The sequence below is a fragment of the Kribbella sp. NPDC004138 genome (genome assembly GCF_053603655.1).
Genome location: NZ_JBSGFZ010000023.1, coordinates 111,824 through 166,816, shown reverse-complemented (window position 1 = coordinate 166,816; position 54,993 = coordinate 111,824). Strand labels below are relative to the sequence as shown.

The 54,993-nt window shown below is 68.4% G+C and carries 56 protein-coding genes (2 of these 56 only partly in view); 28 read left to right on the top strand and 28 right to left on the bottom strand.

From position 1 onward, the window contains the following. Nucleotides 1–626 carry the 3' portion of a LysR family transcriptional regulator gene (locus tag ACWEOO_RS29985; RefSeq protein WP_452145886.1) on the top strand. 238 nt of this gene lie to the left of the window's left edge, so the window shows 626 of its 864 coding nt (coding positions 239–864); its start codon lies beyond the left edge, outside the window; the stop codon is at nt 624–626. A gap of 52 nt (nt 627–678) precedes the next feature. On the opposite strand, the gene ACWEOO_RS29980 is transcribed toward ACWEOO_RS29985, so the two are convergent. Together ACWEOO_RS29980 and ACWEOO_RS29975 are read right to left on the bottom strand one after the other, a co-directional pair. Beyond that, nucleotides 679–1,014, bottom strand: coding sequence for a hypothetical protein (locus ACWEOO_RS29980; RefSeq protein ID WP_452145885.1), 336 nt, complete (start codon nt 1,012–1,014; stop codon nt 679–681). A 286-nt stretch (nt 1,015–1,300) separates the two neighbouring features. Next, complete coding sequence (locus ACWEOO_RS29975) at nt 1,301–2,275, bottom strand: aldo/keto reductase (protein WP_452145884.1); 975 nt, start codon at nt 2,273–2,275, stop codon at nt 1,301–1,303. A 369-nt stretch (nt 2,276–2,644) separates the two neighbouring features. On the opposite strand from ACWEOO_RS29975, the gene ACWEOO_RS29970 reads away from it, so the two are divergent. Next, entirely contained in the window at nt 2,645–3,103 is a 459-nt protein-coding gene (locus ACWEOO_RS29970; RefSeq protein WP_452145883.1) for a very short patch repair endonuclease, read from the top strand. Here the strand turns inward: ACWEOO_RS29970 and ACWEOO_RS29965 are convergent. The 6 genes from ACWEOO_RS29965 to ACWEOO_RS29940 all read right to left on the bottom strand — a co-directional run bounded on the left by ACWEOO_RS29965 (nt 3,069) and on the right by ACWEOO_RS29940 (nt 11,394). After that, on the bottom strand, nt 3,069–3,674 hold the full coding sequence (locus tag ACWEOO_RS29965; protein ID WP_452145882.1) for a hypothetical protein: 606 nt from the start codon (nt 3,672–3,674) through the stop codon (nt 3,069–3,071). The two genes, ACWEOO_RS29970 and ACWEOO_RS29965, sit on opposite strands and share 35 nt — an antisense overlap. Then, on the bottom strand, nt 3,674–5,326 hold the full coding sequence (locus ACWEOO_RS29960) for a helicase-related protein (protein ID WP_452145881.1): 1,653 nt from the start codon (nt 5,324–5,326) through the stop codon (nt 3,674–3,676). Before ACWEOO_RS29960 ends, ACWEOO_RS29965 begins: the two co-directional genes overlap by 1 nt. Then, the gene (locus ACWEOO_RS29955; RefSeq protein WP_452145880.1) at nt 5,323–7,614 is read right to left on the bottom strand and encodes an ATP-binding protein; all 2,292 of its coding nucleotides are present in this window, start codon (nt 7,612–7,614) and stop codon (nt 5,323–5,325) included. Before ACWEOO_RS29955 ends, ACWEOO_RS29960 begins: the two co-directional genes overlap by 4 nt. Nucleotides 7,615–7,667: 53 nt before the next feature. Next, nucleotides 7,668–8,912, bottom strand: coding sequence for a DNA cytosine methyltransferase (locus ACWEOO_RS29950; RefSeq protein WP_452145879.1), 1,245 nt, complete (start codon nt 8,910–8,912; stop codon nt 7,668–7,670). Nucleotides 8,913–9,193: 281 nt separating this feature from the next. Beyond that, nucleotides 9,194–9,430 carry a hypothetical protein gene (locus ACWEOO_RS29945; protein WP_452145878.1) on the bottom strand — a complete coding sequence of 79 codons (237 nt, stop codon included), beginning with the start codon at nt 9,428–9,430 and terminating at the stop codon, nt 9,194–9,196. An 833-nt stretch (nt 9,431–10,263) separates the two neighbouring features. Continuing rightward, nucleotides 10,264–11,394 (bottom strand): epoxide hydrolase family protein, encoded by a 1,131-nt coding sequence (locus ACWEOO_RS29940; RefSeq protein WP_452145877.1) that lies wholly within the window; start codon nt 11,392–11,394, stop codon nt 10,264–10,266. A gap of 75 nt (nt 11,395–11,469) precedes the next feature. Between ACWEOO_RS29940 and ACWEOO_RS29935 the strand changes: the two genes are divergently transcribed. Then, complete coding sequence (locus ACWEOO_RS29935; RefSeq protein WP_452145876.1) at nt 11,470–12,462, top strand: helix-turn-helix transcriptional regulator; 993 nt, start codon at nt 11,470–11,472, stop codon at nt 12,460–12,462. A 203-nt stretch (nt 12,463–12,665) separates the two neighbouring features. On the opposite strand, the gene ACWEOO_RS29930 is transcribed toward ACWEOO_RS29935, so the two are convergent. After that, the gene (locus ACWEOO_RS29930) at nt 12,666–13,712 is read right to left on the bottom strand and encodes an alpha/beta hydrolase family protein (RefSeq protein WP_452145875.1); all 1,047 of its coding nucleotides are present in this window, start codon (nt 13,710–13,712) and stop codon (nt 12,666–12,668) included. After that, nucleotides 13,709–14,614 carry a DMT family transporter gene (locus ACWEOO_RS29925; RefSeq protein WP_452145874.1) on the bottom strand — a complete coding sequence of 302 codons (906 nt, stop codon included), beginning with the start codon at nt 14,612–14,614 and terminating at the stop codon, nt 13,709–13,711. The genes ACWEOO_RS29930 and ACWEOO_RS29925 overlap by 4 nt, the downstream gene beginning before the upstream one ends. 78 nt (nt 14,615–14,692) lie before the next feature. Between ACWEOO_RS29925 and ACWEOO_RS29920 the strand changes: the two genes are divergently transcribed. Further along, the gene (locus tag ACWEOO_RS29920) at nt 14,693–15,604 is read left to right on the top strand and encodes a LysR family transcriptional regulator (RefSeq protein WP_452145873.1); all 912 of its coding nucleotides are present in this window, start codon (nt 14,693–14,695) and stop codon (nt 15,602–15,604) included. Here ACWEOO_RS29920 and ACWEOO_RS29915 read toward each other — a convergent pair. Next, entirely contained in the window at nt 15,589–16,140 is a 552-nt protein-coding gene (locus ACWEOO_RS29915) for a dihydrofolate reductase family protein (RefSeq protein ID WP_452145872.1), read from the bottom strand. The genes ACWEOO_RS29920 and ACWEOO_RS29915 overlap by 16 nt on opposite strands. A gap of 270 nt (nt 16,141–16,410) precedes the next feature. Between ACWEOO_RS29915 and ACWEOO_RS29910 the strand changes: the two genes are divergently transcribed. After that, nucleotides 16,411–17,769: an FAD-binding oxidoreductase gene (locus ACWEOO_RS29910; protein ID WP_452145871.1), complete on the top strand. Its 1,359-nt coding sequence runs from the start codon at nt 16,411–16,413 to the stop codon at nt 17,767–17,769. A gap of 61 nt (nt 17,770–17,830) precedes the next feature. On the opposite strand, the gene ACWEOO_RS29905 is transcribed toward ACWEOO_RS29910, so the two are convergent. From ACWEOO_RS29905 to ACWEOO_RS29890, 4 genes are all read right to left on the bottom strand, one after another. Further along, nucleotides 17,831–18,484: a hypothetical protein gene (locus tag ACWEOO_RS29905; protein WP_452145870.1), complete on the bottom strand. Its 654-nt coding sequence runs from the start codon at nt 18,482–18,484 to the stop codon at nt 17,831–17,833. Continuing rightward, nucleotides 18,481–19,041, bottom strand: a complete 561-nt coding sequence (locus tag ACWEOO_RS29900; protein ID WP_452145869.1) for a hypothetical protein — start codon at nt 19,039–19,041, stop codon at nt 18,481–18,483. Before ACWEOO_RS29900 ends, ACWEOO_RS29905 begins: the two co-directional genes overlap by 4 nt. Nucleotides 19,042–19,227: 186 nt before the next feature. Next, nucleotides 19,228–19,767, bottom strand: coding sequence for a dihydrofolate reductase family protein (locus ACWEOO_RS29895; protein WP_452145868.1), 540 nt, complete (start codon nt 19,765–19,767; stop codon nt 19,228–19,230). Between the two features lie 12 nt (nt 19,768–19,779). Beyond that, a complete protein-coding gene (locus tag ACWEOO_RS29890; protein ID WP_452145867.1) occupies nt 19,780–20,343 on the bottom strand; it encodes an NADPH-dependent FMN reductase in 564 nt (187 codons plus the stop codon). A gap of 93 nt (nt 20,344–20,436) precedes the next feature. On the opposite strand from ACWEOO_RS29890, the gene ACWEOO_RS29885 reads away from it, so the two are divergent. Beyond that, complete coding sequence (locus tag ACWEOO_RS29885; RefSeq protein ID WP_452145866.1) at nt 20,437–23,463, top strand: BTAD domain-containing putative transcriptional regulator; 3,027 nt, start codon at nt 20,437–20,439, stop codon at nt 23,461–23,463. Nucleotides 23,464–23,534: 71 nt separating this feature from the next. Continuing rightward, on the top strand, nt 23,535–25,043 hold the full coding sequence (locus tag ACWEOO_RS29880; RefSeq protein ID WP_452145865.1) for an LLM class flavin-dependent oxidoreductase: 1,509 nt from the start codon (nt 23,535–23,537) through the stop codon (nt 25,041–25,043). A 1-nt stretch (nt 25,044) separates the two neighbouring features. Here the strand turns inward: ACWEOO_RS29880 and ACWEOO_RS29875 are convergent, their stop codons facing one another. Next, nucleotides 25,045–25,671 carry a DUF6308 family protein gene (locus ACWEOO_RS29875; protein ID WP_452145864.1) on the bottom strand — a complete coding sequence of 209 codons (627 nt, stop codon included), beginning with the start codon at nt 25,669–25,671 and terminating at the stop codon, nt 25,045–25,047. 410 nt (nt 25,672–26,081) lie between these two features. Here ACWEOO_RS29875 and ACWEOO_RS29870 point away from each other — a divergent pair, with 410 nt between their 5' ends. Continuing rightward, a complete protein-coding gene (locus ACWEOO_RS29870; RefSeq protein ID WP_452145863.1) occupies nt 26,082–26,303 on the top strand; it encodes a DUF6531 domain-containing protein in 222 nt (73 codons plus the stop codon). Nucleotides 26,304–26,684: 381 nt separating this feature from the next. After that, nucleotides 26,685–27,254: a LysE family transporter gene (locus ACWEOO_RS29865; RefSeq protein ID WP_452145862.1), complete on the top strand. Its 570-nt coding sequence runs from the start codon at nt 26,685–26,687 to the stop codon at nt 27,252–27,254. A 207-nt stretch (nt 27,255–27,461) separates the two neighbouring features. Here ACWEOO_RS29865 and ACWEOO_RS29860 read toward each other — a convergent pair whose 3' ends face one another. From ACWEOO_RS29860 to ACWEOO_RS29840, 5 genes are all read right to left on the bottom strand, one after another. Then, nucleotides 27,462–28,070: a dihydrofolate reductase family protein gene (locus tag ACWEOO_RS29860; RefSeq protein WP_452145861.1), complete on the bottom strand. Its 609-nt coding sequence runs from the start codon at nt 28,068–28,070 to the stop codon at nt 27,462–27,464. An 11-nt stretch (nt 28,071–28,081) separates the two neighbouring features. Next, nucleotides 28,082–28,828, bottom strand: coding sequence for an SRPBCC domain-containing protein (locus ACWEOO_RS29855; protein ID WP_452145860.1), 747 nt, complete (start codon nt 28,826–28,828; stop codon nt 28,082–28,084). After that, the gene (locus tag ACWEOO_RS29850; RefSeq protein WP_359922414.1) at nt 28,825–29,172 is read right to left on the bottom strand and encodes an ArsR/SmtB family transcription factor; all 348 of its coding nucleotides are present in this window, start codon (nt 29,170–29,172) and stop codon (nt 28,825–28,827) included. Before ACWEOO_RS29850 ends, ACWEOO_RS29855 begins: the two co-directional genes overlap by 4 nt. A 1,025-nt stretch (nt 29,173–30,197) precedes the next feature. Next, entirely contained in the window at nt 30,198–33,740 is a 3,543-nt protein-coding gene (locus ACWEOO_RS29845; protein WP_452145859.1) for a UvrD-helicase domain-containing protein, read from the bottom strand. A 33-nt stretch (nt 33,741–33,773) separates the two neighbouring features. Continuing rightward, the gene (locus ACWEOO_RS29840; protein WP_452145858.1) at nt 33,774–36,848 is read right to left on the bottom strand and encodes a PD-(D/E)XK nuclease family protein; all 3,075 of its coding nucleotides are present in this window, start codon (nt 36,846–36,848) and stop codon (nt 33,774–33,776) included. A gap of 132 nt (nt 36,849–36,980) precedes the next feature. Here ACWEOO_RS29840 and ACWEOO_RS29835 point away from each other — a divergent pair, with 132 nt between their 5' ends. From ACWEOO_RS29835 to ACWEOO_RS29790, 10 genes are all read left to right on the top strand, one after another. Next, a complete protein-coding gene (locus ACWEOO_RS29835; RefSeq protein ID WP_452145857.1) occupies nt 36,981–37,178 on the top strand; it encodes a hypothetical protein in 198 nt (65 codons plus the stop codon). A 7-nt stretch (nt 37,179–37,185) separates the two neighbouring features. After that, nucleotides 37,186–37,581, top strand: coding sequence for a VOC family protein (locus ACWEOO_RS29830; protein ID WP_452145856.1), 396 nt, complete (start codon nt 37,186–37,188; stop codon nt 37,579–37,581). Nucleotides 37,582–37,699: 118 nt separating this feature from the next. Continuing rightward, on the top strand, nt 37,700–40,444 hold the full coding sequence (locus ACWEOO_RS29825; protein ID WP_452145855.1) for an FtsK/SpoIIIE domain-containing protein: 2,745 nt from the start codon (nt 37,700–37,702) through the stop codon (nt 40,442–40,444). Then, on the top strand, nt 40,441–41,118 hold the full coding sequence (locus tag ACWEOO_RS29820) for a hypothetical protein (protein ID WP_452145854.1): 678 nt from the start codon (nt 40,441–40,443) through the stop codon (nt 41,116–41,118). The genes ACWEOO_RS29825 and ACWEOO_RS29820 overlap by 4 nt, the downstream gene beginning before the upstream one ends. A 17-nt stretch (nt 41,119–41,135) precedes the next feature. Then, the gene (locus ACWEOO_RS29815) at nt 41,136–41,396 is read left to right on the top strand and encodes a hypothetical protein (RefSeq protein ID WP_130388988.1); all 261 of its coding nucleotides are present in this window, start codon (nt 41,136–41,138) and stop codon (nt 41,394–41,396) included. A 16-nt stretch (nt 41,397–41,412) separates the two neighbouring features. Continuing rightward, the gene (locus ACWEOO_RS29810) at nt 41,413–42,750 is read left to right on the top strand and encodes a hypothetical protein (RefSeq protein ID WP_452145853.1); all 1,338 of its coding nucleotides are present in this window, start codon (nt 41,413–41,415) and stop codon (nt 42,748–42,750) included. Beyond that, the gene (locus ACWEOO_RS29805; protein WP_452145852.1) at nt 42,750–43,223 is read left to right on the top strand and encodes a hypothetical protein; all 474 of its coding nucleotides are present in this window, start codon (nt 42,750–42,752) and stop codon (nt 43,221–43,223) included. Before ACWEOO_RS29810 ends, ACWEOO_RS29805 begins: the two co-directional genes overlap by 1 nt. Then, a complete protein-coding gene (locus tag ACWEOO_RS29800; protein WP_452145851.1) occupies nt 43,210–43,686 on the top strand; it encodes a hypothetical protein in 477 nt (158 codons plus the stop codon). The genes ACWEOO_RS29805 and ACWEOO_RS29800 overlap by 14 nt, the downstream gene beginning before the upstream one ends. 168 nt (nt 43,687–43,854) lie before the next feature. Further along, nucleotides 43,855–44,082 carry a hypothetical protein gene (locus ACWEOO_RS29795; RefSeq protein ID WP_355698335.1) on the top strand — a complete coding sequence of 76 codons (228 nt, stop codon included), beginning with the start codon at nt 43,855–43,857 and terminating at the stop codon, nt 44,080–44,082. After that, nucleotides 44,079–44,474: a hypothetical protein gene (locus tag ACWEOO_RS29790; RefSeq protein WP_363709708.1), complete on the top strand. Its 396-nt coding sequence runs from the start codon at nt 44,079–44,081 to the stop codon at nt 44,472–44,474. Before ACWEOO_RS29795 ends, ACWEOO_RS29790 begins: the two co-directional genes overlap by 4 nt. Before the next feature lie 95 nt (nt 44,475–44,569). Here ACWEOO_RS29790 and ACWEOO_RS29785 read toward each other — a convergent pair whose 3' ends face one another. Then, nucleotides 44,570–44,881, bottom strand: a complete 312-nt coding sequence (locus ACWEOO_RS29785) for a hypothetical protein (RefSeq protein WP_359922446.1) — start codon at nt 44,879–44,881, stop codon at nt 44,570–44,572. Nucleotides 44,882–45,070: 189 nt separating this feature from the next. Here ACWEOO_RS29785 and ACWEOO_RS29780 point away from each other — a divergent pair, with 189 nt between their 5' ends. After that, entirely contained in the window at nt 45,071–46,060 is a 990-nt protein-coding gene (locus tag ACWEOO_RS29780) for an NAD-dependent epimerase/dehydratase family protein (RefSeq protein WP_452145850.1), read from the top strand. A gap of 11 nt (nt 46,061–46,071) precedes the next feature. After that, entirely contained in the window at nt 46,072–46,563 is a 492-nt protein-coding gene (locus ACWEOO_RS29775) for a metallophosphoesterase family protein (protein ID WP_452145849.1), read from the top strand. Between the two features lie 100 nt (nt 46,564–46,663). On the opposite strand, the gene ACWEOO_RS29770 is transcribed toward ACWEOO_RS29775, so the two are convergent. Then, nucleotides 46,664–46,819 carry a hypothetical protein gene (locus tag ACWEOO_RS29770; RefSeq protein ID WP_355485930.1) on the bottom strand — a complete coding sequence of 52 codons (156 nt, stop codon included), beginning with the start codon at nt 46,817–46,819 and terminating at the stop codon, nt 46,664–46,666. A 150-nt stretch (nt 46,820–46,969) separates the two neighbouring features. On the opposite strand from ACWEOO_RS29770, the gene ACWEOO_RS29765 reads away from it, so the two are divergent. After that, on the top strand, nt 46,970–47,470 hold the full coding sequence (locus ACWEOO_RS29765; RefSeq protein ID WP_355698324.1) for a hypothetical protein: 501 nt from the start codon (nt 46,970–46,972) through the stop codon (nt 47,468–47,470). A 70-nt stretch (nt 47,471–47,540) separates the two neighbouring features. Continuing rightward, a complete protein-coding gene (locus ACWEOO_RS29760) occupies nt 47,541–48,770 on the top strand; it encodes an exonuclease domain-containing protein (protein WP_452145848.1) in 1,230 nt (409 codons plus the stop codon). A gap of 1 nt (nt 48,771) precedes the next feature. On the opposite strand, the gene ACWEOO_RS29755 is transcribed toward ACWEOO_RS29760, so the two are convergent. The 3 genes from ACWEOO_RS29755 to ACWEOO_RS29745 form a co-directional block, all read right to left on the bottom strand. Further along, nucleotides 48,772–49,290, bottom strand: coding sequence for an orotate phosphoribosyltransferase (locus tag ACWEOO_RS29755; protein WP_452145847.1), 519 nt, complete (start codon nt 49,288–49,290; stop codon nt 48,772–48,774). A gap of 94 nt (nt 49,291–49,384) precedes the next feature. Continuing rightward, a complete protein-coding gene (locus tag ACWEOO_RS29750) occupies nt 49,385–49,639 on the bottom strand; it encodes a hypothetical protein (RefSeq protein ID WP_452145846.1) in 255 nt (84 codons plus the stop codon). A gap of 49 nt (nt 49,640–49,688) precedes the next feature. Further along, on the bottom strand, nt 49,689–50,177 hold the full coding sequence (locus tag ACWEOO_RS29745) for an FBP domain-containing protein (protein ID WP_452145845.1): 489 nt from the start codon (nt 50,175–50,177) through the stop codon (nt 49,689–49,691). Between the two features lie 224 nt (nt 50,178–50,401). Between ACWEOO_RS29745 and ACWEOO_RS29740 the strand changes: the two genes are divergently transcribed. After that, a complete protein-coding gene (locus tag ACWEOO_RS29740; protein ID WP_355485921.1) occupies nt 50,402–50,953 on the top strand; it encodes a YceI family protein in 552 nt (183 codons plus the stop codon). A gap of 68 nt (nt 50,954–51,021) precedes the next feature. Here ACWEOO_RS29740 and ACWEOO_RS29735 read toward each other — a convergent pair whose 3' ends face one another. Together ACWEOO_RS29735 and ACWEOO_RS29730 are read right to left on the bottom strand one after the other, a co-directional pair. Continuing rightward, the gene (locus tag ACWEOO_RS29735) at nt 51,022–51,510 is read right to left on the bottom strand and encodes a hypothetical protein (protein ID WP_452145844.1); all 489 of its coding nucleotides are present in this window, start codon (nt 51,508–51,510) and stop codon (nt 51,022–51,024) included. A 109-nt stretch (nt 51,511–51,619) separates the two neighbouring features. Next, nucleotides 51,620–52,153 (bottom strand): hypothetical protein, encoded by a 534-nt coding sequence (locus tag ACWEOO_RS29730; RefSeq protein ID WP_452145843.1) that lies wholly within the window; start codon nt 52,151–52,153, stop codon nt 51,620–51,622. Between the two features lie 225 nt (nt 52,154–52,378). On the opposite strand from ACWEOO_RS29730, the gene ACWEOO_RS29725 reads away from it, so the two are divergent. The 4 genes in view from ACWEOO_RS29725 to ACWEOO_RS29710 are tightly spaced (at most 13 nt apart) and all read left to right on the top strand, a layout consistent with a single transcriptional unit that may run on beyond the window. Next, a complete protein-coding gene (locus tag ACWEOO_RS29725) occupies nt 52,379–52,900 on the top strand; it encodes a hypothetical protein (protein WP_452145842.1) in 522 nt (173 codons plus the stop codon). Between the two features lie 13 nt (nt 52,901–52,913). Next, on the top strand, nt 52,914–54,113 hold the full coding sequence (locus ACWEOO_RS29720; protein WP_452145841.1) for a sensor histidine kinase: 1,200 nt from the start codon (nt 52,914–52,916) through the stop codon (nt 54,111–54,113). Next, entirely contained in the window at nt 54,088–54,753 is a 666-nt protein-coding gene (locus ACWEOO_RS29715) for a response regulator transcription factor (RefSeq protein WP_355698301.1), read from the top strand. Before ACWEOO_RS29720 ends, ACWEOO_RS29715 begins: the two co-directional genes overlap by 26 nt. Before the next feature lie 4 nt (nt 54,754–54,757). Further along, nucleotides 54,758–54,993, top strand: partial view of an MmcQ/YjbR family DNA-binding protein gene (locus tag ACWEOO_RS29710; RefSeq protein WP_359922478.1) — the 5' portion only. 121 nt of this gene lie beyond the right edge of the window; only the first 236 of its 357 coding nucleotides appear in the window; it begins with the start codon at nt 54,758–54,760; its stop codon lies beyond the right edge, outside the window.

Genomic DNA, 54,993 nt, shown 5'->3' with positions numbered 1-54,993 from the left:
GGTACGCCGACGCACGCGCCGCTGCTCACCCGCAGCAGCTCGTCGTCGGCATGCAGACTGCTGTCGGGCGGGACCTGCAACGCCCGGCCGTCGCACGCTTCCGCTCCATGCTTCCGGGGTGGACGGTTTCGCTCCGCCTGGTCGGCTGGGACGACCCGACCGCCGGGCTCGGCGACGGCACCAGCGATGTGGCGTTCGTCTGGCTCCCGGTCGCCGGCGATTTCGCGACCCGCGTCCTGATCACCGAGCCTCGCTGGGTCGCTCTGCCCGATCAGCACCCGCTGGCCGACCGCGACGAGATCCCCTTCGCGATGCTCCTCGACGAGCCGTTCGTCGCCCTGCCCGCAGCCGCCGGCCCGCTCCGCGACTTCTGGCTCGCCGTCGACGAGCGCCCCCGCCCACCGGTGGTAGCGGCCGAGGCCACGGCCGCCGACGAGGTCCTCGAACTCGTCACCGCCGGCGTCGGCGTAGCCCTCCTCGCCGTCGGCAACGCCAGCCTGTACCAACGCCCCGGCCTGACCTGCCGCCCCGTCCCCGACCTCCCACCCGCCCAACTAGCCGTCGCCTGGCGCTCCGACGACACCCGCATGCCAGTCCAACACTTCATCGATTGCGTCCAGTTCTGACGTTCGCTAGGCCGGCAGCCGACAGCAGGTAACGCGCGGGCCCCGAGCGCGATTAAGCCTGCAGCAGCTGTTGGTTGGGGGATGAATGAACGATGTTGTCAATGGCGGTCCAGCGGAGCCAGGTCCCGAGCGGCGGGCGCGGGCCCGTGCCCGGTCTCGCCGCACCGCTGCCCGCGAGGCGCAACTGAAGGCACTCGCTCGTGCCCTCCTCCGCCAGGCGCAGATCGCTGCGGGGCAGGGCGACACTCGCTTCGTGGCACAACGGCTCACAGACCTCGAGCGCGTGATCGCGCGCCTCGGTCCGGATGGCGGCCAGGCTCAGCTCCGAGCGCATATGAACCGCCTGCGGGGTCGAAAGCAACAGCGGCCCGCTCCAGAAGTTCGCCATACGGCGAAGCTCTGCATCGACTGCGCCGCGCAGTACGTCAACCGAGCCAAGAGGTACTGCGACGACTGCGCGACTCGCCGGGGATTCCTGGTTTGCCGTGGCTGCGGTCGGATGTTCCATCCGACGAGTCGCTCAGTCGTCCAGTTCGCTCTCTGCCAGAAGTGCTCGAACAAGCATGCTGACCAGCGCAGGAGTAGTTCGGTCCGCACAGTGTCCGGCGGGCTGCCGACACTCGGCAAGCGCCGATAGCGGCCGCACCTCGAACGGTGCGGCCGCCTATCAGGTATTACCAGGCGTAGTCCTCCGGGGCGGTCTTGTAGCCCGGGAAGATCTCGTCGAGGCGGGTGAGGGTCTTCTCGTCGAGCTTGATGTCGACCGCGCGTACCGCGGACTCCAGCTGCTCCATCGTCCGCGGCCCCACGATCGGCCCCGTCACGCCCGGCTGGTGCAGCAGCCACGCGAGCCCAAGGTCACCCGGCTCGTGTCCGAGCTCGTCCGCGAGTGCCTCGTACTGCTCGATCTGCGGCCGGAGCTTCTCGAGCGTCTCCTTGGCGCGCCCTTCGAGGCGCCGTACGCCCTCGTTCTCCTTCCGGATCACACCACCCAGCAGCCCACCGTGCAGCGGCGACCACGGGATCACACCCAGCCCATACGCCTGCGCCGCCGGCAACACCTCTCGCTCGATGTCGCGCTGCGCCAGGTTGTATAGCGACTGCTCACTGACCAGCCCGACATAGTTCCGCCGCTTGGCAGCCTCCTGGGCCTGCGCGATGTGCCACCCCGCGAAGTTGCTCGACCCGGCGTACAGGATCTTGCCCTGCTGCACGGCGACCTCCATCGCCTGCCAGATCTCCTCCCACGGCGTGTTCCGGTCGATGTGGTGGAACTGGTACAGATCGATGTAGTCCGTCTGCAACCGCTTCAGACTCGCGTCCAGCGCCCGCCGAATATTGAGCGCCGACAACCGCCCTTCGTTCGGCCACCCATCACCCATGTCCCCGTACACCTTGGTGGCCAGCACCGTCTTGTCCCGGTTCTTGGCATCCTTGGCGAACCACTCCCCGATGATCTCCTCGGTCCGCCCCGGGTAGATCGCCCGCCCGTACCCATTGGCCGTATCGAAGAAGTTGATCCCCTTGTCATGCGCCGCATCCATGATCGCGTGCGCATCCCCCACCTCGGTCAGAGGCCCAAAGTTCATCGTCCCCAACACGATCCGACTAACCGACAGACCTGTCCGTCCAAGCTGAGTGAAGTCCATGGCTTCCACCCTCCCTCCGCCCCGCCCAGACTTCCAACAGAAGAATCTGCACAGTCCGATCACCCCACGTTCTGAGTCGGCTCTGGATCGACCCACCCGGTGCTCCGCGCGGCACCTGCGTCGGCGTGCTTCGCGCCGCCACACCCACCCCCGGGCTTGCGCCGGAGTGGCCGGCTGCCGCCGGCGTTAGCGGCTGCCGCCGCAGCGACCGCCGCGCGCGGCATCTTCGCCACCGCTGCGCAGTCGAAGGGCGGGAGACGGTCAGAGGAGATGTACGTAGTGCAGGCTTGGGCTGCGTGTACTGACGAGTCACGGAGAAGAGGTTCCACTACTGTGGTCAGGTGTATCGGCGAACAGATGGCTTGACGAATGGAATCTTCAAGGGGCGTCGACCCGGCTGTCAGCGCACGGATGTCGCGTACGCGAGGACGCGACACAGCTGCAGAGATGGCGGTTCGTCGTGAGCTCCACCAAAAGGGCTTGCGATATCGAGTGAACTATCGGCCTGTCTCTGCCCTCAGGCGGACTGCTGACGTCGTGTTCACTAGACAACGGATCGCGATCATGATCGATGGCTGCTTCTGGCACGGCTGCCCAGATCACTACCGTCCTGCTACAGGAAGCCGCAGTCAGTTCTGGGAGAACAAGATCGCCGAGAATCAGCGGCGGGATCGCGAATCGACGAGCGCGTTTGTCGCAGCTGGATGGCAGGTCCTTCGGTTTTGGGAGCACGAAGATCCGGCCAGCGTTGCCAACCAGATATTGGCTGCGGTTCGTGGCCGCACCATTCCGTCTAGGCTTCCCGCTTCCGGCCCACGGCGTACGTAACCTGCTTGCAGTCCGCTTTGACGACGTTGCTGAGCGCTTCCACGAGATTCCAGTCGTCTGCTGGAAGCGGCGCGTTGTTTGGCTTCGTCACGACTACAGTTATCGGCTCCGATGCGTCATTCGCCCGGATCAAGCAGGAGTTCCAGATCAACCCCTGAACGGCGCTCAATGGCCCCCAGATGACGAACATTGATCGGCCCTTGGGGTCCTCAGCGAAGCACCGCATCGGCTTTTCCTCGATAGTGTCCTGCCTCGGGACCCAGTGATCCCCGAGAGCGCGTCGCACTACGGACTCGGGCCCCGGATATGCCCTGGTCGTGAAGGATGCGATCGGGCCGATGCCCTCTAAGGCCCTCCTGTACTCCTTTGCCGGCCCGTCCTTGATCCAGACTCTGACCTTCTCGGCAGGCATGAAGGGCGCCAGACGTCCGCCGATTTTCGGGTCTTTGACGAAGCGGTCGTACATCTCACTGGCGACGTGCGCCGACACTTCCTCCCAGCGTGCGGCGTCGAACTGGCGAACCAGCTCCGAGATGACCTCAGTTCGTATCTCCGATGGTATCGCTGCCATTAAAGCCCCTCGATAGGCGGAAACTCGAGTCGAACGTTATCGTCCGCGCCTCCAAGGTCGCCGATATCGGCCATCCACTGTTCGAGGAGACCGCGAACGTGGAGATCCTCGAATACGAACTGATTGCGCCCGACCGATACCTGCTCGATCTCGTCTTCCGACACCTGCTCACGCATGTCGTAGACCTCCGCGAGCCGCCGGATGTCGCTCACGAAGTCGAGCACCTCCACGTGGGTCTTTCCCTTTCGGAGGCGAAGGCCGCGTCCCAGCTGCTGAATGAAGATCCGGCGACTGTGAGTGACCCGGGCGAAGCACAGGATGTTCACGTCGGGCACGTCGACTCCTTCGTTGAGGATGTCGACGGCAACAAGGATAGGCACTTCACCGGAGCGAAATTTGAGGAGTCGATCGCGCCGCTGCCGGCCCTTGAGATTGGCGTGCAGTGTCTCGGTCCGATCCCATCCGGGGCGAAGTGCGAGCAAATCGCGCATTCGCTCGGCATGCTCGATTGTCTGGCAGAAGATGATTCCTCGGGGATTCGTCGTCTGGTCCCAAACCTCTTCCAGGTGCCTTCTCACGCCTTCGTCTCGCTCAGGGATGAACAGACGCTTGTTCAGGTCCTTGATCGAGTAGCCATGCTCAGATGCTTCATGAACGAAGTCCCAATCGATGTCACCGGCGAACAGTCGGTACTGGACGTCCGCTAGGTAGCCTAGCTTCATACCTTCCGAGATCGAGACCCGGACGACAGGCACGCCGAACGTCTGCTCGATGTCGTACCGGTCACCGCGCCATGGCGTCGCCGTCACGCCGAGCCGTTTCGCGCTTGGGAGCAGATCCAGCATGGTGGCGTAGTTGCCAGTCTCGCCCACGTGATGAGCCTCATCGACAATGACAAGCCCCGGCGAGTAGCCGGACTCGATGTAGTCGCGGGCCGTCGGAGCGACACCGAACGTGACACCGGGCAGTGCGTTCGGCTTCGATGAGCCGTGCAGGAGCCTTGTAGGGACGTCTTTCGGGATGTCCCGCCACATCGCACGCTCGAGTTGTTCGACCAAGTCGATCATGTGCGCCGTGACGAGCACTTGCATACCGGGATTCGCCAGGAGGAACCGCCTCAGCACCTGCCCGGCGACGACCGTCTTCCCGAGGCCGGTAGCCAGGTACACAAGCGCCTCTCCCGACTCGGTTAGTCCCTCCCAGGCCGCCTCGACCGCGCGGTCCTGGTACGCGTATAGGTCAAACGGTTTGACGCGTTGTGGGGCGCGCTCGTAGATCATCGATAGACGACTACCGTCCCAGAGGGTGATGTTGATCCCGACATCACGCAGCGCCTGGATGCGCTCCCTGGCCTTCTTTGTGAACTGCCTGTTCGTAACCACCACTCCGCGATGGATGCCGTAGTGCCGCATCGCGGTATGAGCTTCGTCTACCGCGTCGTAGTCGACGCTCCCCGATTTCTTCCACTTCGTCTGAAAGACCCAGTCCTCACCCTTCAGCCGGCCGATCACGTCGGCCCCCTTGTCCCCGGGCCCGTCGATGTTGAGCACGTCGGTGAAGGCGATCAAGCTCAGGAGCCGCTCAAACTGGCGGGTGAAACCCTTTGGGCCCTCCTCAACGAGGAAGGCTGGGTCTACGAAGGACATCGTCATGCCGGGACGATCTCCGCGTCGAGCAAATCCGCGGTCAGCAGTAGTCGAGATAGTTCGAGAGTATTGTGCGTCTGCGGGCCCGCGACCATCCTTCGTAGATCAGCGAGTAGCGCTCCGACACGCGCCACTTGATCGGCTTGGGTGTCTTCCCCGAGGGCAGCGTACGTAGTGCGAAAGAGCGCCCCGTCCAGGACGAGCGCGGGACTGTTCGTGACCAGGTCGAGGATGCCGTCGGCGCTTAGATACCGCGAAAACTCGCCACTTTCGGTAGCTCCAGTCCAGTCGACGTCGGGTGCGATGCTGATGGCGATGGCTTCGGCGGCTCGTCTCGCCTCACCAGAGAGTGCGCTCCAGAGAGCCGCCGAATCCTTCGGTGCGAAGTCGGCGAGGCGGTCCCGCATGTTGTCGAGAAGTGCCTCCGCTCGCGCTCGTACGGCTGCAGCATCGACGCGGCGATCAGGGAACTGTTCGAGTATTGATGTAACGAGTTCATCGATGGATCCATCGAAGGAGTAGACGTTTTTCAGTTGAGGCGCCACGCACACCAAGGCGAGGTTCATCGGCAACCACGCATATTGGGCGATCAGCGTCGTGCTGGAGTCGACGTACACCTCGACGTCACCAGCGACGATACGGACGGCGTACGGCTGCTTCCGGCCATCCTTGGTCAGGTCGACACCGGACGTGACATAGACACGGAGCACCGGCTGCGCCGCACCGATCCGAACCGCCCGGTCCGTGTCGGGCAGGAGGGTCGCCGCAGCTCGGTAGCGAGCGAAACGTTCGTCTTCTGACTCCGGCTTCGCCGGCTTAGGGTCGTCGGCTTCGTCCGGACTGGAAACTTCGTCGGCGTCTGTCCCGCCTCCGCTGAGGTGGGACAGGCCCTCGTCGTCGAACCAGTCGTCATCGTCAGTCGTGGGAGTCGGCTCGGTTGGCGGGCCGTCCTTGATCCGATCATGATCCCTGGCCGCCTCGTACCATTTCTCGTCGGTTTGATACTCAGGGTCGCCGCTTCGGAACTTCGTGCCCCAAGCCTTAGCCGTCTCGTGGATCGACGTACTGCCGTTGCCGGGGACGAGGTATCGGAGACCCGGCTTGTTCTCGCGATAGGCATTGAAGAATCGACTCATCGGCGATGTGTTCTCGCGTCCGACGAGACGCTTCGCGTGTTGCGGCCGAAGTGGCTCGGAGCCACGAATCTTCTCGACCATGTACCGCCATTCACTGGACGACGGGTCGAAGTTGGTCTTCCGAACGTTGACCGGCGCGTGGTCGAGATGGATCTCGCCGACGATCCGGCCCATGCCAAGTTCGATCGGGTACTCCAGTTCGAAGTCGCCATCCGGCGTCTCCCAGTCGAACAACGACTTGTCCTGGTGCGAGATCGCCCGCCCGTGGCGTAGGAAGGTCAGGCCAAAGTCGGACTTGTCCGCGTAGCGCTGGATACCGAGCCACCCCCAGATCCGGCGCTCGCGCTGCTCGATGTCCGTGCTCTCGCAGTCGACACACTGCTCATAGGCAGAGCCATACCACCGGCCGCAGTTCATACAGGCGTACGCGTTGGAGAGCGGGATGTCGATATCGGTGGCGGCTCGAGCCTCCGTTCCCTTGTAGGTGACGGATCGGCTTGGATCCCAGATGCAGGGTAAGTGTGGGTGAACGTCGCGGTTATTGACGTACAGCCGCTGGTTCGCGCCTCCCATGAGCTCGGCACCCGAGTGCCCCCCTCGAGGGTCGCGCAGCATGTAGGTGTAGATTCGACCAAGCTGGCTGGTGGTTTCCTTGATGGCTCGGGTATACCTCAGCCGCGTCACGATGTCCTCGCGAAGCCTCGTCACCGTGACCAGGGTGCCGTGCTCTTCGCTCGCCTTTGGCTCGTAGCGCAGCGGGACCTCGTAGCTGGACTTGCGTTGCATCGCCACGAGGTCAATCGACGCGACCACCCACTGGTCGTCACCGCTCCGTCCGGTGCGGACCTCGGTGATCGCGCCCAGCCGCGCCGTGGCGATGTTGAAGCCCATCCCGAACAACCCGAGACTTCCGAATCGCTGCTTGCCCGAGGTGCCGGCGCTGAGCGCGTCCTCTAGCTGCGGTGGCGACATGCCACGCCCGTTGTCGCCAACCGAGATCTGCGAGCTTCTGTCGGCTGTTCCTGAGGTCGGCAGCGTAATGTCGATCCGGGGTTCCAGCGTCGTGTCGGCGGCTGACGCTTCGACGAGATCGTCGAGTGCATTGTCGATCAACTCGGCCAAGCACTGGTGAAGCTGGAGGTCGACCTCCGCGATCATCTCGAGGATTCGTGGGGATGGAGTCAAGTTGAGCGTGCTGGGGGGCGTCCCAGTCATGACGTGAGTCCTTCCTTGATCAACGCCTTATGAACGCTCTCGGCGACGACCTGACCGAGTACGACAGGCACGGCGTTACCGAGTTGCCGCATCGCCTCCCCCCAAGAACCGTGAAGCTCGTAATCGTCTGGAAAGGTCTGAAGACGTGCGCTCTCGCGGACAGTGAAGTATCGCACAGAACCATCTATGTTCCTCAGCATGTTTTCTCCGCCGGGAACACCATGGCCACCAGCCTTAAGCGCTTTGGCTGGCATGTCTAGCGGGCTTCCGGTGTGGCCGGGGTAGGAGCGAGCACCTGGTTGAAGGACATGGTTCAGAACATCTCTCGACGGCTTGAGCGTTGGCTTTGGCAGGCCAATCAAGGCGTCGCGCACCGTCCGCCAACGCTGACCCAGATCATCATCGATCAGAGCCTCGGTGATCCGGTCGTTGGGCCGTTCCGGCCGTTTGCTCTTCGGGATCTCGTGTTCGTCCCAGTATTCATCGGTCACCCACTGTGAATGCAGCAGTGCGCGCTTGGAGTGGCTTGCCGTAGGAAAGGACCAATCGACGTCCAGGTCTTCGCGGAATCCGACAAAGAACACCCGGTGCCGCTGCTGAGGTATTCCGTAGTCGGCGGCGTTAACCAATGTCGAAACGACTCGGTAGCTCAGGTCGTGGCGCTCCTGTCTTTCTGCGGCGGCGCGCAGGCGTAGCAGGTGGTCCATCCAGGGCTCGTCGGGCTTCGATTGTAGGGTCGGAAGCGCGAGCCTTAACTGAATGTAGGTGTAGTAGTCGGCGAAGGCAGCGCGTGTGAGCCCGCGCACGTTCTCGATGATGAACGCCCGGGGCCGAAGGCGAGCGATGATCTCTGCGGTGGTCGGGAACATGTCACGTGCGTCGTCTGCGGCTCTCCCCAGCCCGCCTGACGAGAACGGCTGACACGGCGGTCCGCCCGCCACTAGGTCCACGTCCTCGGTCACCGACGACCAATCGAAGTCTCGAACGTCTCCCTCATAGACGTTCCATCGGTCGACGAGGTTGTGGCCTCGTTCCTTGTTTTCTCGGACTGTGTCGCACGCCCACCGATCGCGCTCTAGGGTCGCAATCGACTCGAAGCCCGCAATCTGGCAGCCAAGCGCTAGCCCGCCAGCTCCGGCGAACAACTCGACACTCGCGAAGCGTTGTGGAGCGCCGTCGACGACCGAGAGGACGGGCACATCCATTGATGGAGCGATGGATACGACCGCGGTCTCAGACATGTGCTTCCCTCTTGATCTTGACTGCTCAGCTGTGGGCCATCCTGCCGTAACCCTCCGACGGTTCGTCGGCGACAGACGGGAGCGCGGCGAACCAATCGACCAGCAGATCGCCCACGACTGCACACCGTCACTCTGTGGACACCTTATGTAGTGGTCGGCGGCGCGTGCCAGGTGCCCCGACGATTCGTCGGTGAACGCTCTTCCTCGTGGCCCCTCTTGTTCATGTGCCGAACGTACGCGGGCGAAAATTGCTTAATGCCCGTGATGGCTGACTCGCTGACTCAGTCGAAATCGAACGCTACCTCGATGACTCGAATCAGTTCGCGTGCGCGCTCCTCGTCAAGCTGAATCGACTGGCTGCTCTTCGGATTGGAGCGCCGCTCGTCAGAGCCGAATGTCGTCAGGTGCAGTAGCTTGTTGCCATCGCCGTCGATCACGATTTGATAGAAGCAGTCCACGTCGGTGGGATGCGCCTTGACCGACTGCGTTCCTTCGCTGAATGTGCGTATTTTCGCCACTTGAGCGTCCTTCGGCTGGGCTCCTCGGTATGGTGTGCAATGGATCCTAGACAGTTGGTGACGAGTCGTCGAGCATGTTCGCCGCGTCGGTGCTGCGAAGGCTGATGGTGACCTGTCGACGCGACCCCAATCCTGGCGACTCCAAGTTCGCTCGCTGCCTCTTCCCCCGTCGATCCGCCCCGCCGAGAACCTGGAGGAGTCGGTGGTCCCACTCCGGCGATCTCCACTCAGCCCGCCGGCGGATTTGGCCTCCTGTCGGGTCCCGAAATGATATTGCACCACCGGGCTGCGGCGACGGAACAAGCCGGTCGCGCCACGGCTTGTCGACTAGCTTGAACCTAGTCTGCTCCACAGATATTGGACACGCTGCGGCGCGGTGTCGAGGGTTCGGACCGGCCCAATAATTGGTTCAGGATCGATGATCGCTTGTATTCTGCCTGATCTTCCTGAATCGACTTTTTCCACCTCTTATTTGAAGGCCGATTCGAGATTGTTGCGCCATTTTCCTATGGAATTCCGTCCCTATGACTATTTCCCTCTTGTCTTCCTGAGGGCTGTCGGGTGGATGGGCTGGGCGTAGTTTCGGGTTGGGGTGGTTGGTGAGGAGGGTTTGTGCCGACGTGGGTGAACTGGTCGGTGGAGGCTCTGTGTGGACGTCGCTCCAGATGGGTGGAGCTCAAAGGAGCCCGGGGCGCTTTGGCGGCCCGGGCTCCCTGTGGTGCCTTTCGGATCAGCTTGTGAACGAGTTGAGCGTTACGCCGGCGGAGCCGGCTAGAAAGGCAGTCGCCGCGAAGCGGTGTCCTTTGGGTGGGCGGCGAAGGCCGCCCGTCCAGTCAGAGGTTGCGGAAGAACTTGCGGAGGTCTTGGGTGACTTCTTCGGGGCGTTCGAGGGAGGCGAAGTGGCCGCCCTTTTCGAAGGTGGACCAGTGGGTGATGTTGGGGTTGTCGCGGTCGGCGAGGGGGCGGATGGTCTTGAAGTCGTCGGCGAAGACGGCTACGCCGGTGGGGGCGTGGTTCAAGGCCGGTTCGGCGCCGGAGTTGGCCTCTTCGTAGTGGTAGCGGCCGGCGGCGGCGGAGGTGTTGGTGAACCAGTAGAGGGAGACCTCGGTGAGGATCTGGTCGGGGGTGACCAGGCTGGTGCCGTTGCCGAAGTTGTTGAAGAGTTCGTTCCAGGCGAGCTGGCCGACCGGTGAGTCGGAGATGCCGACGGCAACGGTCTGTGGGCGGGTCGAGTTGATCGCGTTGTACCCGCCGACCGACTGGAACCACTTCAGGTGCTCGAGCGCCGCGTAGTCGGCCGGCGTGAACTTCTCGAACTCCGACGGGTCGCCCGACGGGAACGAGAACAGCTGCAGGACGTGCAGGCCGAGGAAGCCGGGCGGGTTGAGTACGCCGAGCTCGCGGGCGATCATCGCGCCGCCGTCCGAGCCGTGCACGCCGTAGGAGTCGTACCCGAGCCGCCGCATCAGCGTGTCGAACGTGCGGGCCACCCGCGCCATCGTCCAGCCGCGCTCGACGAGCGGGGTGCTGAACCCGAAGCCCGGGATCGACGGTACGACGACGGAGAACGCGTCCTCGGTGGATCCGCCGTACGCGACCGGGTCGGTGAGCGGGCCGATCATTTCGAGGAAGTCGACGAACGAACCCGGGTACGTGTGCGCCAGCAGCAGCGGGGTCGCGCCCTCGACCGCGGACGGCACGTGGATGAAGTGGACCGTCTGCCCGTCGATCTCGGTCAGGTAGTGCGGGAACTCGTTCATCCGGGCTTCCTGGGCCCGCCAGTCGAACTCGTTCTGCCAGCGGTCCACCATCTCGCGGAGGTAGTGGTTCGGCGTGCCCAGGTCCCAGTTGTCGCCCGGGGCGGCCTCGGGGAGCCGGGTCCGCGCGAGGCGGTTCTGCAGGTCGTCCAGGTCGGCCTGGTCGATCGTGACGGTGAAGGACCGGATGCTCTCGTTCTTGTTCATGGCTCTACCGTAGAATCCATATAGGAACATTAGATTCCTAATCAGGAGACTGTTTTGCTGGAAACTTCGACGCGCTTGCTAGCACTGCTAGCGCTGTTGCAGACCCGGCCGTCGTGGACCGGTTCCGAGCTGGCCGAGCGGCTCGAGGTGACCACGCGGACGGTGCGCAACGACATCGACCGGCTCCGCGAGCTCGGGTATCCGGTCGACGCCACGCGCGGCCCGGCCGGCCACTACCAACTCGGGATCGGCGCCAAGCTCCCGCCGCTGCTGCTCGACGACGAGGAGGCAGTCGCGGTCGCCGTTGGCCTCCGTACCGGGGCGGGTGTGACCGGGATGGCGGAGAGCAGCGTGCGCGCGCTGACCAAGCTCCAGCAGGTTCTCCCGCATCGTCTGCAGCGGCAGGTCAACGCGATCAACCGAGCGATGGAGAAGGGGCCCGACAACACGCGCTCGAATGTCGACGCTCCGGAGATCGATCCTGTCGTACTGGCGACGATCGCGGCTTGTATTCGCGACGAGCATTACCTCCGCTTCGAGTACGCCGTACCGGAGGGGGACTCGATGTACAAGGCCGGGTCCGGTGTGGGGCGGGACCTGCCGCTGCTGGTGGAGCCGTACCGGTTGGTGAGCTGGCACGGGTACTGGCATCTCGTGGCGCGGGACGAGCAGGCGGAGTGGCACTCGTACCGGGTCGACTGGATGTCGTTGCGGATGGCAACGGGCCGGCGCTACCAGCCGCGGCCGATGGCGGACGAGGCGTACACCGATTTCGTGCTGCGTGACGTGGCGTCGACCGGTTGGAAGGTGCACGCGCGGATCACGGTCCACGCGCCGGCGCAGGACGTCCTGTCCCGCATCCACGCCGCGGTCGGCATCGTCGAGTCCGTCGACGACAACACCAGCATCCTGGTCACCGGCGCCGACTCCCTCGAAACGATCGCCGTCTACATCGGCATGCTCGGCCTCGACTTCCACGTCGACGGCCCGCCTGCCCTCGTTGCTCACCTGGAGACCGTCGGCAAGCGCTACCTGAACGCGATCGAGCCGCCGGAGCACTGGAGTTAGGTGGGATGTGTCATCTGGACAGGACGTGTCGGTCGGCCGGGTAGTGCACCTGAGCGTGAATCGGTCGCCGTGTACAGCGTCTCACCGGTGCACTACCTGTCGACCGTGCACACCATCGCCCGCACCTCGGGGGCGCCTGACGTCGTTGCAGGCCGGTGTCATCACCGAAGCCGACGCCGAGGAGTTTGCGCGCGTCAGCGTCGTCAAACGCCGTGCTGCTTGAGGAAGTTGACGGTCCGCGCCATCGAGGTCGGCCAGGCGGGCCCGAACGCGTGCTCCTCGCCCGGATAGGTGTACAGCGTCGCGTTCTTCCCGGCCGCCTTCAGCGCGGCCAGGCTCGTGCGCGACCAGGCGATGGGGCAGGTCGTGTCGGATTCGCCGTGGTGGATCAGCACCGGCTCCGTCACGCGGTCGAAGAAGTTCACCGCGGACATGTTGCGCCAGAACGCCGGGTTGCGCGCCGGTTCGCCGTACCTGCGCAGGATCTGGCTCGCGATCGGGCGGTCCGCCCGGATCCAGCGGTCGAAGTTGTCCGCGGCCTGCGAACTGACCGGCGCGAACACCACGGCGGCCTTGACCAGACCGGGCTGGGTGACGAGCACGTTGTAGGTGATGCCGCCGCCCATCGAGCGGCCGAGCAGCGCGATCCGTGACGGGTCGACGTACTGCGAGGTTCGCAGCGCGAGGACCGCGTTGATGACGTCCTCGGTGTAGCCGAGGCGCAGGGTGAGCTCGGAGTCCGGGTCCTTCGAGGACTGCGCGTGGTTGCGGTAGTCGGTGTGCAGGACGACGTACCCGCGGCGCGCGAGGTAGTCCTGCTCGCGCATCAGGCCGCGGCCGTTCGTGTACACGGCCGGGTCGATGTAGCCGTGGTTCAGGACGAGCGCCGGGTGCGGACCCGGTGTGGACGGGACGTTCATGATCCCCGAGATCGTCAGCGTCCCGCTCCGGTAGGTGACGTAGTACCGGGTGTACGCCGGGGTGCGGGCGAGGACCCGGCCGAGACGGAGGTTGCCGCCGTTGTACTTCTTCGTCATCAACGCCTGCAGCGACACGGGATTCGCGACGGTGGACGGCTTGGCCGTCGGAGTGGTCGAGGGCGGCGACGGCGGCGAGGTGCTGGGACGAGTGGCGGACGGTGTGGGTGAGGTGGTGCCGGGCGCAGGGGAAGCCGCGTCGTTGCCGGTGCAACCGACCGCGGCCGCCGTCACGAACGCGACGACTCCTGCCCACGCCACCCGCCCGCTCATACCGGCAAGTCTGCCGTCACCTCCGGTGAAGTCCGCGAAAGTTCCGGCAACGATTGGCGCGGCCACTGCACGATCACGACCGACGCGAGCACGAGACCGCCGCCGAACCACTGCACGGCACTCAACTGTTCGCCGAACACGAGGGCCGCCGCGACCACCGTCACGACCGGCTCGAAGATCGACAGGATCGAGGCCACGGACGGACCGACCCGAGCCATGCCCGCGAAGAAGAACAGGATCGCCGCGACCGTGCTGACCAGCGCGACCGCGGCCAGCCACAGCCAGCCGATCGGGGCGAACGTCAGATCGGTTCCGCGGAAGAGCGCGAGCACCAGGAACGTGCCGAACGCTCCGGTGCACACCAGCGCCGTCAACGCGAGCGGCGGTACGTCGGCGGTCAGCGAGTCGCCGACCAGGATGTAGCACGTGTAGACGATCGGCGCGCCCAACGCCAGCAGTACGCCGAGCAGGTCGAACCGGCCGGTCATAGCCCCGCTGAGCACCAGCCCGATCCCGGCCAGCGCGACCGCCAGGGCGCCGATCCGCCGCCGCGAGGCCTGTTCGCGACGCAGTGCGATCGCCCCGATCATCACCAGCACCGGGTAGAGATACAGAAGGAGTGCGACCAGTGACGCGTCGATCCGCGCCAGCGCGGAGAAGTACAGCCCGGACTGGGCGGCGTACCCGAAGACACCCATCCCCAGGCCGGTGACAACGGCCCGGCGCGGCAGGTTGCGCAGGGCGCCGCGGACGAGCGCGACGGCCAGCAGCAGTAGGCCGGCGAGGCCGAAGCGGACGAGCAGCAGTGCGTCGACCGATACGCCCGCGTCGTACGCGAGCTTGCCGAAGACGGCCATGACCCCGAAGGTGACGGCGGAAAGAAGGCAGAAGAGGCGTCCCACGCCATCGATGGTCAGGGCCAGGGACTGTTCACGTCCATCGCGGCTTCACGGACAGCATTGTGAAGCTAAGCTGAACGAATGATGGATCTGCACCGACTGCGGTTGCTGCGGGAGGTCCACGGCCGCGGGACCGTGCACGGCGCGGCCCGCGCGCTCGGCTACTCGCCCAGCGCGATCTCCCAGCAGCTCGCCGTCCTGGAGCGCGAGGCCGGTACGCCGCTGCTCGAGCGGATCGGCCGCAACGTGCGCCTGACCGCGGCGGGCGAGGTGCTGGTCCGGCACGCGACGTCCCTGCTGGAAGGCGTCGAGGCCGCCGAGGCCGAGCTGGCCGCGGTCGCCGCGGGCCGGGTCGCGGGCCTGGTCCGGATCGCGTCGTTCCAGTCCGCGTTCATTCGCGTGGTCGCGCCGGCGATCCGCAGCCTGGCGGCCTCGCATCCCGACATCCGCGTCGAGGCCGCCGAGCTGGAGGTGGAGCAGGCCGCCCCCGCTCTCCGGCTGCAGCAGTTGGACGTCATGGTCGGCGACGAGTACGATGGCCAGCCGCGCGCCGTACACACCGATCTGCACCGTGAGCATCTGCTCCGCGAGCACATCCGCGTCGTACTGCCCGCGGATCATCCGCTCGCCGCCGCGGAGCGCGTTCCGGTCGAGCAGTTGGCGGATCTGCCCTGGGCCGCTTGCCAGCCCGGCACCGGTCATCGCGAGATGCATGTCCGGGTCTGCCGCGAGCTCGGCGGGTTCGAGCCCGACATCCGCTACAGCTCCGACGACTTCCTGATCCTGCTCGAGCTCGTCCGGACGACGGGCGCGGGCGCGCTGCTTCCCGATCTCGTCATCGGAGCCGGCGCGCCGGGCGTCGCCGTACGCCGGCCTGCCGAGGCGGATGTCGGGCGGGCGGTCTTCCTGCTGACCCGCCGTACCCGGACGCCCGCGGTCGCGGCGGTGGCCGACGCGCTGGCGGCTGCGGCCACCGATCAGAGCAGGTCGTGACGGAGCAGGACGGTCCGGTTGTCGAACGATCGCGTCTCGGCGAGCCGGAGCGTACGCCGACCCGTTGCCTGATGCACCGGCTTGCCGCCGCCGAGGACCACCGGGTGCACGACCACGTGGTACTCGTCGACCAGGCCGAGCTCGGCCAGCGCCGCCGCCGCGCCCGAGCCGCCGGTCAGCAGGATGTCCTTGCCCGGCTCGGCCTTGAGCGCCGCGACGTCCTCGGCGGCGCGGATGACCCGGGCGTCCCACTCGGCGCTCTCGAGCGTCGTCGACAGCACTGCCTTCGCCGTCTGGCGCCACACCGGCGCGAACTCGATCGCGTGCTGGTCCGGGTTCATCGCCTCGGCGTGCGGCCAGTACGACGACATCATGTGCCAGACCGGCCGCCCGTACAGGAACAGGTCGGCGCGCTCGGTCAGGCTCATCGAGTACGCGCCCAGCTCCGGCCCGAGCTGGGCCCAGTCGAACTCGCCGTTCGGTCCCTCGACGAAACCGTCGAGCGACTGGTGCACGTAGTACATGAGCTTCCGCATGGTGTCCTCCGGATCTTGGCTGCCTGTGTCTTCTGGTCGGAGCCGTCCGGGCGGCTTTGACATCGGTATTGACGAATTCTGTCCCGCTTGGCAGGGTCGGGGAGAACGGGCGGGTCTGGGGGAAGGCCGGCTGCCCGTCGGGGGTCCAGACGCTCTCTGGGGGAAGTCTCGCGCTGCGCTCGACGGCGACGACCGGTCTGCGCGGTGTGCGTGGGGGTTCGGTACGCGCGCGCCGATCTGCGGCAGTCGGCAGTGGTTCGGGGAGCGAACATGATCGAGGAACTGAGAGAACGCACGCGCGGGCAGGTCTTCACAGCAGGTGACGAGGGGTACGACGCGGCGCGCCGGGTCAACAACTGGATGCACGACAAGCACCCGCAGGTGGTCGTCCGGTGCGAGAACGCCGGTGACGTGATGGCGGCGATCGACTACGCACGGAGCAACCAGCTGGAGATCGCGATCCGCGGCGGCGGGCACAGTGTGCCGGGGTTCGGCACGGTCGAGGACGGTCTCGTCATCGACCTGAGCGGGATGCGCAACGTCCGGGTCGATCCGGTGACCAGGACCGCGCGGGCCGGCGGCGGCGCGACCTGGGGCGACTTCAACGCCGCCACGCACGCGTTCGGGCTGGCGACCACCGGCGGGATCATCTCGACCACCGGCGTCGGCGGGCTGACCCTCGGCGGCGGGATCGGGTACCTGGCCCGGGGTCTCGGGCTGTCCTGCGACAACCTGGTCTCGGCAGACGTCGTGACCGCCGACGGGAAGTTCGTGATCGCCAGCGAGAAGGAGAACGAGGACCTGTTCTGGGCGTTACGCGGCGGTGGCGGCAACTTCGGCGTGGTCACCGCGCTCGAGTTCCGGCTGGCGCCGGTGTCCATGATCTACGGCGGCCCGATGTTCTTCGAGCTGTCCGACGCAGCCGCCGTACTGTCCGGGTTCCGGGACCTGATCAAGGACGCGCCCGAGCAGCTGGGCGGGTTCCCGGCGTTCCAGATCGCGCCGCCGTTGCCGTTCATCCCCGAGGACCGGCACGGTGAGCCGTTCGTGGCGATCGTCGGCTGCTGGGCCGGCGACCTGGACGACGGCGAGACCCAGATCTCCAAGTTCCGCGAGTTCGCGCCGGTGATGGCCGAGCACGTCGGCCCGATGCCGTACCCGGCGCTGAACAGCGCCTTCGACGCGCTCGTGCCGCCCGGTCTGCAGCACTACTGGAAGGCGAACTTCGTCACCGAGCTGACCGACGAGGCGATCCAGGCGCACCTGCGGCACGCGCCCGGTCTGCCCGCGGTGAACTCGACCGTGCACATCTACCCGATCGACGGCGCCTGTCACCGGGTGACGCCGGACGGGACCGCGTTCGCCTACCGGGAAGCGAACTTCGCGACCGTGATCGCCGGTATGTGGCCGGACCCGGCCGCCAACGAGGCCGGCGTCGAGTGGGTGCGGTCGTACTACGACGACGTCGCACCGCACTCCGAGTCCGGCGGGTACATCAACTTCATGGCCGACGACGACCAGGGCCGGATCCGGGAGAACTACCGGCAGAACTACGACCGGCTGGTCGAGGTCAAGCGCAAGTACGACCCGGAGAACGTGTTCCACCTCAACCAGAACATCGCGCCCTAGGCAACAAAACGACCGGCGGCCGGTACGTTGTCGTACCGGCCGCCGGCCCCGGCTCACGACCTCACAGCGTGAGCAGGCGCTGGAAGAACGCGCGGTACCGCTGCAGCGCCGAGCGAAGGTCCTCGGTCGACGGCTCACCGCCCGACCACTGGTGCTCGAGATCCTGGCGCTGGCGGTCGAAGCCGTCCGCGAGGTGCTTGAGCACGTCGTCGACGAGCTTGTCGGCCTCGCTGACGGCGTTGCGCGGATCGTCCACGAACCCTTGCTGGACGACGTCCCAGCGGGCCCGGTAGTCGACGCCGGCTTCCTCGGCCACCAACGGCGCATCGCCCGTCGTTGTCCGGTCGTCACGCTCGGCGGTGCCGGCGGCTGTCATCCGGTTGTCCGGAGCACCGGCCGCTGCACGGTCGTCGTCCAGCCCACGGCCGGCGTCAAGGCCTCGCTCGTCGTCCAGCCCACGAGTGGCGTCCAGGCTGCGGTCGTTGCCGAGGCCCTGGCTGTCGTCCAGGCTGCGGTCGTTGCCGAGGCCCTGGCTGTCGTCAAGGCTGCGGTCGTTGCCGAGGCCCCGGCTGTCGTCAAGGCTGCGGTCGTTGCCGAGGCCCCGGTTGTCGTCCGGGCCGCGGCGGCCGCTGAGCTCGGAGTCGGTCACGAGATCGTCGTCGTTCAGCATGCGGTCGTCGTCCAGGGGGACGTCACGACGGTCGGGCGTGGTCATGCTTGCTCCTTCGTGGTGGTCCGGTTCTCGCTGTCGTCGAGCAGGGCGTCGACCAAGTGCCGGTACGCCGTGACTGCCTGCCGCAGGTCCTCGGTGTCGGCGTCGCCGCGGGCGTGCGCGACGGCGATCCGGTGCGCCTCCCGGTAGTGCATCGCGACGTCGGGATGGTCGACGGACACGTCGTCGGCGCGCTGCTCGAACTCGTCGACCGGGTACCCGGACTCACGCATCATCCGCAGGACCAGCCGATCCGCGTCCGCGACCGCTCCGGCCGGACGGTCGACGAAGCTCTGCTGCACCTTGGCCCACTCGGCGCGGTAGGTCTGCGCGGACTCACGGCTCAACGGCGTGATCTCCAGCCGCGACACCCGGCGTTGCCGTCCGCGCAGCTCGCGCTCCGCGCTGCGGCGATCGCCGGACTCCTCGAGGGTGCGCTCGTACTCCGGGCCGAACCGTTGCTGCAGCTCGCTCGAGCGTCTGCGCTGATACAGGACGAAGACCGCCGCCGCGGCGAGCAGCACCACGGCGATGATCACGATGGTCAGGACGGTACCCATCACAACTCCAGTCCGATCGCATGGGCGGATCCGCGATCCGCACCGGCCGATCGCGAGAATCCCTGGCAGGCGGTCCCCAGCGCCGCCTCAGCACCCCGTTGGCCCCGACCGGTACCCAGGTCCGATGCGCACAAGCCTCCGGCCGGCCACCCGCAGCGGGTGACCGGCCGGAGCGGCGGCGTACGGTCAGGCCTTCGGACCGAGCGTGTGGACGACGATGCCGGACTTGAACGTCGTCGTACCGAGCAGTTCGAGATGGGTGATGTCGATGCCGGTGCCGCGGAACATGGTTTCGCCCTCGGCGACGACCGGGAAGAACCAGAAGTGGTACTCGTCGACGAGCTTGTTCTCCAGCAGCGTCTTCGAGAACGACCCCGTGCCGTACTTGATCAGGTCACCGCCCTCGGACTCCTTGAGCCGGCGGACGGCCTCGGCGGCGTCGCCTTCGAGCGGCTGGGCGTTCCACTTCCACTCGGTGACCGTGCGCGTGGCGACGTACTTCGGCATCGCGTTGAACAGGTCGGCGAACGGGTCGCCGGCCCGGGACAGCCAGGCGTCCGCGAAGCCTTCGTAGGTGACGCGGCCGAGCACCTGGGCCTCGACGCCCTCCATCAGGCCTTGCGAGTACGCCGCGTGCTCGTCGTCCCAGTACGGCGGGCTCCAGTTCTGCGGCTCGTCGATGACGCCGTTCAGGGTGATGAAGGTGGATTCGATCAGCTTCCTCATGGGTCTTTCCTCTCAGTGTCGGTACGGGCGCCGCTTGCGGGCGTCCTGGAGTGCTGCGGCCCACCAGACGAGCTGGTCGAGCATGAGTTTGGCGGATGCCTCGTAGCCGGCGGACGGCCGCGGCCAGCCGCCGTCCGCGGTGAACTGCTCCCAGTAGCAGGGGAGTGCGACGGTGTTGCGGATGGTGACGGCCTGGAGTTCGCTGAAGACCTGCCGCAGCTGTGCGGTGGCGTAGCAGCCGCCGCTTTCCCGGCCGTAGCTGACGATTGCGACCGGCTTGGCGTGCCACTCGTCGTAGTACCAGTCCAGTGCGGTCTTCAGCGTGGCCGGAAAGCTGCAGTTGATCTCTGGGGTGACGACGGCGAACGCGTCCGCGGCAGCCAGCCTGGTGCCCAGCGCGGAGACCTCCCGCGGTGCTTCCTCGTCGGCGTCGGGGAGTCCGGCGGGCAGATTCGCAGTGGCCAGGTCGACCAGGTCGACCTCGAACTGCTTGGCTGCCTGCTCCGCGAGCCAGTTCGCCACAGTCGGCCCGAATCGGCCGGGCCGGGTGCTGCCGATGATCACTGCCAGTCGCATCCGCCGTCCTCCTTCCGTCTGAAACAGACTTTGCCGGAAGCGGTTTACGGTTTCTTTCCGGTCGTTTCCGGCGGACCGGAATAAGGTGCCGTCATGCGCTTCGGGGTGCTTGGACCGGTGACGGCCTGGACGGACGCTGGGACGCCTGTGGTCATCCAAGGGCTGAAGGTGCGTGCGCTGCTGGCTGACCTGCTGGTGCACGAGGGCCGGCCGGTGCCCTCGGACCGGCTGATCGACGACCTGTGGGGCTCTGAACTCCCTGGGAACCCGTCAGGCACGCTGTCCGCGAAGGTGTCGCAGCTGCGGCGAGCCTTCGAGGACGCTGAACCTGGCAGCCGCTCGCTCGTGCAGTCCGGCCCGGCCGGGTATTCACTGGCGGTTTCTGCCGCGAACTGTGACGCGCTGCGCTTCGGTGAGCTGCTGGCTGCCGGGTCGCTCGACGAGGCGCTGGCGTTGTGGCATGGCCCGGCGTACGCCGATTTCGCGGACAATGCGTTCGCCGAGACAGCCGTAGCGCGACTGACCGATCAGCGGCTCACCGCACTCGAGCGGGCGGATCTGCCGGTTGCTGACCTCGCCGCTTTGGTCAAGGAGCATCCGCTGCGCGAGGGTCTGCGGGCCGCGCACATGAAGGCGCTGTACCGGGCCGGTCGGCAGACTGAGGCGCTGGAGAGCTTCGACGAGCTGCGGCAACTGCTGCTCGATGACCTCGGGCTGGACCCAGGCCCAGAGCTGGTCGCGCTGCAGCAGTCGATCCTCACGCAAGAGCTGCCGCACGCACGGAACAACCTCCCTGCACAGATGACCGAGCTGATCGGCCGCTCCGATGCGCTGGCCGACATCAGTGCCCGAATGGGCACATCACGGCTGGTGACACTGACCGGTCCGGGAGGTGTGGGCAAGACTCGCCTGGCACTGGCTGCTGCGGCCGGCGTGACGGACAGGTTCGCGGACGGGGTCGTCCTGGTCGAGCTGGCCGCCGTGACTCCCGACGCGCTGTCGGTCACCAACTCGCTGACGGACGCCGTGCAGGCCGCTCTGAACCTTCGGGACACGGAAGACTCGCCCGTTGTCGATCGACTGGCCTCAGTGATGGGCTCCCGGTTGCTGGTACTCGACAACTGCGAGCAGATCGTCGACGAGGTCGCCGCACTGACGGATCGTTTGCTGGCCGCCGCGCCGGGCCTGCGTGTGCTCGCGACGAGCCGTGAGCCGCTGGGGCTGGCCGGTGAGGTGGTGTGGAGTGTGCCGCCGCTGTCCGTACCTCCATTGTCGGCAGGTGTGCATGAGGTCGGCGAGTGCAGTGCGGCGCAGCTGTTCGTCACGCGGGCGGCTGCGGCGTCGCGTGGCTTCGCGCTGACGGACGAGACCGTTGCGGACGTCGCCGTACTGTGCCGGCGGCTGGACGGGATCCCGCTGGCGCTGGAGCTCGCTGCGACGCGTGTGCGCGCTCTGGGAGTACGCGGGCTCGTAGCGCGGCTGGACGACCGTTTCCGGTTGCTGGCGACAGGACACCGTGGTGCTGCACCAAGGCAGCAGACGTTGCACGCGATGATCGACTGGAGCTGGGAGCTGCTCGACCCGGACGAGCAGTCCGTACTGCGGCGCCTCGCCGTACATGCTGATGGCTGTACGGCGGATGCCGCGGCGGCGGTCTGCGGTGAGGACGACGTACTGGATGTCCTCGTGCGCCTGGTCGACCGGTCGCTCGTCGTACCAGTTGACGGGGAACGGTTCCGGCTGCTCGAGTCGGTGGCGGCGTACTGCGTCGACAAGCTGACGGTGACGGGGGAGCTCGAGTCGTCACGGCAGCGGCACCTGGCGTACTACGTATCGCTTGGGGAGACCGCCCGCCCCGGCTTGTTCGGTGACGAGCAAGGCCGGTGGCTAGAGCTGCTGGACGACGACTCGGCGAACTTCCGGACCGCACTGGATCGAGCCGTGGCCACAGGACAGCTGGACCTCGCGGAGCGGCTCGTGGACGCTCTGGCTTGGTACTGGTTCCTGCGTGGTCGGTATGTGGAGGCCATGCGGTCTCTCGAGGCTGTGCCGGGTTCGGCGCGGGCCGGCGTGTGGCGGGCGGGGTTCATGTACCTGCTCGGGCACCCTGACGCCGCCGCCGAGCGGGACCGCTGGCTGGACGACGCGGACGCCATGGGGCAGTGGTGGATCGCTCACGCCGCCAGCGATGCCGGCGACCTGTCCACGTGCTTGTCGCTGCTCAACCAGGCGCTGAAGAGCTTTGAGGCCGACGGGAACCAGTGGGGCGTAGCCGCCGTGCTGGCTGCTCGGGCCAAGCACGCGCATGTACGGGCGGACCTGCCTGCTCTGTACGACGACGCGTGTCAGAGCATCAGTACGTTCCGCTCGCTGGGGGACCGGTGGGGCGTTCTGCAGGCGACAGGCTGGTTCGGGGCGCACGCTGAGCTCGTCGGGGACTTCGAGGAGGCGGAACGGCTGCACCTCGAGGGCATGGAAGCCGCGGAGGAGATCGGACTGTGGCCCGAGGTCGCCAGCGCGGCCGGCATGCTCGGATGGACCGCGATCCGGCGCGGGCATTTCGAGTCGGCCCGGACGTACGGCGAGCGTGGGCTTCGGCTGGCGACGGAGCAGGGGCAGCGCGCGACGCAGGCGCTCGCGGAGTTGGTGCTCGGCTTCGCCGCCCGTCGTACCGGCGCCCTGGACGAGGCCTCGTCGCGGTTGCAGGCGCTGATCGATGCCGCCCGTCGACAGTCGGAATCTGTCTTGTATCTGTCGATCGTCCTGGCGGAGCTCGGGTTCGTCCGGGAGCTCCAAGGCCGGCCCGAAGAGGCACTGGAGCTGCATGCGGAGGCGTTCCGGGTCGCGGAGCAGTTCGACTCGTTGCGGGGTCAGTGCTGGGCGCTGGAGGGGATTGCGGCCTGTCACCCCGACAAGGTGCTCGCGGCCACGTTGCTTGGGAGCGCGGCCGCCACGCGGGCGACCGAGAACTATCTGACAGCTGCGGCGGAAGCTGCGGATCTCGAGCGTGCGGTTATGGCGGCCTCAGAGGCGCTCGGGGCCGATGGGTACCAAGCGGCGTACGAGCGGGGCGCGGCCCTCGACCCAGCACAGGCTTTCGCGCTGCTAGTTCGGCAATAGATGTTCTGTAGTTGAGATTATCTGCCTAGCGAAGTAGTTTTGCTCGCGGAGCGAACTTCGAAAGGTGAATCATGGATTACGGCCACGAGCTGGTCTTCGGCACGTTCCTGACCCCCGCGGTCGACACCCCGGACCGCGTGATCGCGCTGGCCCAGCTGACCGAACAGGTCGGGCTCGACCTGGTCACCTTCCAGGACCATCCCTACCAGCCGCGGCTGATGGACGCCTGGACCCTGCTGTCCGTCGTCGCGGCCCAGACCTCGCGGGTGAAGGTGTCCACGAATGTCGCCAACCTGCCGCTCCGGCACCCGGTCGTGCTGGCGCGCAGCGTCGCGACGCTGGACCTGATCACTGGCGGACGGGTCGAGCTCGGCCTGGGCGCGGGCGGGTTCCTCGACGCGGTCGCGGCGAACGGTGGGCCGCGGCTGACGACCGGACAGAGCATCACCGCACTGGAGGAAGCCATCGCGATCATGCGCGAGGTCTGGACTCCTGGCGGCGGCGGCATCCGGCTGGCCGGCAAGCACTACACGGTTGCCGGTGCCAAGCGCGGCCCGGCGCCCGCCCACGACGTGTCGATCTGGCTGGGTGCTTACAAGCCGCGGATGCTCGCCCTGACCGGACGCCTCGCCGACGGCTGGCTGCCGAGCAGCGGGTACGCCGGGCCGGACCAGCTCGCCGCGATGAACAAGATCATCGACGAGGCTGCCGAAGAGGCGGGACGGGATCCTTCGGCGGTCCGACGGCTGTACAACGTGTCCGGTCAGTTCAGTGGGCGTGGGGGGTTCCTGCAGGGTCCTGAGGAGCTGTGGATCGACCAGCTCACCGAGCTGACGCTGGGGGAGGGCATCAGCACCTACATCCTCGCCTCGGACGACCCGGACGACATCCGGCGCTTCGCTGAGGTGGCAGCTGGTGTGCGCGAGGCTGTCTCGGTCGCCCGGTCGGGCGGCGTGGTGACAACGGCGCCTGTTCCCGCCGGTGGCTTCGGCGTCGTGCCGACACCACCTCCCGCTGTGCGGCGTAGTGCCGTACAGCTGCTGGACGAGTCCGCGCGACCGACCGGTCCGGCGGCGGACCCGTCGCGGACCTACACGCCGTACCAGCTGCAGTCCGGTCAGCACCTGATCGACGTCCACGACCATCTGCGCGCGGAGCTCGACCAGGTCCGCGATCTGGTCGAGCAGGTCGCGGCCGGGACGCTCGGGGTCGGTGCGGCGCGCTCGCACATCAACACCATGACGATGCGGCAGAACAACTGGACGCTCGGGACGTACTGTGAGTCGTACTGCCGGCTGGTCACGACGCATCACTCGCTGGAGGACGCCTCGCTGTTCCCGCACCTCCGCCGGGCCGACCCCGCGCTGGGGCCGGTCGTCGACCGGTTGCAGGAGGAGCACAAGATCATCCACGACGTCCTCGAAGGCGTCGACAAGGCACTCGTCGCACTGGTTGACGGGTCAGGCGACATCGACGGTCTGCGTGCCGCAGTCGACCTGCTGGACGACACGCTGCTGTCGCACCTGTCCTACGAGGAGCGTGAGCTGGTCGAGCCGCTGGCCCGGCTCGGGGTGCTCTGAGTCACTTCGCCTCTCCCAGGAGAGAGGCGAGGATGTCGAGGAGCCGGAGCGTCGGGACCTCGCCGAGCAGGCGGGCGGCCGAGGTCGCCGGCTCCGCGATCAGGCGGACCTGCAGCAGTTTGAAGTCGCGGACGTTGGCCGGGTTCACCAGGTCCTCGCGGACCGCCTTCAGGAACTCGGCGCCGGCCGACGCCGACCCGTACGTCATCCGGATGAAGCTGTCGGTCACCGGGTAGAGGTACGGCCGCTTCAGGTGCAGCAGCTTCGACTTCTTCGCGTGCCCGAAGCCGCGGTGGCCGGTGAACTTGTCGTCGAGCGCCATCGCCGCGTCGAACAGCTCACTGCCCGGCTCGGCGTCCTCGAGGCGTGCGTCGACCGGGATCGCCGCGAGCTCCTTCTCGGCCTCGACCTCGAGCAGCCACGGGATGTCCATCGCGCGCAGGTCCGCGCCGATCACCATGATCCGGCCCAGGTCGTCGAGCGTGACCCGGTTCGGGTCGGAGCCGCCGACGGTGGTCATCCCCGGCAGCCCGTCGTAGTACTGCAGCACGGCGCCGTTCGTCTCGGCGTACAGCCGCAACTGCGCGATCGCCTCGTCGACGACGATCTTCCGGGTACCGATGTTCATGAGCCACACCCTCACACTCGTGGTGGCAGACCCGCCAGCGGGCGGACAGCATTCGAACGTTTACTCAGTCTGTTTCCGCAGATCGTAGCGACTCCTGGGCGACCTGCACGCCAGGGTCACTTCCCGTTCTCCACAACCTGTAATCATCCGCTCTCTCCGCACGCTGAACTCCGTAAACTCTCTGTCACAACACCACGACTGAGCGGAGGCAACCATGCGGCACCGGCTCCTTCTGCTCGTCCTCGCGGTCCTCCTGCTGGTGCCCGTCCCCCCGGCCGCGCAGGCGGCGCAACCGGACGAGTATCCCTGCCTGCACCCGGACCTGACCGTCTCCGGGAACGGTGAGGTTCTGAGCACCGGCACAGAGGTCGCCAACGACGGCGGTCGCCGCCCTCGGCGTACCGCTGACGGTGACCCGGACGTACAACTCGAACGACCCGTCCACCGGCTCGCTCGGCGCCGGGTGGCGGGTGTCGTACTCGGATCGGCTCGAGTTGTCGTCTCGCGGCGCGCGGTATTTGGCGTCCGACGGCCGGGAGATCGGGTTCACGCGGGAAGGTGTGCCGGCTTCGTCGTCGAGCCGGGGCCTGCGCGCTTCACGCTGGCGCGGTCGGGGCCGACGTACGAGCTGACGAGTGTCGACCAGGTGCGGATGCAGTTCTCGGCCGGTGGCGAGCTGCAGGCCATCCGGGACCGCAACGGTCAGGGGGTGGTTGTCAGCCGGGCCGCGGGGCGCGTGCAGACCGTCACGAACGGGCGGCGGTCGGCCTCGACTCGCGGTCGCCCCCGCCCGGCTTCCTGGCCGTCTTGGCAACCGGTAATTGGGTTGAGGAGGGCCGGGCAGCACCTCATCATGAGCGCATGATTACTACGACCTTTGGACTGTTGCTGGTGGAACCTGTGGCCTTGGCGGCTCGGGTTCAGCAGCAGGCCGGTCGTTGTAGGGGGTCGAGCTTCGGTCCGTTGTGATCGGGGTGGTGGTCGCGGGGCTCTTGGCCGGGTTTGGGGTTGCTATGCCGGTCGGGCCTGTCGGGACCTATCTGGTGGCGTTGACTGCGCGGAGCTCTTTGCGGATCGGGGCGTTTGCGGCTCTCGGGGTTGCTTCGGCTGATGGCGTGTACGCGGCAGTGGCCGCGGGTGCCGGCACTGTGCTGGCTCCGCTGCTGGTGCCGGTCGTCGGACCGTTGCGGTGGGCATCGGTTGTCGTGCTGATCGGACTGGCCGTGCTCGGGGCCGCCAAGGCGGTACGGCGTTATCGTGAGCGGCGGATCGTTGCGTTGCAGCAGAAGACACCGATCGGCGCGCGGACGGCGTACTTCGGGATGCTCGGCATGACGATGCTCAACCCGTGGACGATGATCTACTTCGCCGCGCTGGTACTGGGCGGGTCCGGGGTCACGGGAGTCGGCGAGCGGATCGTGTTCGTCGTGGCAGCGTTCGCGGCGTCAGCCAGCTGGCAGCTGCTACTCGCGGGCGGTGGCGCGTTGCTAGGCCGGTTGTTGACCGGGGCAACCGGCCGGCTTGTCACCACGTTGGCGTCGAGCCTGCTGATCGTCGTACTCGCGATACGCCTGGTCGCTTGACTGAGCGCCGATCGTTCGCGGCGTGGCAATCGTGCTGGGTGCAGCCCACGTTGTGCTGGTCCGCGGTGGCAACAGTTCATGGGAACTGTTGCCACCGCGGACGCGTTGTCTGACAACTCCGGGTGTTGAAGACGCGAGGAACTTGCACCAGACAACTATGCAGCGTCCGCCGCTGTTGTGACGTTGGATGGTCGCCGTTTCTGGGGGCTAGCGGTCCTGGACGGTGTAGGTCAGGTGGGTGACCTTGGGGGAGGACTCGGCATGGGTCTGTGTGAGGGCAACGCGGCTGGCGTCGATGCCTTCGAACAGGCGGATTCCGGTGCCGAACAGTACGGGGGACAGGGCGATTGAGAACTCGTCGATCAGGCCGGCGTTGAGGTACTGGAGGATTGTTTCGGCGCCGCCGGCGATGCGGACGTCGCGGTCGCCCGCGGCTTGGCGGGCCTGGTCGAGTGCTGCTTCGATGCCGTCGTTGATGAAGTGGAAGGTGGTTCCTCCCGGGCGTTCCCAGGGGTCGCGCTTCTCGTGGGTTACGACGAAGACCTGGGTGTGGAACGGCGCCTCTTCCGGCCACATTCGTTCGCCGGCGTCGAACATCCGCTTGCCCATGACGCTCGCGCCGGTGCGCTCGAACGTCTCGCGTGCGATGTCGTTGTCGCGGCCTTCTTCACCGCCCTTGCCGAGCTTCAGGTTCTCCCGGAAGAAGCGCAGCGGGAAGACCCATCGCTGCAGCTCCATCCATTGCTTCCCCATCAGGTCCTTCGGGGAGTCGGGTGCGATGAAGCCGTCGAGCGACATCGACACGCCGAAGTACACCTTGCTTGCCATCAGTCGTTTGTTCCCTTCAGGACGAGTTCGGTGATGTAGGCAGCCAGGTTGCCCAGGGTCTGTTGGCCGCCCTCGATCGCGTGGTACTTCTCGACTGCTTCGTCGCGCAGTTCCTTGGTCGGGAAGACCGTGTGCATCTCGATCCGGGTCGCCGTACCGTCGGGCTCGAACGTGATCAGCGACTCGAAGGCGTTCGGGTCGGCGCGGAACTCACCGTGTACCAAGGCGATCCGCTCGGGTGGGACGATCTCGGTCCAGGAGATCCATTCGGGATAGTCGGTCCCGTCCGGCCCGTGCAGTACGAAGACCCACTCGCCGCCGACGTGGAACTCGAACGACCGCGTGGTGGTCGTGAACCCGTCCGGACCCCACCACTGCGACAGGTGCCGGATGTCGGTGAACGCTTCGAACACCAGCGCCGGCGGAGCGTCGATGATGCGGGAGACGACGACCTCGCGGTCCGCCGTCGTGGCCCGCGCCGATACCCCTGGTGCCGTGTCGGACTGCGCGGGTACCGCAGATTCGGTGTCGGCTCGCGCCGATGCTCCTGGTTTCGTTTGGGGCTGCCCTGGTACGGCGGGTTGCGTCTGGGACTGCGCTGATATCGCAGGCCCCGTCTCGGACTGCGCCGACGCGCCAGGTCTGGTCTCGGGTGGCGCCGACGCGCCAGGTCCGGTCTCGGAGTGCGCCGACACTCCCGGTGCGGACGCGGGGTGCGCGGGTGCACCTTGGGCCTTCGCGCTCATTGGTTGTGCTCCTGCCTTGCGTGCTTGAGGTCCTGTACGTAGGCGTCCAGGCGGTCGAAGCTCTCGTTCCAGAACTGCTCGAAACCGCCGATCCACTCGTGGACCGGCCGCAGTCCGCGGGCGTCGAGGCCGTACAGACGTTGTTTGCCTGCTTTGCGGTCCTGCACCAGCCCGACCTCCCTGAGTACCCGCAGGTGCTTGGATGCGCCGGGCTGGGTCATGCCTAGCTCTTGGGCCAGCTCGGTCACCGGGCGTTCGCCTGTCCGCAACAGCACCAGGATCTGCCGGCGCTGCGGCTCGGCGATCGCGTTGAAGACGTCGGACGTCGTGGCTGCTCGTGCCATGAACGTCATCATATGCCCATATGGGCATGCGTCAAGGGCGTGTCCGATGCCGGGCCGCGGTGGGCTGGGACGGTGTGTGGTCCTGGAGACGGATCGTGAGCCGAGCACGTGCATTGGTCGCGTTGGCCGAGCAAGGCAGCGCACGTCGGCGGGTTGGCTAGCGGGATGGTTCGGCGGCCTGAGCTGTTGCTCGGCTGGCTGCTTGGCGTGCGGAGGTGGCCGGAGACGGCTGCGGTGCCTAGCGGCTGTGCCAGGCGCGCCGCGCGGATGGTCCGAGACGTCGGCTCGGCGTGATCCGGTGGGCTTGGTGGGCTTGGTGGGCTTGGTGGGCTTGGCGGGCTCGGCGTGACGCGGTGGGGCTTGGTGGGGCCGGCGTGAACCGGCCAGGCTCGATGCGACCCGGCGTGACGCAGTGGGGCTCGACGCGAGTTGGCGTGACGTCGTGGGGCTTGGTGGGGTCGGCATGAACCGGCCAGGCTCGATGCGACCCGGCGTGACGCAGCGCGGCTCGACGCGAGTCGTGGTGGCCGCGGTGGGGCTTGGTGGGGTCGGCATGGACCGGCCCGGCTCGATGCGACCTGGCGTGGCGCGGTGGGGCTTGGTGGGGGGTCGGCATGGCGCGGTGGGGCTCCACGCGACTCGGCACGAGTCGGCGCGAGTCGGCGTGACGCGGCCGTGGCGAGGTGGGCCTTGGGTGGGGGCCGGCATGAACCGGCCGGGGTCGGCGCGATCCGGCGTGGTGCGGTGGGGCTTGGTGGGGCTCGGCGTGACGCGGTGGGGCTCGACGCGACTCGGCCGTGCCTCGGCGTGACGCGGTGGGGCTCGGTGTGAACCGGCCGGGGTCGGCGCGATCCGGCGTGGCGAGGTGGGGGTGGGTGTGAACTGGGCGGGGGCGACGCGACCCGGCGTGACGCGGGCGGGCTTGTGGCGGCCGGCTTGTAGCGGGTGGGCTCGGCGTGAGGCGGCGGGTCGGTGCGGCTTGGAGCCGGGGGAGGGGGCTGCTGTCGCTCGGGAGTGGTTGGAGGTTAGAGGGGGCGTTCTACGGCGGTGGTTGGGTTGAGGAAGAGGAGTACTGGCGGGGCGGTGTTGGGGAGGATTTGGGCGTAGGCCTGGAGTTGGGGGGCGTAGTAGGCGACTCTCGCGTCGAGCGCTGAGACGGGGATGACGTCGGTTTTGTAGTCGACGATGGTGAGGCGGCCGTCGTCTTCGCGGTAGATGAGGTCGACGAAGCCTTCGAGGATGGTGCCGTCGGGTTGCTCGGTGCCTACGTACGACTCGCGCCAGTGGTCGCGGGCGGCGGCGCGTTGTACGACGTCGGACGCGAGGGCCGAGCGGACGAGGGCGGTGACCACGTCCGCGTACTCGAGGACGCCCTCGGCGAGGCATTGCGTTGACACGGCGGCTTCGAGGCCGGCGCCGGTGGAGAGGTCGACGACCTGGAGTACGGCGTGGACGGCGCGGCCGATTGCGGTGCCGTAGCGGCCCTTGGACCAGGGCGGGAGTTCGAGGTCGCGGGCTGCCTTCGCGGTGCCGGGGTCGACGGGTTCGTGGTCGGAGCCGGAAGCAGGATCCGTGAGGGTGAGCTCGGGGCCTGTGCCCTCCAAGCCGGAGGCTGATCGGGCGGAAGGGCGGCGGCTGGCGGATTGGGCGGCGGTGGCTCGGGTTTCCCAATCGGTGCGGGAGATGGGCGGGGTGACGTCGGGGCTGGCGGTGGGCTCGCGGTCGGGGACCGGCGGGCTGGTGAAGACGGTGGCGTGGGGTGCGTCGGCGCCGCCGGCGGTGGTGAGGAGCTCGGCGTTGCTGGTGTGGCGGCGGTTGCCGGAGCGGTGCAGCGAGACGACCAGGTGGTCGCGGGCGCGCGTCGCGGCGACGTACAGGAGGCGGCGACGTTCGTAGTCGTCCATCTGCTCGTCGACGGGCTGGACGAGGTCGAAGTCCTCGGTCTGGACGGAGGATTTCAGCTTGACGGCGTACCCGCCGGTGAGCGGCCAGAGGACCTGGACCCCGCGCTGGCGGTTCGGGGACGCGGTCATGCCGGAGAGGATGACGATCGGGAACTCGAGGCCCTTCGCGGCGTGGATCGTCATCACCCGGACGGCGTCGGCGTCGGTCTCGGGCAGCACCGCCTCGGCGACGCGGGACGTCTCCTCGCCCTGGTGGGCGGCCCAGGCGAGGTACGAGCGGAGGCCGCCGTGCTCGACCTCGGACCACGCGCGGGCCTGGTCGACGACGAACCGGATCCGGCGCCAGGCGTCGCGGGCGCGCGGGCCGATCGCGGCGACTTCGAGCATCCGGCGGTCGGCGACGATCTTCGCGAGGACCTCGCTGGGGGTCAGCCAGCGGGCGGCGTAGTACGTCCGGCGGAGCCACTCCATCGCCTCGGCGACCGGGTGGGTGAGGAGCTGGTCGGGGACCGGGGCGGTGAGGATGAATCGGCCGCCGTCGCGTTTCCAGGTGTACAGGTCGTCGTCGCCGCAGCCGAACAGCGGCGAGCGGAGCGTCGTGACGAGCGCGAGCTGGTCACTCGGGTCGCCGAGCGCGCGGGCGCAGGCGAGCAGGTCGCGGACCTCGGCGGTCTGGTAGACGAGCGAGCTGGCTTCCGCGCGGTACGGGATGTCGGCGCGGTCGAGCGCGTCCTCCAGGAACGGGAGCGAGGTGCGGGCCGGGACGAGGACCGCGATGTCGCCGGCTTCCGCGGGGCGCCAGGTGTCCGTGCGCTCGTCGTACACCAGCCAGCCGTCGCGGAGGGCCTCTTCGATGACGGAGGCGACGTCGGTGGCCTCGCGTTCGCGCAGGACGGAGGCTTGCGCGCGGGGAAGGTCGTCGTGCGGTACGGCGCCGAGGATCGTGACGGCCGGGCCTGCCGCTGGATCCTCGGGTGCTTCCTCGACCGGTACGTCGACGGCGTCGTCGCGGCGGCGGAACGGGAGGACCGCGGCGAGGTCAGCCACCTCGTCGGGAGAGGGCTCGTCGAACAGCGTGGGCTCGTCGAAGATCGAGAGCTGGTCGCCCTGGACCGGGTCAGGTGACGGCGGGGCGGGCGCGTCGTGGTCGGGTCGGCTGCCCAGGCGCGACGGGCGTGCGTTACCCGCGGATGACGGCGAGCCGGGGCCGGCAGCGGCGGGGTCCGCGGATGAGGACGAGCCGGCAACCGAAGTGGCGGTGGTCGGGTTGGTGCGGTGGGGGGAGAGGGATTGGTACGACGGCTGCGCCGACTCCTGCGGCTGGATCAGTGTGCCGAACACGGTGTTGATCCACTGCAGGATCGCCGGCACCGTGCGGAAGTTCGTGGTGAGGGCGACGGTCTCGCCGAGCAACTCCTGGGCGGTGAGGTACGTCGCGATGTTGGCGCGCCGGAACCGGTAGATCGACTGTTTCGGGTCGCCGACCACGAACAGCCGCCCCTCGGGGACCTCGACGTCCTGCCAGTCCGGCGCGTCGGCCTCCGCGCCGCCGGCGATCCGGACCGCGAGCTCGATCTGGATCGGGTCGGTGTCCTGGAACTCGTCCAGCAGCAACCGCTCGAACCGCTCCTGCAGAGCAGCACGCACGTCCGCGTCGCGGCGGAGCAGGTCACGCGCGAGCACCAGCAGGTCGTGGAACTCCAGCCGGCCCTCGGCCCGCCGCAGCTCCGCCGACTCCAGCACCCGCTCCGCGATCCAGTGCGAAAGGTGCCGAAGGCAAGCATCAAGGAGCAGCTCGACGAGGGAACCGGCGACCTCGACGACCTCGGTGCAGTCCGCGCGGACCTTCGTGATGTCCGGCCAGTTCTCCTTCCGGCCGATCCGGCCCACCTTGAGGCCGCGGAACGTCTGCAGCAGCGCGAGCTGCGTCTCCTGGTCGGACGCGGCGTCGAGCATCAGGCCGAGCTCCCGGATCTGCTGGACCTTCGGCAGCAGCCGGTCGTCGGCGTCGAGGCAGGAGTCGGCCGCGACGCCGATCTGCGCGGCCGCGGCGACCAGGCCGCCGAGGTCGGGCATCGCGACCAGCTCGGGCGGGTCGACCAGGACCCGGTCCGCGATCAGGTCCCAGTCGTTGCCGAACAGGCGGGCGAGCGACCGGAGATGCTTCAGCTCGACGCCGACGGCCATCGCGAGCAGCAGCGGCTCGGCGATCGAGTCGTCGTCGAGAAGTTGCTGCTGCAGTTCGGCCCAGCGTTCCTCGAAGGCGACCGACGAGCCGACCTCGTCGAGGACGTCGATGAGCGGCGGCAGCCCGGCCTCGATCGGATGCGCGAGCAGGATCTGCTGCGCGAACGCGTGCAGCGTCCCGATCGACGCGGAGTCCAGATCGTCGAGCGCCGCATCGGCGAGCCGGCCGGCCGAGCCCTTGCGCGCCCGCTCGAACTCGACCCGCAGCCGGTCCCGCAGCTCCGCCCCGGCCTTCTCGGTGAAGGTCACAGCGGCGACGGTCCGCAGCGGTACGCCGTCGCGCAGCACCAGCGTGGCGACCCGGTCGACCAGCGCGTGCGTCTTCCCGGACCCGGCACCCGCCTCCACGAACAGCGTGGTGTCGGTGTCGGACCGGATCCGGTCGCGGGCCGCCCCGTCGAGCAACTGCTCGGTCATCGGCAGCCTCCTGGCCGGAGCGTCGGGCGGCGGCTACTCATCCGAGGCCACCTCCAGCGCGGTCGGGTCGATGAGCCGCACCAGGCGCTCGAGGACAGGGTCGTGACGTTTGCGGTCCCACCGGGCCCGGACCTCGCTGTGCCCCAGGCTGTCGGGATTGCAGTACGGGCACTGCACCCACAGGAAGTCGGGCACCTCGGGCGCCTTCGGCGGGAAGAACCCGGCCGCGATCGACGACACGATCACGTCGAGCGTGTCGACGTACCGCGCCTCGACCTCAGGGGTCAGCGGGACCGGGATCCGTTTGCCGCCGCGGCGGACGAACCAGTACGACGCCTCCACCGGGGTGGACGGTTCGCCGAGGCGCGCGCGGGCGGCGTACGCGTACACGGGCAGCTGGAGTTTCGTCCCGCCGGCGACGGGATCCGCTTCGATGCCCTCGTAGCGCGAGAAGCCGCCGGTCTTCACGTCGGTGACGTAGATCGTGCCGTCCGCGCCGAGGTCGACCTTGTCCGCGGATCCACGCAACAGCACCCGTCCGGACGGCACCGGGATCTCGACGGGCGGCTCGCCGTCGAACCCGAACGTCAACTCGCTGGCCACGACCGACGCGTTCCGCTCCGAACGCCAGCGGTCGTCGTCGGTGAGCAGCACCATCAGATCGCCGAGGATCCGCAGCCGCTCGCGCTGCCACAGCCGGGGGTGACCGGTCAGGCCCTCGGCCTCGAACTGGTCCGCGAGATCCGCGCCGATCGCCAGCAGCAGGGAGCGTTGCTCCTCGGTCCAGGGCTCGCCGTACCCAGGCAGCGAACCGGCGAGCCGGGTGACGAACGCGTCGAGGCTGTTGTGGATCAGGTTGCCCACCTGGACGGGGGAGATGACGAGCAGATCCTCCGGAGCCTCCAACGGCTCCACCTGGAGCAGCCGCTCGACGAAGTAGGCGTGCGGGCACGTCGCATACGACTCCAGGGAGGTCGGCGAGGCGATCCGGTCCTCAACCGCGAACTCGGGCAGACCCGACACGCCGGACAGGTCGCCGTCGAAGCGTGTGAACGCGCTGGAAGCACGCCCCCGCAGCAATTCCCGGGCCTGCACGAGCACCCGGTCCTGCACCCACAGCTTCGCCGCGGCGGCCCGCGTCTGCCACTCCTGCTCGGTCGCCGGCATCGTTGCCGTGGTCAACGAACCGGCGTACGACGCCGACGTCCGCAACACCTCGCCGTACCGATCCCATTGCGTCGCCGGCAGACCGTGGTCACCGGTCAGCTCCCGCAGCGATCCGAGCAACCAGCGCGTCGGCAGCCGTCGCGACGACCGGCGCAGATCGCCGCGCGGGAACGACGCCACCACGCGCGCGCCCGCCGAGAACGCGACCAGCAGGTGCCGCTGCTTCTCGTCCAGACGATCGCGGAACGACGCGAGCTCGGGCGCGGCTGCCTCGCGCACCCGGTGGGGGAGCAGCGCGTCCTCGTGGACCCGGCCCGGATACAGATCCTCGGACAGACCGACGACGTACACGATGTCGGCCGACAGCCCGACGCTCGCCGACAAGGGCGCCACCAGCACGCCGGTGCCGAAGGAACCGACGCGGGGGAGTGACTGCTGCAGCTCCAGATCGAGAACGTCCCGCAGAACAGCGAGACTCGCCGGCGTCCCGAGCTCATCGAGTGTCGACAGGCCCTTCAACGACCCCTCGACGGCGGCCGCGGCGTACTGCTCCTCGATGGGCAGCGACGAGTAGTCACCGAGCAAGTCATGGAAGAGTTGCAGCACGCCCTCGGACAGCGAGGACCACGTTTCAAGCTCTGCCAGACTGCCGAGCCGTCGACGCAGGGTCGAAGCGAACCTGTGCAGGCGCTCGGCCATCGAAGCGTTGTACTGCGCGCGCCGGATCGCGGCCGGCCGGGGATCCTCGGCGGCTTCCTCCTGGTCGGCGGTCCGCCGCTCGGACTCGGCATACCGCGCCAGGCGGGTGTCCCAGTCGTCGCCGCGCACCACCCCTGCCGCCCGCGACATCCGCTCCCACTGCGGCACCGGGATGCGCTCGCCGGCGAAGTCCCGCGTCGGCGCGTTCGCCAGCGCACGGAACACGTCCGCGCGCGGCAGATCCTGGTCGACGAGCGCCAGCACTTCGAGCAGCGTGCGCGCGATCGCCCGCTCGTGCACCGGACGCGTCCCCGGTCCGTTGACCTCGATGCGCGCGGCGCCCAGGTGCTCGTGCAGAAGCCGTGCGTACGGCGAGGCCGCGGCGTACAGCACCGCGATCCGATGCGCCGGCGTGTGCTCCAGCGCCGCGACGACGTCACGCACCACGCAACGCACCTCGTCGTCGGCGTCGGACGCGTTCAGGATCTCGGTGGCGACCGGGTAGTTCTTCGAGATCGACGGCGGCAGGTCGATCCCGATCCGCTCGAGCGATCGCCGGACGGCGCGATCGGCCCGTCGTACGTCCGTCAACCCGACGATGACGGTGAGATCGGCCGCGGCGTCGCCGAGCGCGGCGACGAAAGCAGCCTGCGATTGGGTGAGCTCCTGGGGGAGATACAGCACGAGTGCCCCGAGCTCGCCGACGACCTCGGGCGACGCCGCGATGCGGGCCGCGGCGGCGCGCAGCAGGTCGGTCTCGTCGTACCACTCGGCGGCCAGCTCGGTGGTGACGTAACGATGCAGCCGAACGAGATCGGGGCCGAGCGCCGACGCGTGCGCGACGTTGTCGAGCGCGGGATCGGTCAGGTCGCGGAGCTCACGATGCGCGGATGCGAGCGCTTGAATGGTCGACGGGTGCTCGGCGACTTCCTCGAAGATCCCGGGCGCCTTCGCGAGCGCCGTCCGCCAGGTGGCGGCGACGATCGGACGGGTGGCCGGACGACGCGGCGTCAGCAGACCGGCCGCGATCTGCTCGGCCAGCCGCTCGAGGGTCGCCAGATACAGCCCGCCGATCGACGAGCGGGCGAGGTGGCGGCGGGCGACGACGCCGGCCAGATTGTTCGGCAGGAGCAGGGTGACAGGGGTCATCGGATCGTCGGCCTTCAGCCCCGCGACGACGGCGTGCAGGCGCTCCAGAGCAGCGGCGCCGTACGCCGTGCTCTCGATCCGGGTCGTGCTCACTCCAGCCCCCGATCCGTCCACTGTCACCGCACTGTCACCGCAGACCGTAAACCTTGCCACGGACAGAAAGATGACGGGGCGCGAAACGCCAAGGTTTCTGCAGGGTCGGCGGCTGCCTCGCACAATGAAGAAATGACCAGGGAGACGCGGTTCGCGCGGGTGTTGCTCGTGCTCGTTCTCGCGCCCTCCGGCGGGCTGTTCGGCAAGACCGTCGCCGAGGCCGCGCAGGCCCGTCCGTGGTGGCCGTGGCTGGTCGCCTCACTCGGCTGGCTGCTGCTGTCCGGCGCGATCTCGATGGCCGTGTCGCATCATGACGCCGAGCACAGATAATGCTCCGATGGCCGCCGCTGTGCATCACGTCGAGATCTGGGTCCCGGACCTGTCCCGGGCCATCACGAGTTGGGGCTGGGTCCTCAACCGGCTGGGCTGGAAGGACGGTGACGGCTGGCCGGGCGGGATGACCTGGGCTGCCCCGGACGGCTGCTATGTCGTCGTCGAGCAGAGCCCGGCGATGTCGGCCGCCGAGCACGACCGGATGCGGCCCGGCATGAACCATCTGGCACTGAACGCGGGCAGCCGGGCCGAGGTCGACGGCATCGTCGCGGAGGCCGCCGAGCACGGCTGGACGCTGATGTTCGCCGACCGTCATCCGTACGCCGGCGGCCCGCAGCATTACGCCGCCTTCCTCCACAACACCGACGGCTACGAGCTCGAGATCGTCGCTCCTGATTAGCAGGTGAGACTACTGATACCTGGAGTGACCACTGGGGCCACTGGTGTGACATGGTTACACCAGGCAATCAACGGGGCAATCAGTACGGTCGCGGGGCAAGTGTGGAAGGACGATGCTCGTGACGGAGAAGCCTGACGGGGGAAATGCGCCCGGTCCGGCCGCACCGGAGCTCCTGGAAGCGCGGATCCGCGGTTTGCAGCATGCGCTGGGGCAGTTGCTGGACAACGCCCGCCGCCTGACGTACGGCGAGCACCAGCGCGCCGTGAAGCTGCATCGTCAACTGCAGGAACAGACCGCGGCGGCCCGGCGGGAGTCGCGGTCGCTGGTCGACGCCAAGACGGCGGAGGCGCTGTCCGACGCGGAGCCCCGGGCCCGGCTGCTCGCGGACCGGCTCGCCCCCGGACTGGCATCGATCCCGCCGAACGACGCTCGCTGGCGTTCGCGGCAGCTGATCGGCGCGGGCGTCCCGGCGTACATGCGGGTCGGCGAGCTGGAGTCCGGTACTCCGGTGGTCGCGCCGCTGCTGCGCACCAACGGCTGGAAGGTGACCGGCGACCGTCACGAGTCTGCTCGCCGCCTGCTGCAGGGCATCGCGCTGCGGCTGGTCGCCGCGTCGGAACCGTTCCGGCTGCGCATCGATGCGTTCGACCCGAAGCTGACCGGGATGATGGGTCTGCTCGGGCACCTGACCACGAAGTATCCGCAATTGGTGCCTAGGGCAACGCATACCGCGGAACAGCTGCACACGGTGCTGTCCGGCCTCGTCGACGTGTCGTCGCTGCGGGCCAGCCGGCAGGCGCAACTCGGGCACGAACGCTTCGAGGACCTGCTGAAGGAGACCGGTCAGGTGACCGATCCCTATCGGGTGGTCGTCCTGTTCGACTACCCGTTCGGCATCGACACACTCGCCCAGCGCGACCTGCTCCGGCTGGCCGCGACCGCCGGCCGGCGCGGCATCTGCTTCCTCGTCCACTACGACGCGTCGACGGCCGCCGAGCTCGACGTCGACTCGAAACAGTTGCTCGATCTCCTCAATCCGGTTGCCATCGTCAACGACCGGGTCGAGATCGCGCAGCTGCCGCCGGCCCGGCTGGATCCGCCGTTCGACGCGACCGTCGCCGCGGGGATCTGCGACGTGATCGCCGAGCAGGCCGAGATCGCCGTCCTCCCGACCATCGACTTCGACCGGACGCTGCCGGACCGCTCGACCTGGTGGCAACCGGTCAAGGACGAGATCGGCACCGTGATCGGGTACGACGACCGCACGCCGGCGTTGGTGCGGCTGCGCAGCGGCAACCCGGCCCTGCCGCATGTGCTGGTCGGCGGCGCGGTCGGCCAAGGCAAGTCGAACCTGCTGCTCGTGCTCATCCACGGACTGGCCGCGCGCTACTCGCCGTCCGACCTGGAGATGTACCTGCTGGACTTCAAGCACGGTGTCGAGTTCTCGGCGCTCGGCCCTGGCCCGGATCGGCCGCACTGGCTGCCGCAGATCAGGGTGCTCGGGGTGCACAGCGACCGCGCGTTCGGTCTCGCCGTACTGCGTCACCTGTCGGACGAGCTCGCCCGGCGCAGCGAGATCTTCAAGTCGCACGGGAACGTCGCCGACATCGCGGAGCTGCCCGCGGGCCCGGAGCGGCCGCCGCGGATCCTCGTCGTACTCGACGAGTTCCAGGTGCTGCTCGAGGACGACGACGAGCTTGCGGACGAGGCGGCGAAGCTGCTCGAGCGGCTGGTCCGGCTGGGCCGCGCTTACGGCGTGCACGTCGTGCTGGCGACGCAGACGATCGAGGGCGTCAAGCGGCTGTCGACGCGGCGGGACTCGATCTTCGGCCAGGTGCCGTACCGGATCGCGTTGAAGACGACACCGGCCGACTCGCAGGCAATTCTGCGCAGTGGGAACACGGCGGCGGCGGAGCTGCAGTTCCGCGGCGAGGCCGTGCTGAACGCGAACTTCGGCTCGCCGGACGACAACCAGCATGTGCTCGTGAGCTTCGCGGACAAGGCTGTGCTGGACTCGCTGCGGCAAGAGCTGTGGACGCGGGCGGGTACGGCGGTGCACCCGCCGCGGGTGTTTCACCTGGCCGAGCCTGCGCGGCTGACGGACACGGCGACGGCGGTGAAGCCCGAGCTCGGCCGGCCGTGGACGGGGTTGCCGATCGCGGTGACCGAGGAGCCGGTCGCGGTCGAGGTGCAGCCCGAGCCCGGTGCCGGCGTACTCGTGCTGGGCGACGGGCCGGCGGACGCTCTCGGCGTGCTGACCGGGTTGGTGGTGTCGACGGCCGCCGGCGCAATGGAGCCGCCACGGTTCCTCTTCGTCGACGGTACGAACTCGGCGCCGTCTGTTGCCGAGGGCAAGGATGCGCTGGTGCAGGTGCTGCGGCAGCTCGGGTGCGAGGTCGAGACCGTCGACAAGCACGACGACATCGCGCCGCGGCTGTTCACGCTGCGGGACGCGATGCGGAGCGGGGAAGCCGCGGGGACGTACCTGCTCGGGTTCGGGTTCCACGGCGTACCGCGGATGCAGGTGCATGCCGAGGGGTTCTTCGAGAGCCCGGCGAACGTGCTGCAGGACATCGTGCGGGACGGGCCGGCGCAGGGGCTCATCACCTTCGGGTGGTGGAACCGGCTGCACGTCTGCACCGAGCAGCTCGGGTACGGGCGCGCGAACGTGGCGACGCATCTGTTCCTGCGGCACCCGCAGGACGGCGTACGCGCGGTGGCGGGTCCGCTGGTGCGCTGGGCGTCCGAGCCGCACCGGGCGTTGCTGTGGGACGGGTTGCATCCGGAGGCGCAGGTCGTCGTACCGTACGCGGCGCTGCGGTCGGACGAGGTGGATCGCGCGGTGGAGCTGGTGCGGCGATGAAGACCGAAGAGCAGGAGTGGTCGGAGTACACGCGTGCGCTCCGGACGGTCGCGATGGCGCGGGCCGACGCGCAGCAGGCGCAGGACCGGGTGACGGCGCACAAGTCGAAGGCGGAGGCGACCGCGGCGGCCGAGGCCGACGCGATGGCCGAGCGCGGGCGCAAGCTGCAGACGCGGCTCAACTCGCTCGCCGAGAAGGCCGCCGAGAGCCTGCAGCGCGCCGGGCTGCCCGCGGAAGGAACACGGGCGAACCACACGCTGCCCGAGATCCGTGCGCTGAACGACATCGAGAAGATCGCCGAGCGGATCACCGAACAGCTCGCCGAGAGCGTCGACCAGTTGGAGGAGCTGCGGACCAAGGCCCGGGCGCTCCAGGAGCGGCGCAAGCGGCGTACCATCAGCGCGGTCCTGGCGCTGGCCGGGTTCGTGCTGGTGTGGGTGCTGACCGGCTCGTTCCTGGCCGGGGTCGAGGCCGCGGCGATCGCCGCCGTCACGATGCTGGCCGCGTCGCGGGTGCTCGGGCTGCCCCGGCTGCCCGGCGCGCGCTGGTGGGGCTGGGGCGGTGCCGCCGCGGTGCTGGTGCTGATGGCGACCGGGCTGCCCTGGTGGCTCGGGATCCTGGTGCCGGTCGTGGTGGCGGGTACGGCGATCGTGCTGCCGAAGAAGCGCAACTAGTTTGGGAGTGGGTTGAGGTGTCGGACGTACTACGGCTCAAGGAACAGCTGCACCAGGTCTCGATGGAGGCCAAGCAGGCGGCGGGCGGCCTGGCCGGGTTCAAGCTCAGGTTCACCCAGCACAGCCAGCTGGTGGAGAGCCTGATCGCGGGTACGGCCACCGGCATCGACCGCGACATCACCGAGATCCTCGAAGCCGCGAGCAAGGCCGTGGAACAGGCCGCCGAGGCACTCGAGATCGCCTCGGCCGGCTGCAAGAACTACGCCGACCAGATCTGACACCCGAGTCACCACGGTGCCGTCCGAGCTGCAGCGGGTCGCCCGCGGCCTGGTCGACTGCTTCGACGAGATCCCGCGTGTCGTCGAACAGCTCACGCGTACGGCGGCTCGCTGCCGGGAGAACGCCCAGCTGGCACTGCTGGCGTCCCGCGGCCAGGCGACCGTCGCCGCCCAGCAACTCGACGCCGCGGCCCGTGCGTGCGAAGCCGCCGCCCACTTCTTGTCGATGGCCCCACCGAAGGCCCGCGGCTGGGCCGAGGGCCTGGTCGGCGACGGCGGTCCGTCCACCAACCGCCCGTCGTCGGACTCGGCCGACCGCAACAAGCTGACCAGCGGAAGCGGCACCGAGATCCGGATCAAGCGGCACGTCGTCACCTACGAAGACGTCGAGCTGGCCGAGGACGACGAGCCGCCGGTGATCACCGCCGCCCGCAAGGCCTTCGAGAACTACCGCAAGGCCCGCGAGAAGGACGAAGAGCACGACGACCCGGAGCCGCTCGAGCTGGAGATCACCGTCACCGAAACCGGCGAGATCATCGTCGAAGAGCCCGACAAGAAGGAAGAGCAGAAGCGTGCCGAACGCCTCACCCGCGACTTCGGGTTCACACCCGAGCCGGACGAGGCACCCGAGCCCGAGGAACCGGACGAGAAGGAAGAAGAGAAACGCGCGGACCGCCTGACCCGCGACTTCGAACTCACCCCCGACCTCACCGAAGCCGCCAAGGCCCTCCTGGCCACAATGGCCGAGTCCGAAAACCAGCAGTGGGAACACGCCACCCTCACCATCACGGCAGACCACCTGGAAGCCACCTTCGACCACCCCGAGGACCGCCCGCCGACACCGATCGTCGTCGACATCGAACTCCCAGACCTCCCGGCACCGAGGGACCTGGACTTCGACCCAGCCCTCGACGCGCGTCCGCTGGAGATCGACTTCACTCCGGGCGTTCACGATCCGACGGGCACCTTCGATCCACAGGAAGTGGCCATCGCCCAGCGCCTCACCGAGGAAGGCTGGCGCATCGACGCCCGCCTCGCGGATCACGAGACGCCGAACAAGAAGAATCCGGACGTGATGGTTCGCAAGTCCGGCTCGAGCGAAGGCGTCATCATCGAGTTCAAGACACCGACGAGCAACAGGAACAGCGCACTCAAACGGAACATGAACGCAGGCAGCAAACAGGCCGGCCGGGACGGCGAGGTCGTCATCGACGGCCGCCCGATCGGTCTGTCGGAGCAAGATGCGCTGCGAGCCTTCCGGCGGGCCTGCGGACAGCCGGGGACGAGAGTGGCCAACATGGTGCATGTGATTCTTGGGGACGGACGCCTGGTGACATTTGCGAAGGAGTCGTGATGGCCGACAGCGATGAGATCTTCCTGGCGCTGGACGAGCCGTTGGAGGCGGCGGCCGAGCGGATCGCGCGGGTGCTGGACCTGGAGTTCAACGGGGATCTGAGAGCCGAGAGCGGCGAGTTGCAGTACAAAGGCCGTGCTCGCACATCCGACGCGATCATGGCTGTCTACATCGGACCCAACATCTTCGAACCGGAGCCGGACGAGGTGCAGGCGATGGACGGGTACGGCGTCGTTGTCGACGTCCAGTTCCGCACGCACAAGGACGCACAGGCCGAAGAAGCCCGGTTGCTGTTCGAGCGGCTGGTCGGTGAGCTGGGCGACGTGCCCGCGCTGCTCTCGCACAACGTCGAGATGCTCGTCGCCGCGTACCTGCCCGGTCGCGGCACCCACACCTTCCAGCCTCGCACCACCCTCGACGACCCGGACCTGGAGGTCTGGCGCTCGTGGGTCGTTGCTGATGTCGACGAGTGACAACGTGTTCGTGGCGACCGAGGATTCGGTGGGTGAGGTCGCCGCGTGGCTGGCCGGCGGTCTTGGGCTGGAGGCTGTCGCGGATGCCGACCTGAAGGGCGATGAACGCTTGTTCCGCCGTTCGACGCGGACAGGTGCGGGCGTGGTGGCTGTTCTGGTGCGTCCGAATGGGGTCGCTCTCGTCTCCCCGGAGCCTGACGAGATTCAGGCGATCGACCGGTACCCGATCGACCTCCACGTCCGCCTCGTCGGGGCGAAGGACGAGGACTGGCAGCTGCGTGAGACTAGAGCGGTCTTCGACGAGCTTGTGACGGCGCGCCCTGACGTATCCGCGTTGCTGGTGCACAACCTCGACACGCTGGTGTCGGCCTACCTGCCTGGTGCCGGCGTGCAGACCTTTGATCCGGCGATCACCCCTGACGTCGAGGACATCGAGACCTGGCGCTCGTGGGTCGTCAGCTGAGGAATCTCACGGGGTGTGAGGAATTTCTCGGGAGTTGCGTCATGAACGGGCTCGGGGGCCGTCACTTCCTGTGAACCCATCCCCACAGGGCAGTGGAAGGGATTGACGTGAAGGGTTGTGCGAGGTCGCTGATGGGATCCGGCTCGATTCGGTGCCGGGTGTGTTGAAATGGCCGACGGTGCGGTCCGGGTGGAGCGTCGTCGGGTCAGGGTCTGGTTCGGGGATCATGTGGTCGCCGACTACCGGGCCGAGGCGGAGTTGGCCGAGCGGTATGCGGCGGCCATGTCGCGCAGGTTCGCCGGGTTGCGGGTGACGAGCGACCCGATTCCGGACCACGATCCAGGACCGGAGCGGAGGCTGCCGGGGGAGCGGCTGTGGGAGGTCGCGCCGACATGAGCTCCCGTCGCTTCCGGTTGATCCGTCATCAGGACGTCTCCGGTGTCAGCGGTACCGGACCCGTCGCCGAGGGGGTGCAGTTCACCGACGGCGCGGTCGCGCTGCGCTGGTACGGCGACTACCCGACCACGACGGTCTGGGACAGCATCGAGTCGGTGGTCGCGATCCACGGGCACGGCGGTGCCACGGTGATCGAATGGCTCGACCCGGAGTTGGGTCCCGATCCCGACCTGAGGCTGCCGCCGCGCGAGTCGCTTCCGCCCCGGCCATGGCCGGATCTGCACTCCACGACCGAGCGGCAGGACCCCGACCCGCTGCATTCCGACCGCGACCTCGGTCCGCACGGCGCCGCGCCGCCGTCCGCGTGGCCGTCGTACCGGGTCTTCCGCTGAGGTTCCGATCCACCGGTGCCGGGTGACCCCTTCCGGCACCGGTCACCTCGGTACGGCGTACGCCCGGGCGAGCCGGCGTACGCCGTACCTGAGGATCAGCGGTACTCCTGCTCGTCCACCTTCTCGAGGTTGTAGAACGTGCCGGGCCCGTCGCAGAGCTCCATCATCCGCTCCGAGAACTCGGTGGTGTCGGCCCGCCGTGAGTTCTCCATCGCCGCTTCGTACGAGGCGAACTCGACGATCGCGAAGTAGCGCCCCGGCTCGTCCCGGTCGGCGCAGGTCATGCCGCGCGTCGGCGCTGCGCCGCCCGCGTCGGCTTCCCGCTTGGCGCGGAAGTCCTCCATCAGCGCCGCGATCTCGTCCGGCTTGGACGTGCGGTACTCGATGATCTGAACGAAACCAGCCATCTCTCCCCCTGCTGCCACAGACACTCACCCCTGGGTGTCCTGATGGTTCGACAGTGCGCCCGGATCGTGCGGCTGGCAAGGGGGCGAGGATTACGGTGACCTGACGCGGGCGGCGGATCACCGACGGGAGTTTCTGCCCTCGGCAAAGGTGCTTGGGAATCGTTGCCGCCGCCTGATTGGCTGGCCCGCATGGAGATTCTGATCCTCGGTGGTACGGCGTGGCTCGGTCGGGAGATCGCGACGCAGGCGATCGCACGCGGGCACGCGGTGACGTGCCTGGCCCGCGGCGAGAGCGGGGCGGTCGCGGACGGCGCCACGCTGGTGGCCGCCGATCGCAGTCGTCCGGATGCGTACGACGGGGTGCCCGTGCGGGACTGGGACGCAGTGTTCGAGGTGTCGTGGGAGCCGGGGTTCGTGAAGGCGGCGCTGGCCGCGTTCGGCGCGCGGGCGAAGCACTGGACGTACGTGTCGTCGGTGAACGCGTACGAGAAGTACGACACGCCCGGCGCGGACGAGACCGCCGTACTGCGGGAGCCGGCCGCCGCGGACGCGGTGGACCGGGAGTTGTACGGCGAGGCGAAGGTCGCGTGCGAGCTCGCGTCGCGCGAGGTCGTCGGGGACCGGCTGGTGATCGCGCGGGCCGGGCTGATCGGCGGCCCAGGGGATCGCAGCGACCGCGCGGGGGCCTGGGTCGCGCGGGCGGCGCGGGCGCCCGAGGAGCCGTTGCTGGTGCCCGACACGCCCGAACTGGCGACGTCGGTGATCGACGTACGGGACCTTGCCGGATGGCTGCTGGACAACGCGACCGACGGACGGACCGGGACGTTCGACGTTCGCGGGCCCTTGGTGCCGTTCGGTGAGTGGATCGAGCTGACCCGGGAGGTCGGCGGTCACACCGGGCCTGTGGTGCGCGCGCCGCGGGAGTGGCTGGTGGAGCAGAAGGTCGACCAGTACATGGGCCCTGACTCGCTGGCGATGTGGCTGGTCGAGCCGGGGTACGAGGGCTGGTCGTCGCGCAGCGGCGCGGCAGCGGCGGCGGCCGGGCTGACCCATCGGTCCCGCCGGGAGTTCCTGGCGGACACGCTGGCCTGGGAACGCGAGCTCGGCCTGAACCGTGAGCGAAAGGCAGGCCTGAGCCCGGCCAGGGAGCAGGAGTTGATCGAGGCCCTCAAGGCGTAGAGAGTGGGCGCATGCGCCTCCTGCTCATCTCTGACACGCACTTGCCGGTGCGGGCGAAGAAGTTGCCCGCACCGGTATGGGAGGCGGTCGACGACGCCGACGTGGTCGTCCATGCGGGCGACTGGGTGAGCGTCGCGCTGCTCGATGAGTTGGAGGTGCGCGCCAAGCGCCTGATCGGGTGCTGGGGCAACAACGACGGCCCCGAGCTGCGGGCGCGCCTGCCCGAGGTCGCGCGGGTGACTCTGGACGGCATGTCGGTGGCCGTGGTGCACGAGACCGGCCCGGCCAAGGGGCGGGAGGCTCGCTGCGAGGCGGCGTACCCGGGAGTGGATCTGCTCGTGTTCGGGCACAGCCACATCCCGTGGGACACGACTGGCCCGCGTGGGCTCCGGCTGCTGAACCCGGGGTCGCCGACGGACCGCAGGCGGCAGCCGTACTGCACCTACCAGACCGCGACGATCACCGGCGGACGCCTCGAACAGGTTGCCTTGCACAACCTTTAGGTTGCGTACCGCAACGAGAACGGCCGGGCAGACGTGGATGCCGCCGTACCACCGAGTTACGGCGCATCCACGACTGCCCGGCCGGGCTTCGCAGCCGGGGTCAGGCGTTCGCTGCTTCCTTGACCCGGGCCTTGAGACGATCACGGACCTCTTCGGGCGTGTACGCCTTGCGCTTGCGCTCTCCGCGGGCGATCACGACACCCGTCGCGGCGACGCCGACGAGCCCCGCAAGCCCTACCACCTTCCATACCTTCATGGCGACTAACCTAGCGATGTGACCAGCCGGATTTCACTGGATGACGCTACGGAACTGACACGAACAGGTGACATTTGGCTGTTCCGCGGCGACAGCGCGGCGGACCGAGCCATTCAGCTGACCACCAACAGCCCGGTCAACCATGTCGGGATGGCGATCGTCATCGAGGACCTGCCGCCGCTGATGTGGCACGCGGAACTCGGCCGCTCGCTCCCGGACGTCTGGACCGGGAAGCACCACCGCGGGGTGCAGCTGCACGACCTGCGGGACGCCGTCGTGGTGTGGGGCCGCAAGTACGGCCAGCGCGCCTGGCTGCGGCAGCTCGACCATCCGGTCACCCGCGCGATGGAGGACGCCGTACTGAAAACCGTCGCGCGGCTCGACGGTACGCCATTCCCGTCGACGGCCCGGCTCGCGTCGCGGTGGGTGCGCGGCCGGGTGCCGGCGCTGCGGAAGGGATCGCGGGAGCTCGAGCTGGAGTCGGCGTACTGCGCCGAGGTGGTCGCGGTGACGTACGAGGCGATGGGACTGCTGCGCGGCCGGCGGCCGAACTGGTACGACCCCGGCCGGTTCTGGAGCGGTGACGAGCTGCAGCTCGCGCAGGGCGCGAAGCTGGGCGCGGAGATCGCCGTCGACGTGCCGGATTCCTGAGCGGACGGAAACTGTCGGCGGGCTGTGATTGGGTTGTTCCAGTCGGTCAGCGAGCCGGAGGAGGCCCGGGATGTATGCGGTCATCGACACCGAGACGACCGGCCTGCTGCCGACCCATCGGCACCGGGTCATCGAGATCGCCGTGGTGCTGCTGGACGCGCACGGGCAGGTCGAGCGCGAGTGGGTGACGTTGCTGAATCCGCAGCGCGACCTCGGCCCGCAGCACATCCACGGGATCCTCACCGCCGATGTGCTGGCGGCGCCGGAGTTCCGGGACGTCGCGCGACAGCTCGGGCAGTTGCTGGCCGGGCGGATGGTTGTCGGACACAACGTCGAGTTCGACCTGGGTTTCCTGCGGGCGGAGTTCGCGCGGCTCGGCGTCGCGGTTCCGCTGATCACCGAGCGGTCGATGTGCACGATGGCGCTGGCGGGATATCTGCATCCGGGCGCCAAGCGGACGCTCGGCGCCTGTTGCGCGGCGGCCGGGATCTCGATCGAGGGCTGGCACTCGGCGCTGGCGGACACGCGCGCGACCGCCGAGCTGTTCGCTCAGTATCTGGGAGCGTTCGCGTCGCCGCCGCCGTGGCAGTGGGCCTATGAAGAGGTCAGGCGTCTGCCCTGGCCCGACCTGCCCGGGTCGGAGGTCGCGCCGACCGTCCGGCCCGTCCACGCCGGCGGGCGGCACGGCTGGATGAGCCGGCTCGTCGATCAGCTGCCGCGCGTCCCGGAGCCACCCCAGGCCGATTCGTATCTGGTGCTTCTGGACACGCTCATCGCCGATCGGGAGATCACGGCGGCGGACGCGGATCAGTTGGTGCAGGTGGCAACCGAGTTGGGCCTCACCCGTCCGCAGGTGGACCACCTGCATCGGTTCTACGTGTCCGCGCTGGCGGCCGCGTCGTGGGGGACCGGCGAGATCACGCCCGACCAGCGCAGCGATCTCGACAAGGTCGCGGTCATTCTCGGGCAGCGCGCGTCCGATGTCGACGACGCGTTACTCCGGGCGAGCGCCGGGCGGTACGTCGTACCGGATCGTCCTGGGGCGCGGGGGTTTCCGCCCGGGAGCACCTTGGTGTTCACCGGGGACATGGTCGAGCCGCGCGAGGTGTGGTGGGACCGCGCGGTGGCGGCCGGGTTCGCGCCGCAGGAGGCGGTGCGCCCAGACACCACGTTCGTGGTCGCCGCCGACGTCGACAGCCTGTCCGTGAAGGCGCGTGTGGCCCGGGAGTTCAACGTCCCGATCATCTCCGCCGACGATTTCCGCCGGCTCCTCCCGGACGCCCCCCGGAAAGCGGGCTGAATCAGGGCCGCAGGTGCTCGGGGGTCAGCAGGGCGTGCAGGGTGAGGCCGGCTTCGGTGAGCGGCGCCGGGGTGGTGGGGTTGCGGTTGATGACGCACAGGGCGTCGGTGATGGTGGCTCCCAGAGCACGGAGCTCGTGGGTGGACAGGACGATCTGCCCGCCGGTGGTGACGACGTCCTCGACGATGGTGACCCGGCGGCCTTTGGTCTCGGCGCCCTCGGCCAGGCGGCAGGTGCCGTAGGACTTCGCGTGCTTGCGGACGAAGGCGCACGGCAGGCCTGTGTGCCGTCCGAGGGCGGTGACGACCGGGATACCGCCCATCTCCAGGCCGGCCAGCACCTCGGTGCCGTCCGGGATCAGCGGGACCATCGCCGCGGTCACCTCGTCCAGCAGCACCGGATCCGCCTCGAAGCGGTACTTGTCGAAGTACTCCGTCGTCGTCTGCCCGGACCGGAGCAGGAACTCCCCGGTCAGATGCGCGGTGGCGTGTACCCGACGTCCCAGATCAGCAAGCTCCACGCCCCGCACCCTACCTGCCGGCGCGCCGGCGCCCTTCCCGCGGCGTCACGCTTTACGCGCCGCGGAAACGCCGGGCTCGCTGCGTGTCTGGGGTCTATTCCTCGTCGGGGACGGTTTCGACCTCGAAGCGGAGCTGCTTGCCGGAGCGGATCCGTTCGATCGCGGCCAGGCAGGCGTCTTCGCTCATCTGGACGTTGATCTCGGCGAGCTTGTGGCGCAGCACCCGGGCCGCGTCCTCGGCGGACCGGGCGCTCGACTCGTTGATCGCCTCGATCGTGGTCGCGGTGAGCCGCTCGCGGATATCCGGATGCGTCGTGTGGATCTCGTGCGTGATCCGGAACTCGGTCATCGCGCTCTCCCTGGTGCTCCGAGGCCGACTGGGGGGTACCAGCGTAGTGTCAGGCACACCCGCGGCGGACGAAAGCCTCCAGGCGGGTCGCGAGGCGTTCCGCGCGCACGTCCGGGGTGGCGGTCTCGCCCTGCGGGACGTCGAGTTCCTTCAGGCCGCGGATGTACAGCGAGCAGGCCAGGTCGGCGCAGATGTACATGCCGACGGTGTTCCCCTCGCGCCCGGCCGAGCCTGCCCGCCGGGCCGCGAACAGCGCGACGTCGCTCACGTGATGCGCGGTGTTGCACAGGTCGCACAGTCCTGCGAACCGGCGCGCCGCGCCCGACGCCTGCGTGCTCACCGCGATGCCGGTCACGCCGGCGTCCCGCCGTACGACGAGGTAGCCGCGGTTCGGCGCCTTGCCGTCGCGCCAGCCGAGGAAGTCCAGCGACTCCCAGGGCAGCTCGGCGAACTTGGGCGGCAGTGCCATCGCCTTGATCTGACTCTTGGACGAATTGACGAACGAGCGCCTGACGTCCTCGGCGCTGAGCGGTTCCACGACGGTCCTCCGATCTCCGACCACCTATGAGACAAGCTCGGCCGCGCGGCCGCAACCGGTTAACTCTGTTGCTACGGGCAACGGTTGGCGCGGTGATTCCAGTCCGTTCTCCGGTCAGGTCCGCGTCCACGACTCGGACACGCCGGCGGGGGAGTGGACATCCGGGCCAGAAGGGTGAAACCTGTACTGTCTAAAGTTCAACTACTTTCCTGGAGGAATCCGCGATGTCCAGCGAGTACGCCGCCCTCAGCGGTGACTACACCCTCGATGCCTCGCACACCCGGATCGGCTTCAGTGCCCGGCACGCGATGGTGACCAAGGTACGGGGAGCGTTCGACGAGTTCGAGGGCTCGTTCCACATCGACGGCGAGAACCCGGCGAACTCGTCCGGCCGGGTGACGATCCAGGCGAAGAGCATCAACACCCGCAACAGCCAGCGCGACGAGCACCTGCGCAGCAACGACTTCCTGGCGATGGACGAGAACCCGGAGATCACCTTCGTGTCGACGGCGATCGCGCCGGCCGGCGACGCCGAGTTCGTGGTGACCGGCGACCTGACGATCCGCGGCGTGACCAAGTCCGTCGACGTCACCTTCGAGTACACCGGTACGGCGACCGACCCGTTCGGCAACCAGCGGCTCGGCCTCGAGGGCTCGGTCGTGATCAACCGCAAGGACTTCGGCGTCAGCTGGAACGCGGCGCTCGAGGGCGGCGGCGTCCTGGTCAGCGAGAAGGTGACGCTGGAGCTCGAGGTCTCGGCGATCAAGAACGCCTGACCGCAGACCCCCGACGGGGACCTTGGACAAGCTGTTGCCTGTCCAAGGTCCCCGTTTCGTGTCCAGGGTCAGGCGTGGCGGATGGTTTGCTGGAGCAGGGACTCGACTGCTTGGCGGAGTTCGGTGTCGTGGTGGGGGCCGGACCAGACCACGATGCGGCCCTTGTCGCCGAGCTTGGTGGTGATCAGGTCGCGGGCAGGAGTCGGGTCGCCCTGGTTGACGAGGACGACCAGGCGCCGGCCGTCGCGCTGCAGGCGGTCCAGCAGCGGCGGGAGGGTGGAGCCGCGGAACAGGCCGGGGTCGCTCTTGACCTTGGTCTCGATCATCACGCCGCGGCCGCGGACCACCAGCAGGAAGTCGGCGCGGTCCCGGGTGAACTCGCGATCGTGGTAGATCCGCGCCTTCGGCCAGAGGCGTTGCAGGGCCGCGTCGACGTCGGCGTCGTACTGCGCGGCGAGCCGGCTCACCCGCGAACTGGTGCCGCGTGGGCGCAGCGAATCCGGCGTACGGCGGCGTCCGAGGAACGGCAGCCACCGTCCAATACTCGTGTCGATCATCGGCGGACCCCTCGACCTAGCCGGCACTTACGGCGAAGTCTTCCCGGGTCGGTGCGGTGGAACCCAGGGGGCACGCGATCGTGATCCCACTGGCATAAAGCCGTGGGTTTCAGCAGGCGTTCGGCGTGGTGATGCCGCCGTCGACGACCCAGCGGCCCTGCTGGTTGAGGACGCGCATCTGGTCGAGCCAACGGGTCGGGGTGGTGTTCGGGAGGACGCCGCGGCCGCGGATGTTCACGGTGCGCGCGGCGGAGGTGTCGTAGCAGGCGCTCACGATGACGCCGTTCGACGCCAGGGTGCGCTTCGCCCAGAGCACCTTGGTGGTGCCGGTGTTGCGCAGTTTGCGGCTGCGGAAGTACTTCGCCTGCGCGCTGATCGCCTGGAACATCGTCGGCGTCATCACCGGCTCCAGCTGCTTGGTCATCGCGCCGCCGCTGCGCATCATCACGTCGAGCGCGACGCGGTACCCGTAGTAGGCGTTCAGCACCGGGTCGTCGGAGCTCACCGCCTCGTCGACGGTCGTGGTCCGGGTCGCCTTCTGGGCCGCGGGCGCGGCCGCGGCGACGCCGGCGTCGGTGCCGCAGCCGGCGAGGAGCAAGACCGGGATCAGCGTGGCGGTCACTGCCAGGTTCTGCATGCGCATGGGGTCCGGATACCTCCTGTTGGACGCGCCGTCGGCAGCACAGCGAGCCGTGCGGACTGTTCGGCACTGACCGTGTAACGTCGAGACACGCATCGTGGTCACTGTGACCTGGATCACATCGACCCCCTACCCGGGTACTGGTCCCGGATCGGTTCCCCGGCGGGAGGTGCCGGCCGCTCCGAATTCCTAGCCTCGATCTCAGGACTTGAGACCGAGGAGATGACGATGACCGACGTACTGACCCGCCCGTCGACCGCCGAACCCCGCAGGATCCAGCGCTTCGTTCGTTCGCTGCGGTACGGCGCCTTGCGCGCGCCCGTCGGCGTGCTGGCGATGGCGGACGCGATCGTGGGCGAGGAGGAGACCGCGGCGCGTCGCCTCGGGATGCGGCCCGTCGGCAATGCGCGCACCTTCGGGTACGGACTGCTCACCGCTGTGCTCGGGCTGGCGAGCTGGTTCGTGATGGCGCTGGCAGTGCTCGCAGTGGTGCGCGGACCCTTCTGGGGATTCGTCGAACACGGTCCGGTCGAGCCAGGCACCTGGGGTGGACCGACACGAGCCGGCGCGTGGGCGGCGCACGGCCTGATCGCCGTGCCGTGCCTCGCCGTCTTCCTGGCGGTGCTGCGGGGGATCGCGGCGCTGCAGACGCTCCTGGCCGAGGGATCCCGCAAGTGGGTGCTCCCGGCAACTATCGTGGTGGCTGCGGGCAGTCTCGCGTTCTTCTGGTCGTGGCTCCAGCAACTGTGAGTAGGGTCCAACCGTGCAGATTCCGAACGGGTGGCCGCGCCGCCGCTGGGCGTGGGTCGCCGGCCTGGGCGTCGCGGCGCTGCTTGTGCTGACCGTCATGGACCTCGGGCAGCACTACGACGTGTCGCTCGGGGCCGTGCTGGCATTGGCGATCGCGCGAGCGCTGGCGCTGGGCCTGTCGTGGCTGCGGCCGCGGCTGGCCGTGGTGGTTTCACTCTTCACTACGGCCGTCACCGCAGCGCTGACGACGCCGGTCGCCTTGAGCGAACCCTGGCCGTGGGGTACGACGGCGGCGTTCGGGCATTCGTTCGTTCTCGCGATCGCGGGTGCGCGTGGACTCGGCCGGCGGGAGCTGGTCGGCTGGTGGGCGGCGACTCAGGCCGTGGGCATCGTCGCGATCCAGCTGGCGCCGGACCGCGGCAGCTGGAGCAGCTTGATCACCATGGCCGTGCTGTCGGCAGCTGCCGTGGTGGTCGGCGACCTCCTCCGGTCCCGCGCCGAGACGAACCGCCGGCTGGCCGAGCAGGAGACGATCAGCAAGGCGGAGCGTGCCGAGCGGGAGCGGCTGCAGGAGCGGGCCAGGATCGCCCGCGAGCTGCATGACGTCGTGGCTCACCACTTGTCCGTGGTCGTGGTCCGGGCGGACAGTGCGCCGCACCGGTTGCCCGACGTACCGGACGCCGTACGTGCGGAGTTCACGGGTATCGCCGACGAGGCACGCGCTTCCCTGACGGAGATGCGGCGGGTGCTTCGGCTGCTGCGCGAACCTGTCCAGCACACAGGGGAGCTCGGCCCGCAGCCCGGGCTGGACCAGGTGGCCGAGCTTGTGGAGAGCACCCGGCGTGCCGGCGCCGACGTGCAACTGGTGGGAGAGGTGCCGAGCGGCTTCGATCCAGCTGTCGAGCTGACGGCGTACCGCGTTGTGCAGGAAGGCCTCAGCAACGCAGTGCGGCACGCGCTACACGCTGCCGTGGAAGTGGCGGTACGGCGTCGTACCGGCGAGCTGGAGGTGACGGTGCAGAACGAGAAGCCGCCGCGGCCCGTCGTACCGGCGCCCGGGAGTGGGCATGGGCTGACTGGTATGCGTGAGCGGGTGGCTCTTCTCGACGGGACGGTGAGCGCCGGTCCGACCCCAGAAGGCGGTTATCTGGTGCATGCGTTGATCCCGGTCGGAGAGGAGGTGGCCAGTGGCGATCACGGTCATGGTCGTTGACGACCAGGAGATGGTGCGGGCCGGATTCGGTGCGCTGCTGAACTCACAGCCGGACATCGAGGTGGTGGGACAGGCCGGCGACGGCGCGCAGGCGGTCGAGCTGGCCGCCGAGTTGAAGCCGGACGTGATCCTGATGGACGTCCGGATGCCCGTCCTGGACGGACTCGCCGCCACGCAGCGCATCCTCGCCGGTTCGGCACCGGGTGAGCCGCCGCGGGTCGTGATGCTGACGACGTTCGACCTGGACGACTACGTGTACGCCGCCCTCCGTGCCGGTGCGAGCGGCTTCCTGCTGAAGCACTCGACGCCGGACGAGCTGGCCGCCGCAGTACGCGTCGTCGCGGCCGGTGATGCGCTGCTGGCGCCCTCCGTGACCCGTCGGCTGGTGGAGGACTTCGCTCGCGCGCAACCCGTCGTACCGGCGACACCGGCCCGGCTGACGCCGCGGGAGGCCGACGTACTGCGGCTGGTCGCGCGGGGACTGTCCAACCGGCAGATCGCCGCCGAACTGGTGCTGGCCGAGCAGACCGTGAAGACGCACGTCAGCAACATCCTCACCAAGCTGGACCTCCGTGACCGCGCACAGGCCGTCGTCTACGCGTACGAGTCGGGCGTTGTGACCCCAGGACCGAGACACTGAGCAGATGGACGTTCTGGAACGTGTACGCAGCCTGTGCCTCGCACTGCCCGAAGTGACCGAGCGACCGAGTCACGGCGAGCCGACGTGGTTCGTCCGGGACAAGAAGACGTTCGTCATGTACGCCGACCACCACCACGACGACCGCCTCGGCGTCTGGATGGCGGCGCCGCCCGGCGTCCAGGAGTCGCTCGTCGCCGACGACCCGGAGCACTTCTTCCGGCCGCCGTACGTCGGTCACCG

Excerpts from the sequence above, each read along its gene's own strand:
- ACWEOO_RS29845 (WP_452145859.1), bottom strand. The coding sequence starts at position 33,740 with ATGACCGAGCAGTTGCTCGACGGGGCGGCCCGCGACCGGATCCGGTCC.
- ACWEOO_RS29740 (WP_355485921.1), top strand. The coding sequence starts at position 50,402 with ATGTCCAGCGAGTACGCCGCCCTCAGCGGTGACTACACCCTCGATGCC.
- ACWEOO_RS29895 (WP_452145868.1), bottom strand. The coding sequence starts at position 19,767 with ATGAGGAAGCTGATCGAATCCACCTTCATCACCCTGAACGGCGTCATC.
- ACWEOO_RS29760 (WP_452145848.1), top strand. The coding sequence starts at position 47,541 with ATGTATGCGGTCATCGACACCGAGACGACCGGCCTGCTGCCGACCCAT.
- ACWEOO_RS29885 (WP_452145866.1), top strand. The coding sequence starts at position 20,437 with ATGCGCTTCGGGGTGCTTGGACCGGTGACGGCCTGGACGGACGCTGGG.
- ACWEOO_RS29980 (WP_452145885.1), bottom strand. The coding sequence starts at position 1,014 with ATGGCGAACTTCTGGAGCGGGCCGCTGTTGCTTTCGACCCCGCAGGCG.
- ACWEOO_RS29900 (WP_452145869.1), bottom strand. The coding sequence starts at position 19,041 with ATGGGTACCGTCCTGACCATCGTGATCATCGCCGTGGTGCTGCTCGCC.
- ACWEOO_RS29730 (WP_452145843.1), bottom strand. The coding sequence starts at position 52,153 with ATGCGCATGCAGAACCTGGCAGTGACCGCCACGCTGATCCCGGTCTTG.
- ACWEOO_RS29725 (WP_452145842.1), top strand. The coding sequence starts at position 52,379 with ATGACCGACGTACTGACCCGCCCGTCGACCGCCGAACCCCGCAGGATC.
- ACWEOO_RS29785 (WP_359922446.1), bottom strand. The coding sequence starts at position 44,881 with ATGGCTGGTTTCGTTCAGATCATCGAGTACCGCACGTCCAAGCCGGAC.
- ACWEOO_RS29910 (WP_452145871.1), top strand. The coding sequence starts at position 16,411 with ATGATCGAGGAACTGAGAGAACGCACGCGCGGGCAGGTCTTCACAGCA.
- ACWEOO_RS29890 (WP_452145867.1), bottom strand. The coding sequence starts at position 20,343 with ATGCGACTGGCAGTGATCATCGGCAGCACCCGGCCCGGCCGATTCGGG.
- ACWEOO_RS29920 (WP_452145873.1), top strand. The coding sequence starts at position 14,693 with ATGATGGATCTGCACCGACTGCGGTTGCTGCGGGAGGTCCACGGCCGC.
- ACWEOO_RS29735 (WP_452145844.1), bottom strand. The coding sequence starts at position 51,510 with ATGATCGACACGAGTATTGGACGGTGGCTGCCGTTCCTCGGACGCCGC.
- ACWEOO_RS29790 (WP_363709708.1), top strand. The coding sequence starts at position 44,079 with ATGAGCTCCCGTCGCTTCCGGTTGATCCGTCATCAGGACGTCTCCGGT.
- ACWEOO_RS29960 (WP_452145881.1), bottom strand. The coding sequence starts at position 5,326 with ATGACGATGTCCTTCGTAGACCCAGCCTTCCTCGTTGAGGAGGGCCCA.
- ACWEOO_RS29765 (WP_355698324.1), top strand. The coding sequence starts at position 46,970 with ATGGCGATCGTCATCGAGGACCTGCCGCCGCTGATGTGGCACGCGGAA.
- ACWEOO_RS29865 (WP_452145862.1), top strand. The coding sequence starts at position 26,685 with ATGCCGGTCGGGCCTGTCGGGACCTATCTGGTGGCGTTGACTGCGCGG.
- ACWEOO_RS29915 (WP_452145872.1), bottom strand. The coding sequence starts at position 16,140 with ATGCGGAAGCTCATGTACTACGTGCACCAGTCGCTCGACGGTTTCGTC.
- ACWEOO_RS29940 (WP_452145877.1), bottom strand. The coding sequence starts at position 11,394 with ATGAACAAGAACGAGAGCATCCGGTCCTTCACCGTCACGATCGACCAG.
- ACWEOO_RS29875 (WP_452145864.1), bottom strand. The coding sequence starts at position 25,671 with ATGAACATCGGTACCCGGAAGATCGTCGTCGACGAGGCGATCGCGCAG.
- ACWEOO_RS29855 (WP_452145860.1), bottom strand. The coding sequence starts at position 28,828 with ATGAGCGCGAAGGCCCAAGGTGCACCCGCGCACCCCGCGTCCGCACCG.
- ACWEOO_RS29830 (WP_452145856.1), top strand. The coding sequence starts at position 37,186 with ATGGCCGCCGCTGTGCATCACGTCGAGATCTGGGTCCCGGACCTGTCC.
- ACWEOO_RS29905 (WP_452145870.1), bottom strand. The coding sequence starts at position 18,484 with ATGACCACGCCCGACCGTCGTGACGTCCCCCTGGACGACGACCGCATG.
- ACWEOO_RS29975 (WP_452145884.1), bottom strand. The coding sequence starts at position 2,275 with ATGGACTTCACTCAGCTTGGACGGACAGGTCTGTCGGTTAGTCGGATC.
- ACWEOO_RS29880 (WP_452145865.1), top strand. The coding sequence starts at position 23,535 with ATGGATTACGGCCACGAGCTGGTCTTCGGCACGTTCCTGACCCCCGCG.
- ACWEOO_RS29780 (WP_452145850.1), top strand. The coding sequence starts at position 45,071 with ATGGAGATTCTGATCCTCGGTGGTACGGCGTGGCTCGGTCGGGAGATC.
- ACWEOO_RS29775 (WP_452145849.1), top strand. The coding sequence starts at position 46,072 with ATGCGCCTCCTGCTCATCTCTGACACGCACTTGCCGGTGCGGGCGAAG.
- ACWEOO_RS29800 (WP_452145851.1), top strand. The coding sequence starts at position 43,210 with ATGTCGACGAGTGACAACGTGTTCGTGGCGACCGAGGATTCGGTGGGT.
- ACWEOO_RS29750 (WP_452145846.1), bottom strand. The coding sequence starts at position 49,639 with ATGACCGAGTTCCGGATCACGCACGAGATCCACACGACGCATCCGGAT.
- ACWEOO_RS29850 (WP_359922414.1), bottom strand. The coding sequence starts at position 29,172 with ATGGCACGAGCAGCCACGACGTCCGACGTCTTCAACGCGATCGCCGAG.
- ACWEOO_RS29965 (WP_452145882.1), bottom strand. The coding sequence starts at position 3,674 with ATGGCAGCGATACCATCGGAGATACGAACTGAGGTCATCTCGGAGCTG.
- ACWEOO_RS29955 (WP_452145880.1), bottom strand. The coding sequence starts at position 7,614 with ATGATCGCGGAGGTCGACCTCCAGCTTCACCAGTGCTTGGCCGAGTTG.
- ACWEOO_RS29950 (WP_452145879.1), bottom strand. The coding sequence starts at position 8,912 with ATGTCTGAGACCGCGGTCGTATCCATCGCTCCATCAATGGATGTGCCC.
- ACWEOO_RS29805 (WP_452145852.1), top strand. The coding sequence starts at position 42,750 with ATGGCCGACAGCGATGAGATCTTCCTGGCGCTGGACGAGCCGTTGGAG.
- ACWEOO_RS29820 (WP_452145854.1), top strand. The coding sequence starts at position 40,441 with ATGAAGACCGAAGAGCAGGAGTGGTCGGAGTACACGCGTGCGCTCCGG.
- ACWEOO_RS29835 (WP_452145857.1), top strand. The coding sequence starts at position 36,981 with ATGACCAGGGAGACGCGGTTCGCGCGGGTGTTGCTCGTGCTCGTTCTC.
- ACWEOO_RS29970 (WP_452145883.1), top strand. The coding sequence starts at position 2,645 with ATGGAATCTTCAAGGGGCGTCGACCCGGCTGTCAGCGCACGGATGTCG.
- ACWEOO_RS29770 (WP_355485930.1), bottom strand. The coding sequence starts at position 46,819 with ATGAAGGTATGGAAGGTGGTAGGGCTTGCGGGGCTCGTCGGCGTCGCC.
- ACWEOO_RS29930 (WP_452145875.1), bottom strand. The coding sequence starts at position 13,712 with ATGAGCGGGCGGGTGGCGTGGGCAGGAGTCGTCGCGTTCGTGACGGCG.
- ACWEOO_RS29795 (WP_355698335.1), top strand. The coding sequence starts at position 43,855 with ATGGCCGACGGTGCGGTCCGGGTGGAGCGTCGTCGGGTCAGGGTCTGG.